Source organism: Luteimonas sp. MC1750 (assembly GCF_016615955.1).
Lineage (GTDB): Bacteria > Pseudomonadota > Gammaproteobacteria > Xanthomonadales > Xanthomonadaceae > Luteimonas.
In genome coordinates this window covers 2,942,777-2,990,802 of the sequence record NZ_CP067113.1, presented here as the reverse complement: position 1 = coordinate 2,990,802, position 48,026 = coordinate 2,942,777, and the positions used below count along the sequence as shown (strand labels likewise).

Genomic DNA, 48,026 nt, shown 5'->3' with positions numbered 1-48,026 from the left:
CGCGAACGCGCCCGGGCGGGCAGGGCGCGGAGCCCGGGTTTGACCCGGGCCGCCGTCGCGCACTAGAATCTCCGGTTCTTTCCTCCGCGTCACGCTCAGAGCAACCGCCATGGCCACCAAGCGCACCTACCAGCCCAGCAACCTCAAGCGCAAGCGCGACCACGGCTTCCGTGCCCGCATGGCGACCGCCGACGGCCGCAAGATCCTGGCCCGCCGCCGCGCCAAGGGTCGCAAGCGCCTCACCGCCTGATGACCGCGGGCGGCCTGCACTCCGGCCGCCCCGCCGCGTCCCACGTTCCGATGGACCGCCGCTTGCCGCGCCAGGCGCGCGTACGCGTGCGCGCGGATTTCGACCGCATCTTCGGCGAGGGCCGCCGCACCGGCACGCCCCTGCTCGCCCTGCACCTGCTCCGCGACGGCCAGCCGGCGCGGCTGGGCCTTGCCGTGTCGCGCAAGGTCGATCGCCGCGCGGTCGGCCGCAACCGCATCAAGCGCGCCCTGCGCGAGGAGTTCCGCGCGCTGCGCGACGTGCTGCCGCCGGCGGCCTATGTCGTGGTCGCGCGCCATGCCGCGGCGAGCGCCACCCGCGTCGCGCTGCGCATGGCCTTCCACGACGCCCTGCGCCGTGCCGGCGCGTTGCCCGCGCCCGACCCGGGCGTCACAATGCCCGCCGCTTCCCCCGTCCACGTCCCTGCGCCGCGCTCCAGCGGCGAATGAGCCTGCCTGCCCGATGAACCAGACCCGCACCTTCCTGATCTTCGCCTGGCTGATGGTGGCGACCCTGCTGTGGATGGAATGGGGCAAGGAGCAGCGCGAACCGTTGCCGGCCGCGGAGGCCACGAGCGCGACCGTGGCGCCCGGAGCGACGATCCCCGGCGCGCCCGCGGCCGTCCCCGGAACACCGGCCGTGCCCGGCGCGGTGCCCGACGCACCGCCCGCCGCGGCGCTGCCCGGCGTCAACGCGCAGGCGACCGCCACGCCGGACGCGCCCGGCCTGGTCGAGGTGCGCACCGATGTCCTCGACCTGGCCCTGCGTGGCGGCGCCGTCGCCCGCGCCGACCTGCTCGGCTTCCCGGAGACGCGCGACGAGGGCAGCGCGCCGGTGCGCATGTTCGACGACGCCCCCGCGCGCTTCTATGCCGCGCAGAGCGGCTGGGTAAGCTCGGCCAGCGCCGCGCCGAGCCACGAGGCCGGCTTCGTGCCGGAGTCGCCGGCGACGACGTACGCCCTGGCCGCCGATGCGGACACCCTCGAGGTGCCCTTCGTCTGGCACGGCCCGGATGGCGTCAGCATCCGCCGCAGCTACGTCTTCACCCGCGGCAGCTACGCCGTCGAGGTGCGCGACACCATCTACAACAAGAGCGACAGCGTCTGGCAGGGCCACGTCTATCGCCAGCTGGTGCGCCTGCCGCAGGTGCTGAAGACCGGCTGGACCAACCCCGAGTCCTTCAGCCTGTACGGCGCGACCTGGTTCAGCCCCGGCCAGGGATACGAGCGCGTGCGCTACGCCGACTTCGCCGACGAGGGCGCGGTCAACGCCCGCCAGTCCGGCGGCTGGCTGGCCATGCTCCAGCACCACTTCTTCAGCGCCTGGATCCCCGGCGCGAGCGACGAGGTCACGATCTCGCTGCACACCGTGCCCGGCCCCTCCGGCGGCATGCACCACCTGATCCGCGAAGTGGGACCCGGCCTGGCCGTCGCCCCCGGCGAGCAGGCCACCAGCAGCGCGCGCCTGTGGGTGGGCCCGAAGCTGGTCGGCCAGATCAAGGCCCAGCAGGTCCCGGGCCTCGACCGCGCGGTCGACTACAGCCGCTTTTCGGTGTTCGCGGTCCTCGGCGAAGGCCTGTTCTGGATCCTCGACAAGCTCCACGGCCTGTTCCAGAACTGGGGCTGGTCGATCATCGGCCTGGTGCTGGTGGTCAAGGCCATCCTGTACCCGCTGTCCAAGGCGCAGTACCAGTCGATGGCGAAGATGCGCAAGTTCCAGCCGCGCATCCAGCAGCTCAAGGAGCGTTACGGCGACGACAAGCAGAAGTTCCAGGTCGCCATGATGGAGCTGTACAAGAAGGAGAAGATCAATCCCGTCGGCGGCTGCCTGCCGGTGCTGCTGCAGATGCCGATCTGGCTGGCGCTGTACTGGGTGCTGCTGGAGTCGGTGGAGCTGCGCCACGCGCCCTGGATCGGCTGGATCCAGGACCTGACCGCGCGCGATCCGTGGTTCATCCTGCCGGTGCTCAACATCGCCGTGATGTGGGCGACCCAGAAGCTGTCGCCGATGGTCGGCATGGATCCGATGCAGCAGAAGATGATGCAGCTGATGCCGCTCATCTTCGGCGTCTTCATGATCTTCTTCCCGTCGGGCCTGGTGCTGTACTGGGTCACCAACGGCGCGCTGGGCCTGCTGCAGCAGTGGTGGCTGATCCGCAAGTACGCCGACACGACCGGCAGCAGCGACAAGCCGGACGCCGGCGGCAAGCCTGCGAAGGCCATTGCCAGGGACTGAAGCCGGGCGGCCCGCTCGCCGGCTGCCGCGATGACCCGCGCCGCCACCGAGACCATCGCCGCCGTGGCCACCGCGCCCGGCAGCGGTGGCGTCGGCATCGTCCGGCTGTCGGGTCCCGACGCGCTTGCGATCGCGCGCGTGCTCTGCGCGCGTGATGCCCTCACGCCGCGGCATGCGCACCATGTGCGATTCCTCGACGCTGCGGGCGACGCCCTCGACGACGGCATCGCCCTGTTGTTCCAGGCGCCGGCCAGCTACACCGGCGAAGACGTCGTGGAGCTGCAGGCACACGGCAACCCGGTGCTGCTGCAGGCGATCGTCGCGCGCTGCTGCGCGCTGGGCGCGCGCCTGGCGAGGCCGGGTGAATTCACCGAGCGCGCCTTCCTCAATGGTCGCCTGGACCTGGCCCAGGCCGAGGCCGTGGCCGACCTCATCGCCGCGGGCGACCTGACCGCCGCGCGGGCGGCCCGGCGTTCGCTCGATGGCCGCTTCTCGCGTCGCGTCGAGGCCATCGCCGCCGAGCTGCTGGCGATCCGCGTGCACGCCGAGGCCGCCATCGATTTCGCCGACGAGCCGCTCGAGACCCTCGGCGGCGCGCAGCTCGCGGCACGGCTGCAGCGCGCGCGCGCCGCCCTCGAGGCGCTGCTCGGTGACGCCAAACGCGGCCGCCGGCTGCGCGACGGCCTGCACGCCGTGATCGTCGGTCCGCCCAACGCGGGCAAGAGTTCGCTGCTCAACGCGCTGGCCGGCAGCGAGCGCGCCATCGTCACCGACGTCGCCGGCACCACGCGCGACCTGCTGCGCGAGACCGTGCACGTCGACGGTGCGGAACTGGTGCTGGTGGACACCGCCGGACTGCGCGAGGAAGGCGACGCCATCGAGCGCGAAGGCATGCGTCGCGCGCGCCAGGAGCTCGGGAAGGCCGGACTCGCCATCGCCGTGGTCGACGCGCGTGATCCCGACGCCGGTCGCGCCGCCGTGGCCGCCGACGTGGATGGCGTCCCGCAGGTGCTGTGGCTGCACAACAAGGCCGACCTGCTGGCCGCGCACGCGCCGGCGCCGCCGCCAGGCGAGCTGCGCGTCTCCGCGACGACCGGGCAGGGCATGGATGCGCTGCACGCGCGCCTGCGCACGCTGGTCATGGGCGACGCCGCGGGCGACGGCGAGTTCACCGCGCGCGCGCGCCACGTGGACGCGCTGCGGCGCGCCGCCCTTGCCCTGGACGACGCGGCGCACGCGCTGGAGGTCGAGGCGCTGGATCTGGCGGCCGAGTCGCTCCGTGACGCGCATCACGCTTTGGGCGATATCACCGGCCGGGTCGATGCCGATGCGCTGCTCGGCCACATCTTTTCCAGCTTCTGCATCGGAAAATAAGCGCCTGGACAACGTGACGGGTGTTGACAAACAGCGCCGCGTATCGCGTCCTAGGCACACGTGCGGTTCCGCACTCCAGGGGGAGTACACATCGATGTTGCTGAACAACCAAGCTTCCGCGTGGCGGGGACTGCCGCGCGTTGCGCTCGCCGCGGCGCTGGTCATCGCGATCGCGGCCTGCGGCAAGGACGACGCGCCGGCACAGCCGGACGCCGCCGCCACCGGCACCGCGGCGGCCGGCGCCAACGCGACCGAGGCCGCCGCCGAACAGGCCGCGGCGCAGGCCGACGCGCTGGCCGCGCTGGGCCCTGACGAACTCCGCGAGCGCGGCCGCACGGCCTATGCCGAAAGCCGGCTCTACGCCCCGGCCGGGGACAACGCGCTGGAGTACTACCTCGCCCTGCGCGAGAAGTCGCCGGGCGATGCGGCCGTGGCCAGCGCGCTCACCGACCTGATGCCGATGCTGGTGATCGCGACCGAGCAGGCGCGCGACCGCGAGGACTTCGAGGAGTCGCGCCGCCTGGCGGCGCTGGTCGCGCGCGCCGACGCCACCCATCCCGCGCTGCAACGCCTGCAGGCGTCGATCGACACGGCCGACGCAGCGGTCAAGCAGCGCATCGAGCAGCAGGCGCTCAGCACCGAACAGGAAGCCGAACGCCAGCGCCAGCTCGCAACCGAACGCGAAAAGGCCCAGGCCGACCAGCAGCGCGTCGCCGCCGAGCAGCTGGCCGAACAGCAGCGCACCGCCGAGCGTGACGCCGCGGCGCGCGTCGAAGCCGAGCGCGTCGCCGCGGAGCAGCGCGCGGCCGAACAGCGTGCCGCCGAGCAGCGCCAGGCCCAGCAGCCGGCCACGCCGCCGCCCGCCCCGGCCGCGGCCGCCGCGCCCACCCTGCGTCCGCTCAGCACGCCGGCACCGCGCTATCCCGCCGATGCCCTGCGCGCCGCGCAGTCGGGCGAGGTGCAGGTGGAGTTCACCGTGGCGCCCGACGGCAGCGTCAGCGACGCGCGCGTGGTGCGCGCCGACCCGCCGCGGGTGTTCGACCGCGAGGCCGTCGCCGCGGTCCGCCGCTGGCGCTTCGAGCCGGTCGCGCAGGCGGTCACCACGCGCCGCACCATCGCCTTCAACCCCGGCGGCTGACGGCGCGCGGCGGCGCTTCTGCCGCCAACGAAAAAGCCCGGCCACTGGCCGGGCTTTTTCATGTCCCGCGATCCTGGCTCAGGCCGAGATCGCCAGCTTCTCGCGGTGGTACAGCCGCGCCGCCATCAGCCACAGCAGCATGCCGAGGCCGAAGCCGGCACCCAGGTAGGTCGCCCACTCGAGCGGCGAGATCCACTCGCTGCGCACGATCTTCAGCAGCATCTGGTTCTGGCCCAGGAACGGCACCGCGAACTGCCACAGCTCGTTCTTGATCGGGTTCACCAGCAGCACGATCGTCGGCAGGATCGGCAGCAGCATCAGGATGCTCATGTAGCTCTGGGCTTCCTTCACCGACTTCACGCTGGCGGCGATCAGGGTCAGCAGGGTCGTTCCGATCAGCACCATCGGCAGCAGCACCGCAAGCACCTGCAGCATCATCGACGCGGAGACGGTCACCAGCTGGATCGACGCCGGCGCCAGCGCGAAGCTCAGCCGGAAGGCGACCAGGATCAGCGCCAGGCTGAGCATGCCGAACAGGCAGGCGGCGAGGATCTTGCCGCTCATGATCGCCGCGCGCGACGAGGGCGTGGCCAGCAGCGGTTCGAGCGATTGCCGCTCGCGCTCGCCGGCGGTGACGTCGATCACCAGGTAGGCGCCGCCCAGGAAGGCGCTCAGGATCAGGAAGTAGGGCAGGATCGCCAGCAACATCCCGCGCTTTGCCTCGGGCGTCGCGACGTCACGCTGCGCGGGCAGCACGGCCATCGTGGCTTCCGGGCTGATTCCGCGGCTGATCATGCGCAGCGCGCCGACCTGCTGGCTGTACTCGCCGACCGCGGCGCGCACCCGGTCGACCGGGATGCGGGAATCCTGGCGCGACGAGTCGTACAGGATCTCGACCGTCGCCATGCGGCTGCCGCGCCACTGCTCCGGAAACGCCTCCGGGATCCGCAGCACCACGTCGTGGTCCTGCTCGCGCAGGGCGCGTTCGGGCTCCGCGGGCGGATCGACCGCCTCGATGTCGCGGGTGCCGAGGAAGGCCACCAGGCTGGGCGCGTGCGCGGCACCGATCACCGGCAATTCCAGCACCGACTCCAGCTGGGTCCGCGCGCGCTTCTCGATCATCGTGCTCATGCCGATGACCAGCAGCGGGAACAGGAGGGGGCCCATCAGCAGGCCCAGCATCACCGTGCGGCGGTCGCGGAACAGGTCGACCAGTTCCTTGCGGGCCACGGTCCACAGCGTGTTGTTCGACAGTCTCATGCGGACAGGCCCTCCTCGGTGCCGATCAGGTTGACGAAGGCGTCCTCGAGGTTGTCCTCGCCCGACCGCGCGCGCAGCTCGTCGGGCGTGCCGCTGGCGCGGACCTCGCCCTGGGCGATGATCACGATGCGGTCACAGAGCGCGGCGACCTCCTGCATGATGTGGCTGCTGAAGATCACGCAGTGGCCCTGCGCGCGCAGCTCCTGCAGGAAGCTGCGCAGGCCGCGCGTGGTCATCACGTCCAGGCCGTTGGTCGGCTCGTCGAGGATCACGTTGCGCGGCGCATGCACCAGCGCGCGCGCGATCGCGGTCTTGGTGCGCTGGCCCTGCGAGAAGCCCTCGGTGCGGCGGTCGAGGAAGTCCTCCATGCCCAGCGTGCGCGACATCGAGTCGATGCGCGCCGCGATCGTGGCCTCGTCGAGCCCGTGCAGGCGGCCGAAGTAGGCGATGTTCTCGCGCGCGGTCAGGCGCTTGTAGACGCCACGCGCGTCGGGCAGCACGCCCAGGTTGCGGCGCACCGCGGTGGCGTCTGTGGCCACGTCCAGGCCGTCGACGCGCACCGAGCCGCGGTCGGGCGCCATCAGCGTGTACAGCATCCGCAGGGTGGTGGTCTTGCCGGCGCCGTTGGGGCCGAGCAGGCCGGTGATCTCGCCGTCGCGGGCGGCGAAGCCGACGCCGCGCACGGCGTGCACCGGGCCCGACTTGGCCTTGAAGGTCTTGTGCAGATCATGGACTTCGATCATCTCAGGGCTCCCAACCGTAATTGCCCGCGAAGGGCGGCGCCGCGGCGAGGCGGTCGAGGCAGCTGGCGTCGATGCCGGCGGCATCGGCGCGCTCGATGAACTGCGCGAACAGCTTCGGCATGCAGCCGACGCCGATCACGTTGTGGCCCTGGCCGGGCGCGACCAGGTGGCGTCCCTTGGGCAGGTGCCCGATCACCTCCTCGCCATAGCGCGGGGGGGTCACCGGATCGAACTCGCCGCTGATCGCCAGCACCGGCACGTCGCCGGTGAGCGGATCACGGAAGCCCTCGGCGCGCGGTGCCGTCGGCCACGCCGGGCACTGCGCCTGGAACAGCTCGACCATGCTGTTGCCGAGCAGGCTGCCGGCGTCGCCGGGATCGGGCGCCATGTCCATCGCGTCCTCGGTGCAGATCACCGACAGCTGCATGCCGTGCGCCATCTGGCCGCCGACCGAGTCCATCAGCATCCGCGACTGCGCCAGCATCGGTGCGTAGCGTCCGGCCGAGGCCTCGTGCAGCAGCAGGGGCAGGGTGGCGGCGGCCGCGGGCTGATAGGAGAACATGCGCAGCAGGACCGCCAGGTGCGCGAACGCCGGCTGCTCCTCCAGCCATTCGCCGCTGACCGGGTGGCGGTACTGCACCGGCGGCAGGCCACCGGCCTCGAGCGTCGCGCGCACCGCGCGCAGCTGCGCCGCCGGGTCACCCAGGTTGCGCGCGCAGGCGGGTTCGTCGCGGCAGCGCGCGAACTGCGCGTCCAGCGCCTGCTCCAGGTTCCGGGCGTGTTCCTGGCCCAGCACCATCGCGTTGGGCGCCACGCCGTCCAGCACCACGGTGCGGGTGGAGGCGGGAAAGGCCTTGGCGTACTGCTGGGCGACGCGCGTGCCGTAGGACACGCCGGCGAGGTTGAACTGCGGCGCGCCAAGCGCCTCGCGCACCCGCTCGAGGTCGCGCACGTGGTCCATCGTCGCGTAGCGGCGCAGGTCGGTGTCCACCGCCAGTGCGTCACGGCAGCGCTCGGTGAAGGCGCGCATGGCCGCGGGATCCAGGTCCTCCGCGCCGAAGGCGTTGTCGCCCTGCTCGTCCTCGCAGCGCAGCGGATGCGACTGGCCGGTGCCGCGGGCATCGACCAGCAGCACGTGGCGGTTGCGGCGCACGTCCTTGAACGCGGCCGCGACCTGGGGATAGGACTCCAGCGCCGACTGGCCCGGCCCACCGGCGATCATCACCACGGGGTCCGGCTCGGCCGGCCCCTCGGAGGGCAGCAGGGCGAGCGCGAGGCCGATGCGCCGGCCGTCCGGTGCGTCGTGGTCCTCGGGCACCTCGAAGTGGGCGCACTGGGCCTCGACCGCGCGCGCGCCGACCGCGCTCAGCGAACAGGGTTCGAACGCGATGTCGCCCACGCGCAGGTGGCCGTCGGGCGTCGCGCCGCCGGCGGTGCCGCTGTCCGGCGCTGCGCAGCCGGCGGCGAGCGCCGCGGCCAGCAGCGTGGCGAGGGTGTTGCCACGTGTACTCATGCGGGATCCTCGGGTTGGAAAATGGATTCGATGCTGGAGCCGAACAGCGCGGCGATGCGGAACGCGACCGGCAGGCTGGGGTCGTACTTTCCGGTTTCGATCGCGTTGACCGTCTGCCTGGACACGTTCAGACGTTCCCCCAGCTGCGCCTGTGACCAGCCGCGCTCCTCGCGCAGATCGCGCATCCGGTTCCTCACTGGTAGCGCCGGGTCAGCGCGGCGCGTATCAACGAGTACGCCAGCAGCAGGAGCGGAAACACCCACAGGCCGGTCCTGCCCGTGACCTCGACCGCGCCGGCCAGGTGCAGGCCACCGGCGGCGGCGACGACGCTGCAGGTCAGCGCGGTGGCGAGCGCGACCGAGACCAGCTCCACGCGCTGCTGGAGTTCGTCGAGCAGGCGCATGTAGCGCGCGAAGGCCCAGCAGGCCCACAGCACCAGCACCGCGGGCAGGCCGGCGGCCGCGATCCGCAGCCCACCGGCGGGCACGCTGTCGAGCAGGTCCGGCCAGCGGTCGATGGCCAGCGCGTACAGCAGCACCGGCGGCGCGAAGTCCAGCGCGATGCGCAGGGCGCGGGCGCGCGGATAGGTGTCCAGCAGCCCGGGCGACCACAGCAGCAGCAGCCCGGTGCTCAGCCCGGCGCTGCCGAGGGCGATGAGCCAGGGCGCGAGCGCGTCGGGTACCGCGACACGCGATGCGGGCAGCAGCACCACCAGGAGGACGACGGCACCCACCGCGGCCAGCAGGCCGTAGCGCAGGCGCGTGTTCGGGGCGGGTCGATCGCGGGTCATCGCAGGCTCGTGTCAAGGACGCTTGACACGAGGTTGCCGCAGCCGCGTCGATGTGTCAAGCGTCCTTGACACCTTTCCCGGGCTACTTGCTGCTGACGTATTTCTCGCGCCGGATATGCGGGATCGGCAGGCCCTGTTCCTTCAGCGCCTCGAAGCAGGCGTCGACCATGTCCGGATTGCCGCAGAGATACGCGATGTCGCCGCCGGCCGAGGGCGCGAACTCCGCGAGGAACTGCTGCACGTAGCCGTGGCGCACGTCGGGATGGTCGTGCGCGGAGCCGGGCCCGGGCAGCGCACGCGAGAAGCACGGCACGAAGCGGAAGCCCGGGTGTGCGTTGGCAAAGGCGCGGAATTCGTCACCGTAGAGCAGCTCGTCGGGCGTGCGGGCGCCGAACAGCAGCACCACCTCCGCGCCACGCGCGGCCATGGCCTGCTCCAGCAGCGGCAGCATCGCGCGATACGGGGTGACGCCGGTGCCGGTGCCGATCAGCAGGTAGCGGCGGTTGTCGTCGCGCGGCTGCAGGCAGAAGCGGCCGAAGGGGCCGCTGGCCTGCAGCGTGTCGCCGATGTCCAGGTTCTCGAACAGGGCCGTGGCCGCGCCGCCGGGGACGTAGCTCACCGCGATCTCGACCAGCTCGCCGGGGCCCATTGCGTGGTCGTGGATGGTCGCCAGCGAATAACTGCGCTTGGCCGCCGTGCCGTCTGCATAGGTGAAGTGCACCTGCAGGAACTGCCCCGGGATGTAGTCCAGCGGCTGCCCGTCGTGGCGGGTGAAGGCCAGATGGGCGACGGTGGGCGCCAGCATGCGGCGCGAGGCGAGCTTGAGCGGAAACAGTGCGGGCACGTTGGAACGGACCATTGCCGGGCCGGGGCCCACGGGACTCCTATACTACCGCTCCCCTGCGAACCCCCGCGGCAAGGAGTCCCGATGAGCGAAGCCGCCATGCCTGCCGCGCTGTCGGTGCGCGACCTGCGCAAGACCTACGACAACGGCGTCGAAGCCCTCAAGGGCGTGTCGCTCGAGGTCGCACCGGGCGATTTCTACGCGCTGCTGGGCCCCAACGGCGCCGGCAAGTCGACCCTGATCGGCATCGTCTCGTCGCTGGTCAACAAGACCTCGGGCGAGGTGCGCGTGTTCGACGTCGACCTGCACGCCGAGCGCGACCGCGCGATGCGCCTGCTCGGCCTGGTGCCGCAGGAAATCAACTTCAACATGTTCGAGAAGCCGCTCGACATCCTGGTCAACTACGCCGGCTTCTACGGCATCCCGCGCGCGGTGGCGATCGCGCGCGCCGAGGAGGAACTGCGTTCGGCCCAGCTGTGGGACAAGGCGGAGAAGATGAGCCGCACGCTCTCGGGCGGCATGAAGCGCCGGCTGATGATCGCGCGCGCGATGATGACCCGGCCGAGGCTGCTGATCCTCGACGAGCCCACCGCCGGCGTCGACATCGAGATCCGCCGCGGCATGTGGCAGACCCTGCGCCGCATCAACGCCGCCGGCACCACCATCATCCTGACCACGCACTACCTGGAGGAGGCGGAGAACCTGTGCCGCAACCTGGCGATCATCGACCACGGCCGGATCGTCGAAGCCGGGCCGATGCGCGCGCTGCTGTCGCGGCTGGACGTCGAAGGCTTCCTGCTCGACGTCGAGGACGCGCTGCCGGCGACCCTGCCGGCGATTCCCGGCGCCGAGGTGCGCGCGGTGGATGCGCACACGCTCGACGTCGACATGCCGCGCGCGATGGACCTCAACCGCGTGTTCGCCGCGCTCGATGCCGCGGGCATCCGCGTGCGCTCGATGCGCAACAAGTCCAACCGGCTGGAGGAGCTGTTCGTGCGCATGACCGGAGATGGCGCCACCGGCGCGACCGGCACGGAGGCCGCGGCATGAGCGCGAAGTCCCCGGCGTCGTCCGCCGGGCGCGCGCAGCCGGTGCTGCGCTCCAACCTCGTGGCGCTGGGCACCATCGCGCGGCGCGAGGTGATGCGCATCCTGCGCATCTGGAGCCAGACGCTGGTGCCGCCGGCGATCACCATGACCCTGTACTTCCTGATCTTCGGCGGCCTGATCGGCAGCCGCATCGGGACCATGGACGGCATCGGCTACATGGACTTCATCGTCCCCGGCCTGGTGATGATGAGCGTGATCCAGAACAGCTACGGCAACATCTCCTCGAGTTTCTTCGGCGCCAAGTTCGGCCGCCACGTCGAGGAACTGCTGGTCAGCCCGATGCCGCCGTGGGTGATCCTGGGCGGCTACGTCGCCGGCGCCGTGCTGCGCGGGCTGCTGGTCGGCGTGATCGTGCTGTGCATCGCGATGCTGTTCACCACCGTGCGCATTCCGCATCCGTGGGTGACGCTGTCGACGGTGCTGCTGGGCGCGACGATCTTCTCGCTGGCGGGCTTCGTCAACGCGGTGTTCGCGAAGAAGTTCGACGACGTGGCGATCGTGCCGATCTTCATCCTCACCCCGCTGACCTACCTGGGCGGCGTGTTCTATTCGGTGCGCCTGCTTCCCGACTGGGCCGAGGCCGCGACGCATGCCAACCCGATCTTCTACATGGTCAACGCCTTCCGCTACGGGCTGCTGGGGCAGAGCGACGTGCCGCTGTGGATCGCGTATGCGCTGATGTTGGCCTTCGTGGTGGCGCTGGGCGCGCTGGGCCTGTGGCTGCTCAAGCGGGGCGTGGGCCTGCGCAGCTGAGGCCGTGCGGGTCGCGGCGCGCGCGCGGGCTTCGCTACACTCCATCTCCCCTGGGAGAGGAGAGTGCTGGATGCAGACGAAGACGACCCTGTTGGCCCTGGCCGTGGGCCTGGCCCTGATGGCCGGATGCGCGAAGCAGGACGAGACCGCCGCCGTGGCCGACGCTCCGGCGCCTGCCGCCGGCGAGGCCCCGGCCACCGATACGGCGGACACGCCGGCCGACGCGATGGTTGACCCGGCGGACGCCGCGGCCCCGGCGGCCGCCGAAACGGTGGCGCCGGCCGCGCCCGATGCCGCCGCGTTCGACATGGAGGCGATCCCTGTCAGCACCGCGACGCTGCCGGAGTGGCCCTACGTGCAGCTGCCGGCCGGCTACGTGTTCGACGACGCCGACCGCCTGGGCGAACGCACCAAGGACCTGGCGCGCATCCCGGTGTGGACCGGCGGCCAGCTGCTGTGGGTCGAAGGCAAGGTCTTCAGCGACGACATCGAGAACGTCGACGGCAAGACCTTCTCGCGGTTCGAGCTGGCCAAGGGCCTGCGCCAGCAGATCGAATCGCTCGGCGGCGTGCGCCTGGCCGAGCGCAGCTACGAACGCGACACCTACATGGCGAACGAAAAGGCGCTGGACGACTTCCGCCAGGAGTTCAGCGACGTCCAGGATGCCTACTGGTACGACAAGGACATGGAGACCTACGTGATCCGCCGTGGCGACAGCGTGGTGTGGATCGTCCTTGAAGCGCGCAACAGCAACGGTGCCGTGCTGGTCGCCGAGGGCCCCGCGCCGGAGGCGCCTGCCGGGTGAGGGCCTAGTAGCCGGCGGCTGCCGGCAGGCCGAAGAAGGCGCGCGTGGTGGCCGTGGCATTCGCCGCGGTCACCGCGACGTCCTCGCCGCGGTCGCGCGCGAGTTCCTCGACGATGTGCCCGAGGTGCATCGGTTCGTTGCGCCGGTCCTTGGGCATCGGCTTGAGCGAGCGTGGCAGCAGGTAGGGCGCATCGGTTTCCACCATCAGCCGGTTGGCGGGGATGTTGCCGACGATGTCGCGCAGGTGCTGGCCGCGGCGCTCGTCGCACAGCCAGCCGGTGATGCCGATGTGCCAGTCGTGGTCGAGGCAGTCGAAGAGCTCCTCGCGGCTGCCGGTGAAGCAGTGCACCACCGCCGGGCCGATGCGGCCCTCGAAGCCCTTCATGATCGCGACGAAATCCGCGTGCGCATCGCGCTGGTGCAGGAACAGCGGCTTGACGCGACCCTGGGAAAACAGCTCCGCGGCGATCTCCAGCTGGCGCTCGAAGGCCTTGCGCTGCGCCGGGCGCGGGGAGAAGTCGCGGAAGTAGTCGAGGCCGGTCTCGCCGACCGCCACCACCTCGGGATGCGCATGCAGCGCACGCATCTCGGCGTCGCACTCGGCGGTGTATTCGCCGGCGTGGTGCGGATGCACGCCCGCGGTGGCGAACCATTCCCCGGGCCGCGTGCGCGCCAGCTCCAGGGCCAGCGGTGAATGCTCGCGGCTGGCGCCGGTCAGCACCGCCTGCACCACGCCGGCATCGCGGGCGCGCTGCCAGACCTGGTCGCGGTCGCGGTCGAAGCTGTCGTGGGTGAGGTTGAGGCCGATGTCGATCAGTTGCATGCGGCCATTGTAGGTGCCATGCCGGTATCCCGCGTCCGCGGTCGTTGCAGCGGAAGTCCGTATCCTTTGCGCGTGCAGGACACGACCTTGCCCATCGACGAGCTTCTTCCCGCGATCCGCGCGTCGCTGGAGCAGCACCCGCGCCTGGTGCTGGAGGCGCCGCCGGGCGCCGGCAAGACCACCCGGGTGCCGCTGGCGCTGCTCGACGCGCCGTGGCTGGACGGCCGGCGGATCGTGATGCTGGAACCGCGCAGGGTCGCGGCGCGCGCCGCGGCCGGCTTCATGGCGGCGTCGCTGGGCGAGGAGGTCGGGCGCACCGTCGGCTATCGCATCCGCTTCGAGAGCCGGGTCTCGGCGGCCACCCGGGTCGAGGTGGTCACCGAAGGCATCCTCACCCGCATGCTGCAGGACGATCCGGCGCTCGACGGCGTGGGTGCCCTGCTGTTCGACGAGTTCCATGAGCGCCACCTGGCCGCCGACCTCGGCCTTGCGCTGGCGCTCGACGTGCAGGCGGGGCTGCGCGAGGACCTGCGCATCGTGGTGATGTCGGCGACGCTCGACGGCGAGCGGCTCGCGGGGTTCCTCGATGCGCCGCGCCTGTCCAGCGCGGGCCGGAGCTTTCCCGTGGAGCTGGCCCACGTCCCGGCGCGGCGCGAGGAGGCGCTGGAACACCAGCTGCGGCGCACGGTGGAGCTGGCCCTGCTGCGGCATCCGGGCGACGTGCTGGCGTTCCTGCCGGGACGGCGCGAGATCGCGCGCGCCGCGGCGGTGCTGGCGGGCAGCGACGCGCTGCGCGACGCCGGCGCCGACGTGCTGGAGCTGCACGGAGACCTGCCTGTCGAGGAGCAGTCCCGGCTGCTGCGTCCCGCCACCGACGGCCGCCGGCGCGTGGTGCTGGCGACCAACGTCGCCGAATCCAGCGTGACCCTGCCCGGCGTGCGCGTGGTCATCGACAGCGGGCTCGCGCGTGAGCCACGCCACGACCCCAACAGCGGCTTCAGCCGGCTGGACGTGGTGCGCATCGCCCAGGCCTCCGCCGACCAGCGCGCCGGCCGCGCCGGGCGGGTGGCCCCGGGCTGGGCCTACCGGCTGTGGCCGGAGTCGCAGCGGCTGGAGCCGCAGCGGCGCCCGGAGATCGCCCAGGTGGAGCTGGCGTCGCTGGCGCTGGAGCTCGCGGCCTGGGGCAGTGATGCGCTGCGCTTCGTGGATCCGCCGCCGCGCGGGGCGATGGCCGCGGCGCGCGACCTGCTGCAGCAGGTCGGCGCGCTGGAGGCGCCGCCGGTATCGCAGGGCGGCCGCGATGGCGCGCAGGACGTCGCGGGCACGGCTGCCCCGGCTGCCCCGGCTGTCCCGGCTGCCCCGACCTCCCTCCGGATCACCCCCGCCGGCCGGCGGATGCTGGCGCTCGGCACGCACCCGCGCCTGGCCGCGATGCTGGTCGCCGCCCGCGGTCCGGTCGCCGGGGCGCTGGCCTGCGACCTCGCCGCCCTGCTTGAGGCGCGCGATCCGCTGCGCACGCGCAGCGACGCGCTGGCGGCCCGCTGGCGGGCCCTGGCCGCCTGGCGCGAGCGCCGCGTGCCGGCCGAGGCGAGCCGCTCGGCGCTGGCCGCGATCGACGCCGCCGCGCGCCAGTGGCGCCGCCGCCTGCGGCTGGAGGCCCCGCCGCCCGGCGACCTGCCGGGGCATGCGCTCGGCGACCTGCTCGCCCATGCCTTTCCCGACCGCGTCGCCGCGCGCCATCCCGTCGACCTGCGCCGCTACCAGCTGGCCAACGGCCGCATGGCACGCCTCCTCGACGACAGCGAGCTGCTCGGCGAGCCCTGGCTGGTCGCCACCGAACTGCGCTTCGAGGCGCGCGGCGACGCCTTGCTGCTGCGTGCCGCGCCGGTGGACGAGGCCGCGCTGCGCCGGGACTTCGCCGATCGCTTCGTCGAGCGCGACGAGACCCGCTGGGACGCCGCCCGCCGTGCCCTGGTCGCCGAGCGCGTGCGCCGCTTCGCCGGCATCGTGCTCGACAGCCGTCCGGCCGGGCGCCCGGATCCGGCGGCGGCCGCGCAGGCGTTGACCGACGCGGTGCGCGACCTTGGGCTGGACGTGCTGCCGTGGAGCGAGGGCCTGCGCCAGTGGCGCGCGCGCGTGGCCAGCCTGCGCGCCTGGATGCCGGAGCTCGGCCTGCCCGATGTCGGCGATGACGCGCTGATGGCCGGCCTGGACGCGTGGCTGCGCCCGGCGTTCGAGGGCAGGTCGCGGCTGGACGCGCTCGGCACCGAGCAGCTGGCCGCGGCGCTGCGCGCGCGGCTGGACTGGTCGCTGCAGCAGAGGCTCGACGCGCTCGCGCCGCTGCGCGTCCGCGTGCCTTCCGGGCAGGAGCGCGCGATCGAGTACGCGATCGGCGACGACGGCGCGCCGCGTCCGCCGGTGCTCGCGGTGAAGCTGCAGGAGCTCTTCGGCCTGGCCGATACGCCGCGGATCGCCGACGGCCGGGTCCCGCTGCTGCTGCACCTGCTCTCGCCCGCGGGCCGGCCGCTGCAGGTGACCACCGACCTGCGCAGCTTCTGGGACCGGACCTGGCCGGAGGTGCGTCGTGAAATGAACGGCCGCTACCCCAGGCATCCGTGGCCCGAGGATCCGTGGAACGCCGTTCCCACCCACCGGGCGCGGCCGCGCGGCGGCTGAACGGGTGCGCGCCGGATCACGCCGGCACCACGGCGCGCGCCGGACACTGCGGCCCTGTCCCACCATCCCCCGCGCGGCCATCGCCGCCGTACCGCTTCCAGGAGTTCCGCATGCGCAAGCGCACCCTCATCCGCGACGTCCGCAACACCATTCCCGATCGCGCGCTGGACCTCGCCGGTCGTCTTGGCGACGGCTTCCGCCATGGCGCCGACGGCGCCGGCAAGTGGCTGCAGGACGTGCCCGGCACGGCCGGCGACTGGCTGCACGGCGCACAGGCCGGGGCCGGCAAGTGGCTGCAGGCCGGCATGGCCATGGGCGCGGCCCGCACCGGCGTGCGCGCCGTGGGTACCGTCGCCCGCCGCCATCCGGTCGCCCTGACCGCGGCCGCGGTCGGCATCGGCGCGGCGCTGTATGCGGTGTCGCGTCATCGCCGCAAGCTGGCCGAGCGCGACGCCATCGAAGGTCGCTCGAGCCGCATCCGGAAGGCGCTGGACCGCCACGAGCAGGATCCGCACGCGAGCGACGTGGGCGACCACGCCGCATCGCGCCAGCAGGACTGACGTTCCGGCAGGCGTGAGTGGCGCGGGGCCGCAGGGTCCCGCGTCGCCTCAGGCGGCGGGCACTTCCGGCAGCTCGACCACGAAGCAGGCGCCACCGCCCTCGCGATCCTCGTACCAGAGCTGGCCGCCGGCGTCGGTCACGATCTGGCGCGCCAGTGACAGACCCAGGCCGCTCGAGGTGCCGGCGCGTGCCGGATCAGCCTCGGTCAGGCGCGCGAACGGCGTGAACAGCTCGCGCTGGCGGTCGCGCGGGATCCCCGGCCCCCGGTCGCAGACGCGCAGCTGCCAATAGCCCGGCGCGCCGGTCGCGCAGGCGACCTCGACGTCGCTGCCGGGCGCGTACTTCATCGCGTTGCCGATCAGGTTGCCGGCCACCTGGCGCAGCACCAGTTCGTCCATCGCCACCACGCCGTCGACGCGCTCGCCGACGTGCAGCTGGCTGCCGCTGTCCTCGAACTGCAGGCCGTAGCGGCCGACGATCCACTCCACCACCGTCACCAGCGCCACGCGCGCATCGCGGGCGCTGCGCGCGCCGCGGGCACGGGCCTGGGTTTCCAGGTAGCGGCTGATGTAGCCCAGGCCTTCGTCGGCGCTCTCGCGGATCATCTGCAGGTAGCGCGGCACGCGCTCGGGCTTGAGCGTGCCGGACACCAGGATGTCGCTGGCGAAGACCACGCTGGTCAGCGGGTTCTTCAGGTCGTGCGCCACCAGGTTGACCAGCTCCTGGCGCTCGCGCGCCACCTGCTCCAGGCGGTCGCGCGCGAGCTTGAGGCCGATGTGCGCGTTGACGCGCGCCACCAGTTCCTCGGGGATGAAGGGCTTGACCACGTAGTCGACCGCACCTGCCTCGAAGGCGCGCAGCAGCAGCCCGCGGTCCTGGGCGGCGGTCAGGAACACCACCGGAACCCGTGGCAGCAGGGCGCGCAGGCGGATCTCCTCCATCACGCCGAAGCCGTCCATGCCCGGCATCATCATGTCGAGCAGGATCAGGTCCGGCGGCTGGGTTTCGGCGATCACGAGCGCGGCCTCGCCGTCGCCGGCGACCGCGACCTCGTAGCCCTGCCGTTCCAGCAGCGCACTGACGACGCGCAGGTTGGCGGCCTGGTCGTCGACGACGAGGACCCGGCCCCGGTTCTGGTTTGCCTTCATGGCCCCATTCCGCGGTCCGCGGGACACCCTGTCACGCGGGGACCCAAAACGTTAGCAGAAAGTGCAGGCGCCCAATACAGCAAGGGCCGGGCGTGGCGTCGCGGACCTCGAGGCGGCCTGAACCGTTCAGCTGAAGACCCGGGCCGCGGGCAATTCGCGCCATTCCCCGGGCCCGAGGTCGTCGAGCGCCGCGCCGCCGATGGCGCGGCGCACCAGGCGCAGCGTCGGCAGGCCGACGGCCGCGGTCATCCTGCGGACCTGGCGGTTGCGGCCCTCGCGGATCACCAGTTCCAGCCAGGCATCGGGCACGGTCTTGCGCGCCCGGACCGGTGGATCGCGCGGCCACAGCGGCAGTGCGGGCTCAAGCAGGCGGGCGAGTGCCGGTCGGGTCGGGCCGTCGCGCAGTTCCACGCCGTCACGCAGGCGCTGCAGCTGCCCGGGCTGCGGATCGCCTTCCACCTGGACCAGGTAGGTCTTGGCCAGCTTGTGGCGCGGATCGGTGATGCGATGCACCAGGGCGCCGTCGTCGGTCAGCAGCAGCAGGCCCTCGCTGTCGTGGTCGAGTCGGCCGGCCGGGTAGACGCCGGCCGGAAGGCCGAAGCCGCCGAGGGTCGGCCGCGGCGGCGTGCTCCGGTCGGTGAACTGGCAGAGCACGCCGTAGGGCTTGTTGAACGCGACCAGCACTCAGGGCTTGATGAAGCGGAGCGTCATCCGGTCGCTCTCGCCGATGGCCTGGTACATCTGGCGATCCTCGGCGTCGTGGTTGTTGCCCGGCGGCAGGGTCCACACGCCATTGGGATGGTTGCGGGTGTCGCGCGGGTTGGCATTGATCTCGCTGGCCTCGTCCAGGCGGAAGCCCGCGGCGGTGGCCAGCGCGATCACCTGGTCCTGGCCGACGTAGCCGGTCTTGTCGTCGGCGGGCACGTCGGCCGCGGCGCGGTGTTCGACCACGCCCAGCACGCCGCCCGGCTTCAGCACGTCGAAGAAGCCCTTGAACATGCCCTCGGCGATGCCGTCCGACCGCCAGTTGTGCACGTTGCGGAAGGTCAGCACCGCATCGGCCGAGGCGGCAGGGCCAAACACCGGTGCCTTCGGGTCGTACAGCGCCACCCGGGCGTCGGAAAACTGTGCCGGCTTCGCGGCGAACAGCGCCTCCAGGCCATCCTTCGAACGCGTGGCGTAGTCGCGCGCGCGTCCTTCCGGCCGCGCCTGCGGATCGACCACCGCGGCGACGTAGCCGGTGCGCAGCCACGGTGCGAGGATCTCGGCGTACCAGCCGCCACCGGGCGTGACTTCGACCACGGTCTGGCCGGTTTCGATGCCGAAGAACGACAGCGTCTCGCGCGGATGGCGGTACTGGTCGCGCGCGACGTTCCCGGGCGAGCGCCAGGCGCCGCCCAGGGCCTGTTCGAGCAGCGGATCGGGGGCGCGCATCGACATGCCGGCGGCCTTGGCGGGCGTGGCGGCCGGCTCGGCGTGGGCGTGTGCAGCGTCGGCGTGCGCATCCTGGGTGTCCGCAGCCGGGCTGGTGGTGCAGGCGGCGAGCAGGATCGGGAGCAGCAGGGGCGAAAGGCGTGCGGCCATGGTCTGGGTTCCGTCGGGCGGTCGAGTCCGCAAGCCTAACCGCTCAGCCGGGCGGATGCGGGATACGGCGCCACGTCGAGGTAGCCGCCGCCGCGCAGGCGCGCCTGCACCTGGCGCCACCAGGCCGCCTCGAAGATCCCCGGATGTGCCTCCAGCAGCGCCGCGCGCAGCGCCGGCGGCAGGCCGAGGAAACTCGGGAACAGCGCCGGGAACACGTGGTCGGCGCGCGCGTACAGCCAGTCCTCCAGCGGCCGGGTCTCGTCGTCCTCGTGCACCGGTGGCAGGTCGCGGAAGGTCACGTCCTCCAGCAGGCAGAGTTCGTCGAAGTCGTAGAACAGTGCGCGGCCGTGCCGCGACACGCCGAAGTTCTTCAGCAGCAGGTCGCCTGGAAAGATGCCGCTGCGCGCGAGGTCGGTGATCGACTGGCCGTAGTCGAGCACGGCGCTGCGTGCCTGTGCCCCGGGCGATTCCCGTGCGTAGAGGTCGAGCGGACGCAGCCGGCGCTCCACGTAGCAGTGGCGCACCAGCACCATGTCGCCCTCGGCGCTGACGGTGTCGGCGCAGCCCTCGAGCAGCTCATCCAGCATGTCGGGCTCGAACGCCGCACGCGGGAAGCGCAGGCGCCGGAATTCCTGCGCCTCCACCAGCCGGCCGACGCGGTCGCGGCGCGCCACCAGGCGGTACTTGGCCTCGATGTCGGCGCGCACGCTGTCCTTGGGCTCGGCGAAGCGGTCGCGGATGACCTTGAACACCACCGGCAACCCGCGCGGGGTGAACACCGCCATGACCATGCCGCGCACGCCGTCGGCACGCACCAGCCGCTCCTCCGGGTGGGCGGCGAAGTGGCGCTGGATCTCGCGGTAGCGCTCGGTCTTGCCCTGCTTGCCGCGGCCGAGCACCGAGTACAGCTCCGACACCGGCTTGCCCGGCAGCAGCGCGTGCACGAAGGCCACCGCGTCGCCGACCCGGCGCAGGTCGGCCATGAACCAGCTGCGCGCGTAGCCGAACAGCATCGACACCTGCGCGCGCTCGGTGAGCACGGCATCGGCGCGCACGCCGTCGTCGCCATGCACCAGCGCCACCACCAGCGGGCGCGGGCCGTCGCCGGCGAATACCCGGCCCACCAGGTAGGCGCGGCGCTCGCGGAAGAAGACGGTGTCGAGCAGCTGGACGTCGGGGCCGCCGGGAGCGTCGGCCGCCGGATCCGATGGCGGCAGCCGCGCCTGGATCGCGTCGGCGATCGCGCGCGCGTCGCCATCCAGGTCGCGGTGCGGGAATCCGCGTGCGCCCAGCGCCGCGCGCCAGCGTGACGGCGCATCCGCGCCCGCCGGCAGCGGATGCAGTTCGCCCGGGCAGTCGGGATCACCGGCGGCGTCGCTGCCGGGCTCGTGGAACTCCAGCGCGGGCGCCACGCCCTCGGTCAGGAAGAAGCGCCGCGACATCGAGTTGAACAGCGTGCGCGCCATCGCCGCGTCGTGCCGGGCCGCGGTCAGCGCGGCATAGGCCTCGCACACCGCGGCCCAGAACGGCCGCGACCGCATGCGCTCGCCGACCAGGGCCTCGAAGCGTCCCAGCGCCTCGGCCAGGAAGCCGTCCTGCAGGTCGATGCGCGCCACGGCGTCGGCCTGCGCGCCCCGCCACTCGCGGCGCATGAAGCGCCGGCGCGCGCGCCGGGTCAGGTCGCCGAAACGGGCGTCGTAGTCCTCGAACGCGTCCAGCACCAGGGCGGCCGCGCGCTGCACCAGGGGATCGCTCGGGGATGGCGCCATGCGGCGAGTGTGGCGCAGATGGAGCGGGCGCGGGATCTCCGGCCGGAAACGACGATGCCCGCGACTCGCGTCGCGGGCATCGCCGGTCGTGCTGCAGCCGCTGGCGGGATCAGAGGTGCTTGATGATCTCGTCGGCGAACTCGCTGCACTTCACCTCGGTCGCGCCGTCCATCAGGCGGGCGAAGTCGTAGGTGACGCGCTTCGAGCCGATCGCCCCGTCCATCGCCTTGATGATGGCGTCGGCGGCCTCGGTCCAGCCCATGTAGCGCAGCATCATCTCGCCCGACAGGATCACCGAACCCGGATTGACCTTGTCGAGATCGGCGTACTTCGGCGCCGTGCCGTGCGTGGCCTCGAACACCGCGTGGCCGGTCACGTAGTTGATGTTGGCGCCCGGCGCGATGCCGATGCCGCCGACCTGCGCGGCCAGCGCATCGGACAGGTAGTCGCCGTTGAGGTTGAGCGTGGCCGACACGTCGTATTCGCGCGGACGCAGCAGGATCTGCTGCAGGAAGGCGTCGGCGATCGCGTCCTTGATGATGATGCCCGCGCCCGGCTTGCCCTCGGGGATGACGTGCCAGGGGCCACCGTCGAGTTCGACCGCGCCGAACTGCTCGCGCGCGACCTTGTAGCCGAAGTCGCGGAACGCGCCCTCGGTGAACTTCATGATGTTGCCCTTGTGCACCAGCGTCACCGACTTGCGGCCGTTGGCGATCGCGTACTCGATCGACGCCTTCACCAGGCGCTCGGTGCCCTGCCAGCTGACCGGCTTGATGCCGACGCCGACATTGACCGAGGTATCGGTGGCCGGCTGGCCGACCGCGCCAAGCTGGTCGTTCCAGGCGGTGGCCTTGTCGGCGGTGCCGAAGCGGATCTTGTCGAAGCCCTTCGGGAATTCCTTCTGCAGGAAGTCGAGCACCTTCTGCGCATCGGCCGAGCCCGGCTCGAACTCGATGCCGGCGTAGATGTCCTCGGTGTTCTCGCGGAAGATCACCATGTCGACGTCGCCCGGCTTCTTCACCGGCGAAGGCACGCCTTCGAACCAGCGCACCGGGCGCAGGCAGACGTAGAGGTCGAGCATCTGGCGCAGCGCGACGTTGAGCGAGCGGATGCCACCGCCGACCGGCGTGGTCAGGGGGCCCTTGATGCTCACCAGGTACTCGCGGCAGGCCTCGACGGATGACTCCGGCAGCCATTCGCCGGTCTGGTTGAAGGCCTTTTCGCCGGCCAGCACTTCCATCCACTCGAGCTTGCGCTTGCCGCCGTAGGCCTTCTCGACCGCGGCGTCGAGCACGCGCACGCTGGCGCGCCAGATGTCGGGACCGGTGCCGTCGCCCTCGATGAAGGGGATGATCGGGCGGTCGGGGACGCTGAGTCCCTGCGCGGTCTTGGTGATCGGGCTGCCGCCTGCGGGCACGGCCGGGGTGAAGTCTGCCATCGGGTTCCTCCGTGGGGTGCCGCGGCGCCGTGGCGCGCGGCGGATGTGGACCGCCATTGTCGCGCTTCGCGGCAGCGCCGGCAAAGTCGCCACACCGGGGTGAGGGCGGATCGCAGCTGTAGCTGCTCCAACAGGAGCAGGACGAGGCCACCCCGCGTGTCTGCAGGAGCAGCTACAGCTGCGACCAGCAAAAAGCCCGGCCCCCTGGGGAGCCGGGCTTCTGGAGTACGCCGCCCTCAGCGGACCTCGAAATCGCGGGTCTGCACCACCCCGCCGTCATGCAGGATCTCGACCCGGTAGTTGCCGGTCGGCCAGCCGTCGGGCTTGCTGATCTTGAACGCGGTGGCGCCGGTGCCGGTGAAGTCGAACGCCTGGCTGGTCTCGTCGACGGCCTGGTCGCCCTCGTAGGTCCAGCGCGCGGTGAGCTGGCCGCGCTGCGGCGAGGCCGGATCGGACGAGGTCGTCGCAACCGACGCGTAGATGGTGTCGGTGGGGGCGAAGGTCGTGGCCGGGGTGGTCACGCGGTTGTCGGCACCGATCGCGTTGCCCAGGTCGACCGCGGTGACGCTGACCACGGGCGCGGCGGCGGGCGCCGGTGCCGGCGCGGGGGCCGGCGCGGCCACGGGCGGCGGCGGCGGGGCCGGCTCGTCCTTCTTGCAGCCGGCGAGCGCCAGCGTGGCCAGCAGGGCCGCGGCAAGCGCGACGGGCATCGGGTGTCGGGTCATAGGGTGTCTCCGTGGGGGCTGGTGGTGCCGCCGTCGTCCTCGCGGGTCGCGGCGGGAATCCTGAGCACCTGGCCGGGCTGGATCCGGTCGGGATCCTCCAGCTGGTCGCGGTTGGCCTCGAAGATGCGCGACCACTGGCTGGCCCGGCCGTAGTGCGCCTTGGCGATGTGCGAGAGCGTGTCGCCCCGCTGCACGGTGTACTGGCGTTCGCCGACGGCCTCTTCGGTCGAGGTGACCGACGACTGCACATTGCTGAAATCGGGCCGGGACGACGCGGCCTGCTCGGTGCTGCTGACGCCGGACTGGACGTTGCCGAAGTCGGGCTTGCCGGTCCGGTCCTGGTTGCCCGGGGTCGTGCCGCGAGGCTTCAGCGACAGCGAGCCGGGATCCTTCGGGTTCTGCGGTGTGCTCATGGGGCCTCCTGTGCCGCGCGAAGCGCCGACAGGTATACACCGGCCCCGTTAAGGAAATATCGAAGCGGCCCTACTGCCGCGGATCGCGCGCGGCGGCCGGGGGCGCAAGGCCGGGCGTGGCCCGCCAGGGGTTGATGTCGAGCCCCCCGCGGCGCGTGTAGCGCGCCTCCACCGACAGCGCCTCCGGCCGGCAGCGCGCCATCACGTCGACGAACACCTGTTCGACGCACTGCTCGTGGAAGCCGGCGTGCTCGCGGAAGGAGACGAGGTAGCGCAGCAGGCCGGCGCGGTCGATGCGCGGGCCGCGATACGCGACGCGGATGCTGGCCCAGTCCGGCTGGCCGGTCACCGGGCAGTTCGACTTCAGCAGCGCCGAGTGCAGGACCTCGTCGACGCGCGCGCCAGCGTCGGCGGTGAGCAGCGCGGCGTTGGGCGCGTCGTACTCGTCGCAGGCGAGGTCGAGGCCGTCGAGCGACACCGGGGCCGGCGCGCCCGTCGCCGCGCCGTCGCCGGCATCCACGGGCGGCAGGCCGAACTCGACCGCCACCGGGGCGCCAGCGGCGGCCGACAGGTCCGCGCTGATCCGCGCCTGCACGTCGGCGCGGCTGTCGAAGCGGGTGCCGTTGAGCGAGTTCAGGTACAGCTTCAGCGACTTCGACTCGACCAGGTTCGGCGACTCCGCCGGCACCAGCAAAGTGGCCGTCTCCACCAACGGCCGTCCGCGACCGTCGAGCCACGACAGCTCATAGGCATGCCAGCGGTCATGGCCGGCAAAAGGCAGGCCCCCGCCACCGAACCCGAGCGCCGCACGGCCCTGCGCACGCGCGATCGGAAACAGCAGCGACGGATCATAGGCACGCGGATAGGCGACCTCGCGGCCAAGCGGGAGTTCACTGGTCATCCCGCCATTATCGCGCGTCGGTGTCGGCAGGTCCGGGAATCAGAAGAAGAAGCGTTGCCACGGATCACGCGGATCACGCGGATTACACGGATTGGTCCGCGGCGCGCCCACGCATCGACGTTGAGCAAAGGTGTCCAGGGCCGCCTCGGGCCACCTCTGATTTCCGGTTTGATCCGCGTAAATCCGCGTGATCCGCGTCATCCGTGGCAAAAAAAGCTCTCGAGCCCCCCCTCAGCTCCCGCCATGCAGGTAGTCCAGCGAGAGCTGCAGCATCGCGCGCAGGCCCAGGTCGAGAGCGGATTCGTCGAGGAAGAACTGCGGCGAGTGGTTGCTGGGGGCCTTCGCCGGGTCCTGTCCGGCGGGCGTCGCGCCGACGAAGAAGAACACCGCCGGCACTTCGCGGGCGTAGTACGAGAAGTCCTCGGCGCCCATGTTGAGCGGCATGTCGACGAGGTTGCCGGTGCCGGCCACCGCTTCCAGGCTGGGGCGCATGCGCGCGGTCAGCGCCGGGTCGTTGGCGGTGACCGGCGTGCCCTCGATGTCGGGGACCTTCGCCACCACCGTGGCCCCGTGCGCGGCGGCGACCTTTTCCGCCACGTTGGCCAGGTCGGCGAACACCGCTTCGCGCATGCCTTCGTCGAACGTGCGGATGGTCCCGACCAGCTCGACCCGGTCGGGGATGATGTTGAAGCGCACGCCGCCGCGGATCGCGCCGAAGCTCAGCACCACCGGCAGCCTGGAGATGTCCTGGCGGCGGCTGACCACGGTCTGCGCGGTACCGATGATGTCGGCTGCGGCCACGATCGGATCGACGCCGCCCCAGGGGCGCGAGCCATGCGTCTGCCGGCCCTGGACCACGATGTTGAAGCGGTCGGACGCGGCCATCGTCGGCCCGCTGCGCACGCCGAGCTGGCCGGCGTTGAGGGTCGAGAAGACATGCAGGCCGAACACCGCGTCGGGCCGGAAGGCCTTGAAGATGCCCTGCGCCAGCATTTCCTCCGCGCCGCCCTGCTCGCCGTCGGGCGGGCCCTCTTCGGCTGGCTGGAAGACGAACAGCACCTCCCCGGGAAGCTCGTCGCGCATCGCCACCAGGGCTTCGGCCACGCCCATCAGGATGCTGGTGTGGGCGTCGTGGCCGCAGGCGTGCATCACCCCGACGGTCTCGCCGTTGAAGGTCGCCGTGGCCCTGGAGGCGAACGGCAGGCCGGTGGCCTCGGTCACCGGCAGCGCATCCATGTCGGCGCGCAGCGCGATGCGCGGGCCGGGCCGTCCACCCTTGAGCACCGCGGTGACGCCGGTGGTGGCGATGCCGGTCTCCGGTTCCAGGCCCAGCGCGCGCAGGTGTGCGGCAACCAGCGCCGCGGTGCGCGTTTCGCGGTTGCCGAGCTCGGGGTGCTGGTGGAGGTCGCGGCGCCACTCGACCACCTTGTCCTGCAGCCGCTGGGCGGCGTCGGCCACCTCGGCGCGCTGGCTCGCCTGGGCGTGGACGGGATGGGTGGACAGCCCCAGCGCCAGCGCGCAGGACAGCAGCAGGAGCCTGGACATCGCGAGTTCCCCGGGTTGGCTGGTGGTGGCCGCCATCGTGCACCAGGCCGGGGCCGGGCGGAATGCACGGCGCGCGGGCCGCCACGGGCCTTCACGGGGCTGGTCTATAAGGGGGCGCGGCGGATGGGGATCCGCCCACAACCCGACGGGAGAGAGCCGGTATGGGCAAGCGGACGAAAGCAGTCGTGCGCACGCTGCTGTGTGCGTCGCTGGGCATGGTGATCGGAACGGGTGCGGCCGTCGCGGCCGATGCAGGCCCGCTGCTGCCGAAGCAGCTTGCGGGCCCGGCCACGGAGTTCGCCGCGATGCGGGCGCCGGATCCGGCGGACGCCGCGATCCTCTCGCGCAGCGCACTGCTGCCGGTGGCCTTCGATGCGTCCGGGCGCGCCGAGCTGCGCGTTCCGGTGCACCAGGGCCGGCTGGAGGCGATGCTGCTTTCCGGCGGGGCGGACTGGTCGCCGCGGCTGCTGTCGCCAGCCGGCGTGGAGCTGCCGCGCGCGACGCTTGCCCGCCACGCGCAGGACGCACGCCTGGGCGGCGAACACGATGGCCAGGGCGGCACCGTGCTCCGCCTCGACGGCCTGGTGCGCGGCGACTGGACGCTGCGCCTGCAGGCGCAGCCCGGGGGCGAACGCCGCGGCTACCTGCTGCTGAAGGGCGACGACGCGCTCGAGCTCGCCTCGCACCAGGCGCACCGTCGCCAACTGGTGGGCGAGCGGATGGACATCGTCGCGATGCTGGCCGCCGACGACGGCAGCGCTGTCGCGCTGGGCCGCGACGCCGGGCATATCCGCTCCGCGCAGCTGCGGATCGTGGCGCCCGACGGCCGCGAGTCCCTGCAGCCGATGTTCGACGACGGTCGCCACGGCGACGGCGCCGCTGGCGACGGCCGCCTGGCCGGCGGCTTCGTGCCAGGCGCGGCCGGTACCTGGATCGCGCAGGTCATCGTGCATGGCCACGACCGCAGCGGCACGCCCTTCGTGCGCACGGCCGAGCATGCGCTGCCGGTGATCGCCGCCGGCCCGCGGCTGGCGACGGCCGCGGCCACCGCGTCGTACGCGGCACCCGGCCGGCTGGCGGTGCGGCTGCCGCTTGCTGACGCGAAGCCCGGATCGCACTACCGCGTGCTGGCCGAGGTCTGGGGCCGCGACGGCCGGGGCGGCGAGGTGCCGGTGGCCTGGATCGGCGGCATGGCCGAAGCCGGTCCGGACGGCCTGTCGCTCGGTCTCGACGAGCGCTGGATCGCGCGCTCCGGGGCCGGGGCGCCGTTCGAACTGCGCGCGCTCCGGATCGAGGATCCCGACCACTTCATCCCGCTGGCCACCGCCGCGCGCCTGCCGCTGTCGACGCCGCGCCTGCGCCTCCAGCGTAGCGGCATGTCGACCGCCATCGACGAGCTGATGACCATGGGGCCGCGCCCGGCATCGCCCGATGCGCGCGCCACCGCCACCGGACGCAAGCTGGTGCTGGTGCATGGCTACTGTTCCGGCGGCGTGTGGCCGCAGGCGCAGTTCGCCAATTCGGCCACCTTCCTCGATGCCAACCAGAACCGCAGCCACGACCAGTTCGCCCAGCGCATCAAGACCTTCGGCGCGCAATGGAACTCGTTCGGCACCGTCGCCCACAGCCAGGGCGGCGCGGCTTCGCTGCACCTCTACGCCTACTACTGGAGCGGACTGGACAACGCCGCCGGTTCGCGGCTGATGCAGTCGGTGGGCACGCCCTATCAGGGCACCAACCTGTCGGGGATCCTGGCCACCGTGGGCAACTGGTTCGGCGTGGCCTGCGGATCGAACAGCAACATGACCTACAGCGGCGCCTCCGCCTGGCTGGCGGGCATCCCGACCTCGGCGCGCGCGAAGGTGAACTACTACACCACCGCCTTCCGCACCACGAACTGGTACACCAACGACTACTGCAACGCCGCCAGCGACCTGGTGCTGGGCGACCCGGAGGACGGCACGGTCGAACGCGCCTATGCCCAGCTTCCCGGCGCGACCAACCGCGGCCACACCGCGGGCCAGTGCCACACCGCGGGCATGCGTGATCCCGCGCAGTACCGCGACGCCGCCCGCAACGCCACGATGAGCGCAAACGCCGCGCGTTGACGTGGTCGCGCCCTGTAGGAGCGGCTGCAGCCGCTCCTACAGGTGGGGGCGGGCGAGGTAGGCGGTGGACTGCATCTCGCTCAGGCGGGATGCCGTCCGTTCGAAGGCGCCGGCCAGCCGCTCGCCCGCGTACAGGGCGTGCGGCGGCGCGTCGGCGGTGCAGACCAGCTTGACGTTGCGGTCGTAGGCCTCGTCGATGAAGGTGACGAAGCGGCGCGCGGCGTCGTCGCGCGTCGCATCCATCAACGGGATTCCACCCAGCAGCACGGTATGGAACTCGGTGGCGATCTCGATGTAGTCGGACGAGCCGCGCGGGCCTTCGCACAGCGCGGCGAAATCGAACCAGGCCATGCCCGGGCAGCGCGCGCGGGTGGCGATGCGGCGGCCGCCGAGCTCGATGCTGCCGTCGCGGTGCGCGTCGTCGCCGCCGAGCGCCCGCCAGCGCGAGGCCAGCCAGGCGTTGGATCCGGCGTCCAGCGGCGCCTGGTAGACCGGCGAGCGGGTCAGCTCGCGCAGCCGGTAGTCGGTGTCGCTGACGATCTCCAGGACCTGGCAGTGCGTCTCCAGCAGCGTGATCGCGGGCAGGAAGCGCGCGCGCTGCAGGCCGTCGGCGTACAGGCCCGAGGGCTGGATGTTGGAGGTCGTCACCAGCACGATGCCCTCGGCGAACATGCGCTCCAGCACGCGCGCCAGCAGCATGGCGTCGCCGATGTCGCTGACGAAGAACTCGTCCAGCACCAGCAGGCGCAGCGAGCGCCGCCATTCGGCCACGATCGAGGCCAGCGGGTCGCGCTCGCCGGCGTGTTCGCGCAGGCGCTCGTGGACCACGCGCATGAAGCGGTGGAAGTGGGTGCGGCGCTTGCCGTTGCCGTCGCCGCCGGTCGCGTCCAGCTTCGCCACCGGCAGCGGCAGCCCGGCGTAGAACAGGTCGACCATGAAGGTCTTGCCGCGGCCCACGCCGCCCCAGAGGTAGAGGCCCTGCGGAGTGGTCTGGCCCTTGCCGCCACCGAGGGTGCGCGCCAGCCAGCCGCGCCGGGGCGCGGCCAGCAGCGCGTGGTGCACGCGGTCGAGCGCGGCCAGAGGCGCGTGCTGCGCGGGATCGTCGGTCCACTCGCCGCGGGCAACGCCCTCGCGGTAGGCCTGCGACGGCGCCGGTGACGCGGCTGCGTCAGCCACGGGCCGCCGGCAGGTGGCGACGGACGCCGCTCCTGATCGCACCGCGCAGGTCGATCAGCTTGCGGTGGAAGAAGTGGCTGGTGTCGGGCATCCGCACCAGCTCCGGTTCGGCCTTGAGGCGCTCCAGCCAGGCATACACGGCCTGCGGGTCGACCACCTCGTCGGCTTCGCCCTGCACCACCAGCCAGGGCATGGTCGGGGTGGTGACCGACGCGAAGTCCCAGCGCCCGGCCGGCGGTGCGATCGAGATGAGCATCGACGGCTGCAGCTCGGCGGCCATCGCCAGGCTGACATAGGCGCCGAAGCTGAAGCCCGCCAGCCACAGCTGGTCGTCCGGGCGGCTGGCGCGGACCCAGTCGGCCACCGCGCGCAGGTCGCCCTGTTCGCCACGGCCCTCGTCGTACTGGCCCCCGGATGCGCCGGTGCCGCGGAAGTTGAAGCGCACCGTGGCCAGCCCCGACTCGCGCAGCGCCCGCGCGGCCATCGTGACCACCTTGTTGTGCATGGTGCCGCCCTCGGTGGGCAGCGGATGGCAGACGATGGCGGTGGCCGGCAACCGCTCGACGTCGTCGCCGGGCAGGTCCACCGCCACCTCGAGCTCGCCGGTTGGACCGGGCAAGGTCAGGGTGCCGGATGCGTCCGGGAATGCGGGGTGGCTGGTCATGCGGCCATGATAAGCGCTGCGGCGCCGGCGCCCGGCGACGGCCGGCCGTTCAGCGCGGCGAACGCAGCCGCAGACCCACGACGGCCGGGTCGTGGTCGGACGCACGCCACGGCGAAGATGCCTGTTCCCCGGCGTTGGCCGCCGGATCGACGGCGTTCGGCGCCTCGTCAGCATTGCTGTGCCAGATCGCCGCGTCCTGCAGCCGGTCGCCGAGCGCGGGGCTCAGCAGCACGTGGTCGAGGCGACCCGCCTGGGCGTCGTACACATAGGTATAGGGCTGGCCCGCGTCGGCGGTGGCCAGCGCGTCGCGCCAGCCGGCGGCGATGAAGCCGCGGACCGGGTCTTCCTGCGCATAGGCGTTGAGGTCGCCGAGCACCGCGACCAGGTCGCTGCCGCTGCCGGTGGGATCGCCGGCCAGCCAGTCGCGCAGGGCTTGGCCCGAGGCGCGGCGCGTGGCGTTGAAGCAGGCCTGGCCATCGCCCTGGTCGAGGTCGGCCCCGGCGGCGTCGCGGCAGCCCTTGGACTTGAAGTGGTTGGCGACCACGACGAAGGCCGGCCCGCGGCCGGCACGGAAGGCCTGGGCCAGCGGCGCCCGGCTGAGCGGCCCGAACGGCCCGGCCTCGAGCGTCGCCGGGCGACCGACCGGGGCCACGCGGTCGGCACGGTAGATCATGCCGACGCGGATGGGGTTGTCGCCGGGACCGCGGCCGGCATCCACCAGCCGCCAGCGCAGGCCCTGCGGATCCAGCGCGGCCACCAGCTGCGCCAGGCTCGACTCGGCGCCATGGCCGTCGTTCTCCAGCTCCAGCAGGGCGACGATGTCGGCGTCCAGCGAGGACAGCGTGGCCACCAGGCGCGCGAGCTGGGCCGCGTATTCGCCGGGGGTACGAGCGCCGCGTGCGGTGGGGAAACCGCCGCCCTGGCCGTCGCCGTTGAACAGGTTCTGCAGGTTGAGGCTGGCCAGGCGCAGTTCGCCCTCCACCGTCGGCGCCGCGGGCCGGGTGGCCGGCTGCAGCGTGTCGACGTCGGCCAGCGCCAGCCGCGGGCCGGCGTCATCGACGGTGAGCACGCCTTCCACCGCCTCGAGCGTTCCGCCGCTGCGCCAGACCTGCGCATGTCGCGCCACCCTGGGTGCCAGCACTAGGGTCAGGCTGCGCGCGCGGTTGGCCGCGGCCACGGCCTGGGCCGCCGCGCCCGGCAGCGCGACCTCGGTGGGCGTGCGCAGGCGTTCGCCGAACGCCGCGACCACGCTCGCGTCGCGCTCCAGGCGATGGTTGCCCGAGATCACCAGAGGCGCGGTGATGCGCACGCGCCGGCCATCCAGCGCGGACCAGTCGGACGGCGCCGTCGCGATGTCGACGACGCCGGCGGAGGTGGCCGGAGGCGCGGGCGCAGCCGGCGGACGCGACGCCAGGCCGGCGCAGCCGGCAAGCGCCAGCACCAGGCTCAGGGACAGGGCGGTGTTCATGCGGGTCATGGTCGTGCGTCCGGGTGGCGAGGGCGGAAACGAAGACGCCGCCCGGAAGGCGGCGTCGGTCGCGGCGGTTGGCCGGCTTACTGCAGGTTGTCGACCATCCAGTCGACGGTGGCCACGACCTGCTCATCGGTCAGCGCCGGGTTGCCGCCCTTGGCCGGCATCATGCCGGCGGCGCCGGTGAAGCCTTCGATGGCGTGGCGGTTCAGCGTCTCGGCACCCTGCGCGATGCGCGCGGCCCACTCGGCGCGCACCATCTTCGGCGCGCCACCGGCGCCCGAGGTGTGGCAGCCCGCGCACAGGTTGTTGTAGATCACCGAGCCATCGAGCGTCCCGCCATAGGCGACCTGCGCGGCGGCGGACGCGGCGGCTGCAGCGGCGGCCGCGGCCTGCGCGGCGGCGCCGGTGTCGCCGGCATACACGGCGCCGATCGGCGCGATGCGGCTGGCGGTGCGCTGCGCGACGCCCGGGTCGACTTCGGTGGGAAGCGACTTGTGCACGAAATAGGAACCCACGATCAGGCCGAAGGTGACCAGGGACAGGAAGCCGATCACCAGCGAGAAGCGCTTGAGGAAGTCGAGGTCGTAGTTGCGCACGGAACACCTTGATGGGCGTGGCCGGGCGGCCACAGCTGCGCAGGATTATAGAGCACAGGTCCGCGGGCGGGGCGCCATCTGCTAGGATGACGCCTTCGCCGCGCCTCCGATGCCTGCCGTCCATTGACGGTTTCCGGAGGTGCCCCAAGGCGCAGCTGGCCCGGTTTTCCCGCGCTGCAGACCCGCTCCGGACGCACCCCTGCGCCGGGCGACTGCGTGCTGCGTCCCGACAAGCCCGTGTGGCTTCACCAAGGGAGCGCCCGACCGCCCGTGGCCGAATCATCGTTCTACCAGCTCCAGACCCCGACCGTCCTGCTCCTGCTGCTCGCCTTCTACGGCGGCACGTTCCTGATGTCCCGGCGCATCGCGCTCAAGGACGAGAGCGTCGACGGCTACATGACCTCCAACGGCGCGGTGGGCTACGGCATCTCCGCCGCCAGCATGACCGCCACCTGGATCTGGGCGGCCTCCTTCTACGCCGCCGCCACCTCCGGCTACAAGTACGGCATCTCCGGCCCGATCCACTACGGCCTGTGGGGTGCGCTGATGATCCTTTTCATCTATCCCTTCGGCCGCCGCTTCCGCGAGGTCGCGCCCGAGGCGCATACGCTGGCCGAGATCATGCACGCCCGCCACGGGCGCTCCAGCCAGCTGATCCTCGCCGGCTCCAACATCGCCGGCAGCGTGATCAGCCTGATGGCCAACTTCACCGCCGCGGGCGCGCTGGTGGCGATGCTGTCGCCGCTGGACTTCGTGCACGGCGTGATGATCGCCGGCATCGGCACGCTGTCGTACACGTTGTGGTCGGGCTTCCGCGCATCGGTCCTGACCGACGTGGTGCAGGTGGCGGCGATGCTCGGCGCGGCCGCGCTGATCATTCCGCTGGTGTTCTTCAATGCCGGCGGCATCGAGGCCGTCTCGCAGGGCTGGGACCGGCTGAGCGCCGAACAGGCGTCGATGTTCTCGAAGACCGCCTTCCTCGAACAGGGCGCGCCGTACTTCGTCGCCGTGCTGGCCTATGCGATCGGCAACCAGACCATCGCCCAGCGCCTGTTCGCGGTGCGCGAGGACCTGATCAAGCCGACCTTCATCTCGGCCACCATCAGCTACGGCGCGACCGTGATCGGCCTCGGCATGCTGGGCGTGGTGGCGCTGATGGTCGGCATCGAGCCGGCCGGCGGCGACCACAACAACCTGATCCCGCAGATGGCCTCGAACTACCTGGGCCCGGTGATGATCGGCGTGTTCTTCATCATGGTGATCGGCTCGCTGTCGTCCACCGCCGACTCCGACCTTGCCGCGCTGTCGTCGATCATGATGACCGACATCTACGGCAAGAACCTCGCGCGCGGCAAGGTGAACCCGGCCACGATGCTGTGGGTTGGACGCATCACCATGATCGTCGCCACCACCGCCGGGCTGATCTTCGCCAGCTTCCGGATCGACATCCTGGCGCTGCTGGTGTTCGTGGGCGCACTGTGGGGCTCGATCGTGTTCCCGGTGATCGCCAGCTTCTACTGGAAGAAGGTCAACAACCGCGCCTTCACCACCGCGGTCCTGGTGTCGCTGGTGGCGTTCACCGTGGCGCGTTTCCAGCTGCTGCCGATCGTGGGCGTGTACGCGCTGGTGCTGGAGCTGTTCGCGACCGTCGGCATTGGCGTGGTGCTGGGGCTGATGACCTTCGGCTTCTTCGGCAAGCGCGCCGGGCTGACCGTGGGCGCGCTGGCGATGGTGGTGCTCGCGCCGTTCACCTTCGGCTTCCTGCGCGACTACCCGGTGCTGCTGAGTTCACTCAACGCCTATGGCGTGAGCACCGTGGTCTGCTCGCTGCTCAGCTTCCGCAGCCGCGAGGATTTCGACTTCGCGCTGCTGGCCAAGCGCGTGCGCAACTTCGAGCCGGCTCCGCCAGCGCCGGCGCCCGCGTCCGCGGCGGGGCGAAACGATGGCATCCCGGCACTGGCAAAGGAGGCGACCCGATGAGGGACCTGTTGATGGTGGCCTACGTGCTGACCTGGCCGGTGATCGTGCTGGTGATGATGTTCGTCATGGGGCGCGGCGTCTGGCGTGACGTGCGCCGCGCGCGCCGCAGGGGCGAAGACCTGGTGTGAGACAGCGCCGGAAGCGCGCCATGCCTCGGCCCGTGCAGGCAAATGACGCGTTCATGCAGATTGCGCTGGCGTCCACGCGCCAGCCTTCACCCTGCTGGGATGGGAGGGGGGAGGAGACTCGGCCACCCCCACCCGATGGTTCCCCACAATGGACAGGCCACCCCATGCGTCACTCCGTCAGCCACAGGACCGCTCCGCGTCCGGGCAGGCGCTGGCCGCGGACATTTCCTTGCACGATTCACCGCGCTCGCTCGCCGCGGCGCCGCAGCCGATCCGGGTCCCCGGGACGCGTGGCTTCCCCCTCATCGTGCACTGCCATCTGCGCTGGGACTTCGTCTGGCAACGCCCGCAGCAGCTGTTCTCGCGCCTGGCGCCGGATCATCCGGTCCTCTTCATCGAGGAACCGATGCACGGGGCGGCGGAGCCGTCGCTCGACATCACCGAGCCCTTTCCCAACCTCGTCCGCCTGGTGCCGCAGCTGCCGCACGGCGCGGCCGGGGACAGCGACGGCGAGTGGCGCCTGCTGCTGCCGCTGATCGAGCACGCGCTGGCCACCCATCCGCTGATGGCCGGCCGCTATGACGATGCCGTGCAGTGGTTCTATTCGCCCATGAGCGCGCCGGTGCTGCTGGGCCGCTTCGGCACCCGGGGCACGGTGTACGACTGCATGGACGAACTGGCGAACTTCCGCTTCGCGCCGCCGGACATCACCGAGCGCGAGCAGTACCTGATGGCGCGCGCCGACATCGTCTACACCGGCGGCCACCAGCTCTTCGAATCCAAGTCGCGGCACCATTCCAACGTGCACTTCCACGGCTGCGGCGTCGATGCGAGCCACTTCGGCCGCGCGCGCCTGGCGTCGACGCAGGTGCCGGAGCGGGTGGCCAGCCTGCCGGGCCCGGTATTCGGCTATTTCGGCGTGATCGACGAGCGACTGGACTACGGCCTTATCGAAGCCCTCGCGCGCGACTTCCCGGAGGCCTCGGTCGTGATGGCCGGCCCGCTGGCCAAGGTCTCGGCCGAGGAGCTTCCCGACCTGCCCAACATCCATTGGCTCGGCCAGCAGGCGTATGACGCGCTGCCGGCGCTGGTGAAGGGCTTCGACGTCTGCCTGATGCCGTTCGCACTCAACGAGGCGACGCGCTGCATCAACCCGACCAAGACGCTGGAATACATGGCCGCAGGGAAGCCCATCGTTTCGACGGCGGTTCCGGACGTGGTCCACCACTTCACGCCGGTCGTCTCCGTGGCGCAGGACCACGAAGGATTCCTCGACGCGGTGGCGCTGGCCGCGCGCGAGCCGGATCCGGTGCTGCTGCGCGAAGGCATCGCGCGTGCCATGCAGGCGTCGTGGGACTCCACCGTCGCGACGATGCGGACCGAGCTGCTGGACGCGGTGCGCGCGGTGCGTGCCGAAGCGGCGACCGCGCAATGAAGCCGGTCCTGGTGGTCGGCGCCGGCTTCTCCGGTGCCGTGGTCGCGCGGCAGCTGGCCGAGGCCGGCCTGCAGGTGCTGGTGATCGACCGGCGCGACCATATCGGCGGCAACGCGCACGACCGCCCCGACGCGCACGGCGTGCTGGTGCATCCCTACGGGCCGCACATCTTCCACACCAACGCGGCGCGCATCTTCGATTACCTCTCGCGCTTCACCGGCTGGCGGCCGTACGAGCACCGCGTGCTGGCCAGCGTGGACGGGATGCTGGTCCCGGTGCCGATCAACATCGACACCGTCAACCGGCTGTACGGACTGGACCTGGACGAGGGCAGCATCCAGGCCTTCTACGACCGGGTCCGCGAGCCACGCGACCCGATCACCACCAGCGAGGACGTGGTGGTCAATGCCGTCGGCCACGACCTCTACCGCAAGTTCTTCCAGGGCTATACGCGCAAGCAGTGGGGGCTGGATCCGTCCGAGCTGGCGGCGTCGGTGGCCGCGCGCGTGCCGGTGCGCACCGACCGCGACGACCGCTACTTCACCGACCGCTACCAGTGCATGCCCGACGAAGGCTATACGCGCATGTTCGAGCGGCTGCTCGACCATCCGGGCATCCGCGTCGAGACCGGCGTCGACTTCTTCCGGCATCGCGACCGGCTGGACGCGCGGCACACGGTCTACACCGGGCCGGTCGATGCCTGGTTCGGGCACTACTTCGGCGCGCTGCCCTACCGATCGCTGCGCTTCGAGCACGAGCACCTGCCGGACACGCCGCAGTTCCAGGCGGTGGGTACGGTGAACTATCCGAACGAACACGCGTACACGCGCATCACCGAGTTCCGCCATCTCACCGGCCAGGCGCACGGCGGCACTTCGATCGTGCGCGAATACCCGCAGGACGAAGGCGAGCCCTACTACCCGGTGCCCAGGCCGCAGAACGAAGCGCTGTACAAGCGCTACGAGGCCCTGGCCTTGCAGGAGCGCGGCGTGACCTTCGTCGGCCGGCTGGCGCAGTACCGGTACTACAACATGGACCAGTGCGTGGGCGCGGCGCTGAAGGCGGCCGAGTACGTGCTCGAGAAACTCGACCTGCCCGCGGTGGACGCGGTTCCGCAGCGCAGCGCGGCGATGGTGGCGGAGCCGGCGACGCCGGGCGCCTAGGGCCATGCGCGGCGCGGCCGCACGCCAGCCCTCCGGTGACGCGGCCCCCGAGCTGTGGGGCGGCGTGGAATGCACGATCAATCGGGTGCGCGATCGCTGGTTCAGCCAGCTCGAACGCAGCGGTCACCTGCAGCGCGAGTCGGATCTCGACGCCTTCGCCGCGCTGGGCGTGCGCGCGCTGCGCCAGCCGGTGCTGTGGGAACAGGTCGCGCCCGACGAGGCCCAGGACGGTGACTGGGCGTGGGCGACGCGTCGGCTGCAGCGCCTGCGCGCGCTGGACATCGAACCCATCGTCGGCCTCGTCCACCACGGCAGCGGTCCGGCGCACACCAGCCTGGTGTCGCCCTGCTTCCCGGCCAAGCTGGCCGCATACGCGGGGGCCGTGGCGACGCGCTACCCATGGGTCACCCACTACACGCCGGTCAACGAGCCGCTGACGACGGCACGCTTCAGCGGGCTCTACGGCCACTGGTATCCGCACGGCCGCGATCCCGCCATCTTCTGGCGTGCGCTGCACGCGCAGTGCCGCGGCACGGTGCTGGCGATGCAGGCGATCCGGGCGGTCCAGCCCGACGCGCGCCTGGTGCAGACCGACGACCTGGGCCGCACCTGGTCGACGCCTCGCCTGGCCCACCAGGCGGCGTTCAACAACCAGCTGCGCTGGCTGGGCTGGGACCTGCTGTGCGGAACCGTCGACCCGGGCCACGCGCTCTGGAGCTGGCTGCTGGACGTCTGCGCCGCGCGGCCCGACGAGATCCTCTGGTTCGCCGCGCATCCCTGCCCGCCGGACATCGTCGGCATCAACCACTACGTCACCAGCAACCGCTTCCTCGACGAGCGGCTCGAGCGCTATCCGCCCGACACCCACGGGGGCAACGGCCGCGAACGCTATGCCGACGTCGAGGCGGTGCGCGTGCTCGAGGGACACGCCGGTGGCATCGGCGCGCTGCTCGGCGAGGCCTGGGCGCGCTATGGCCGCCCGATCGCGGTGACCGAAGTGCACCTGCACGCGCCGCGCGAGGACCAGCTGCGCTGGCTGTGGGACAGCTGGCAGGCGGCCTGCGCCGCGCGCCGCGAGGGTATCGACGTGCGCGCGGTCACCGTGTGGGCGCTGCTCGGCAGCCGCGACTGGGACGGCCTGCTGACCCAGCACAGCGACTATTACGAGCCCGGCGCCTTCGACGTGCGCAACGGCCGCCGCCGCCCGACCGCAATCGCGCGGCTGGCGCGCGACCTGGCGGCCGGCGACGCCCCGGGACACCCGGTGCTGTCAGGGCCGGGCTGGTGGGCGCGGCCGGAGCGGCTGCTGCATCCGCGGGTGGACATGGCCGAGGCGCGGAATGCCGCGGCTGGCCCGGGCGCGCCCGCGCGGCCGCTGCTGATCACCGGCGCGAGCGGCACGCTGGGCCGCGCGTTCGCCCGCATCTGCATCGCGCGCGGGCTGGCGCACCGCCTGCTGGACCGCGCCGCGCTCGATATCGCCGACCCGGCGGCGGTGCACGATGCGCTGGCGCGCTGGCAGCCATGGGCGGTGGTGAATGCCGCGGGTTACGTGCGCGTCGACGAGGCCGAGCGCGACCACGCACGCTGCTTCCGCGAGAACAGCGACGGGCCTGCCACGCTGGCCGCCGGCTGCGCCCGTGCCGGCGTCGCCTTCGCGACCTTCTCCAGCGACCTGGTGTTCGACGGCGCCGGCGACGCGCCCTACCTGGAGGACGCGGCCGTGGCCCCGCTCAGCGTCTATGGCGAGAGCAAGGCGCGCGCCGAATCACGCGTCCTGGCCCACCATCCGGCGGCCCTGGTGGTCCGGACCAGCGCGTTCTTCGGACCGTGGGACCCGCACAACTTCGTCTCCTGCGCGCTGCGCGCCCTGGGCCAGGGCGCGCCCTTCGCCGCGGCCGAGGACGTGACCGTCTCGCCGACCTACGTGCCCGACCTGGTGCACGCCTGCCTGGACCTGCTGGTCGACGGCGAATCGGGCGTCTGGCACCTGACCAATGGCCAACCCGTCACCTGGGCCGACTTCGCGCGCCGCGCGGCGGCCGCGGCCGGGACCGATGCACGCAGCCTCCGGCCCTGCAGGGCCGACGGACTGGGCTGGGTGGCGCGGCGTCCGCGCTACAGCGCGCTGGGAACGTCCAGGGTGTTCGCGATGCCGGGCCTGGACGATGCCATCCTGCGCTGCGTGCGCAGCATGGCGGCCTGATGCCGCGAAAGACGATGGCGCGCCTGGAGGGATTCGAACCCCCGACCAATGGCTTCGGAAGCCACTACTCTATCCGGCTGAGCTACAGGCGCGCAGACCGCCATTTTCCACTATCCCGGCGGATGTTGCGAGCGGCATGTAGCGTCGGCCCCGGCGCCTGCCCGCCGCCCGCGACGAAGGCCGGCGGTACCATGGGCGCCATGTCCTACGAACGTTACGAGTCGCGCACGCCTGCCGTGGCCGGCTGGCGCGAACGCCTTGGCCTGTACTGGAAACTCATGCGCGCGGACCGGCCGATCGGCTGGCTGCTGCTGCTCTGGCCCACGTGGTGGGGCCTGTGGATCGCGGCCGGGGGCCTGCCGCCGCCGTGGATCCTGTTCGTCTTCAGCGCCGGCGTGTGGCTCACGCGCGCGGCCGGCTGCGTGATCAACGATTACGCCGACCGCTGGCTGGATCCGCACGTCAAGCGCACCCGCGAGCGCCCGCTGGCGACCGGTGCGGTCCGCGGCCGCGAGGCCCTGGCGCTGTTCGCGGTGCTGATGCTGGCGGCCTTCGCGCTGGTGCTGACGCTCAACCGGCTGACCATCCTGATGAGCCTCGTCGGCGTGTTCCTGGCCGCGACCTATCCCTACCTCAAGCGCTATACCCACCTGCCGCAGGTCTACCTCGGCATGGCCTTCGGCTGGGGCATCCCGATGGCCTTCGCCGCCGTGCAGGGCGAAGTGCCGCCGGTGGCCTGGGTGCTGTACGCCACCAACATCCTGTGGTCGACGGCGTACGACACCTGGTACGCCATGGTCGACCGCGATGACGACCTGCGCATCGGCTCGAAGTCGACCGCGATCCTGTTCGGCGACATGGACCTGGTGATCCAGGGCGTGCTGTACGCGCTGGTGTTCCTGGGCCTGGGCCTGGTCGGGCGGCAGGCGGACCTGGGAACCTGGTACTGGGCCGGCCTTGCGGTGGCCTTCGTGCTGGTGCTGCGCCAGTTCTGGATCTGCCGCCATCGCGAGCGCGAGCCCTGCTTCCGCGCCTTCCTCGACAACCACTGGGTGGGCATGGTGGTGTTCGCCGGCATCGCGGCCGATCTCGCGCTGCGCGGGCCGGCCTGACCGCGCCGATGGCGCAGGCTCCCGACCAGCCGCCCGGCGTGACGCCTGGCCCGAGGCCCGACCAGCCGCCCGGCCCGACGCCGCGTCCGTCGGCGCTGTCGGCGATGCGCTATCCCGTGTTCCGCCGCGTCTGGCTGGCCAGCGCATCGTCCAACTTCGGCGGCATGATCCAGTCGGTCGGCGCGTCCTGGCTGATGCTCTCGATCGCGCAGTCGGCCGACATGGTCGCGCTGGTCCAGGCCTCGGTCGCGCTGCCGGTGGTGCTGTTCTCGCTGGTGGCCGGCGCGATGGCCGACAGCTTCGACCGCCGCCGGATGATGCTGGCGGCCCAGGTCTTCATGCTGCTGGTCTCGGTCGTGCTGGCGGTGTGCGCCTGGGCGGGGCTGATCACGCCGTGGCTGCTGCTGCTCTTCACCTTCCTGATCGGCTGCGGTTCGGCGTTCAACGCGCCGGCGTGGCAGGCGTCGGTGGGCGACATGGTGCCGCGAGCCGAGCTGCCCGGCGCGGTCGCCTTCAACAGCATGGGCTTCAACATCGCGCGCAGCGTGGGCCCGGCGATCGGCGGCGCGATCGTCGCGGCGGCGGGCGCGGCCGCGGCGTTCGCGGTCAATGCGGTGAGCTACGTCGCCCTGGTCGTGGTGCTGGCGCGCTGGCGCCCGGAGCGGAGCCCGCGCCAGCTTCCGCGCGAGGCGCTCGGCAGCGCGATGGCCGCCGGCCTGCGCTACGTGGCGATGTCGCCGGCCATCCGCACCGTGCTGGTGCGCGCGGTGGTCTTCGGCATCGGTGCCAGCGCGATCATGGCGCTGATGCCGCTGGTGGCCAGGGACGTGATCGCGGGCGGGCCGATGACCTACGGCCTGCTGCTGGGCGCCTTCGGGCTGGGCGCGATCGGCGGCGCGATGGGCAGCACGCGCCTGCGCGAGTCGCTGTCGAGCGAGTCCCTGGTGCGCTGCGCCTGCGTCGCGTTCGCGGCCGGCGCGGCGATCGCGGCGGTGAGCGGGATGCTGCTGCTGACGATGGTGGCCCTGTCGCTGTGCGGTGCGTCCTGGGTGCTGGCGCTGTCGACCTTCAACGTCACCGTGCAGCTGTCCACGCCGCGCTGGGTGGTGGCCCGGGCGCTGTCGCTGTACCAGATGGCGGCGTTCGGCGGCATGGCCCTGGGCAGCTGGCAGTGGGGCGCGATCGCCGACCGCAGCGACGTGCGCACCGCGCTGTTCGTGGCCGCCGCGACCATGCTGGCGAGCGCCGCGCTGGGCCTGTGGATCCCGCTGGCCCGGCTCGCCGAGCTCAACCTCGATCCGCTCCGCCCCTGGCGGGAGCCGGACACGGCGGTTCCGGTGCAGGCACGCACCGGGCCGGTGGTGGTCACGATCGAATACCGGATCGGCGAAGAGGACGTGCTGGAGTTCCTCGGCGCGATGGCCGAGCGGCGCCGGATCCGCCGCCGTGACGGCGCGCGCCACTGGCGGGTGATGCGTGACCTGGCCGATCCGGAGGTCTGGATCGAGCGCTACGCGACGCCGACCTGGCTCGACTACATCCGCCACACCAGCCGCCTCACCCACGACGACGCCACGATCCCGGCGCAGCTGCGCGCGCTGCACCGCGGGCCCGAGGCACCGCGCGTGCGGCGCATGATCGAGCGCCAGACCAGCGCCCTGCACACCGAGCCGGCCGCGGACCCGCAGGTGCTGACCGAACCGACTGCGGACTCCATCCGCCCCTCGTAGCGCTCACGGCGCGCGCGCGCAGACCCAGGCGTCGACGCGGTCGGCGCCGGCATCGAGCAGGGCATCGGCCGCCGCGTACAGGGTGGCGCCGGTGGTCATCACGTCGTCGACCAGGATCACGTGGGCGGGCACCGGCCGGGTGCCCGGCACCTCGAAGGCGTCGTGCAGGTTGGCCGCGCGCGCGCCGGCGTCCAGCCGCGACTGCGCGGCGGTGGCGCGCCTTCGGCGGAGCAGGTCGCCGCGCACCGGGATGCCGAGCATCCGGCCCAGCGGCCGGGCCAGTTCCAGCGCCTGGTTGTAGCCGCGTTCGCGAAGCCGCTGGCGGTGCAGGGGGATCGGGACCAGCGCGTCGGGTCGGCTGCGCTGCGCGAAGGCGACGGCCATGGACTGCGCCAGCAGGCGTCCCGCCGCCAGGTCGCGGTGGAACTTCAGCCGCGGCAGCAGGCGGTCGAGTGGAAAGCCGTAGAGGAAGGCGGCGTGCGCTTCCGCCAGCGGCGGCGGGTCGTGCTGGCAGGCGCTGCAGAGTCGGCTAAATGGGTACGCGGGCGGCCTCGCGGCCTTGTCCCCGTGTGTTGTGCAAGCGGCTTCCGTGCGGGCGCCTTCTGTAGGAGCGGCTACAGCCGCGATCGCCGTCGCGGTATCCCTGCCAATCGCGGCTGTAGCCGCTCCTACAAACGGCGGCGGCGGCAGCGGCGGCGACAGCGATAGCGGCAGCGGCATCGCGCAGCTCAGGCAGGCCGGTGGCATCCACGGCAGGGCGGCCTCGCAGTGCGCGCAGAGGTCCAGGCGGCCGGGCGCGGGCTCCGCGCAGACCAGGCAGCGCGGAGCCCAGAGTCGGCGGCCCAGCCGGGACAGCCAGCCGTCAACCGCGGCGGCCCGCGCGAGGTTGACAGGTCCGGGCATGCTTTCCAGACTGCCCGGTCTGCCTGCGCCAGGCCCTCAGGAACCCGCCATGCCCGCCGTCAGCGAATTCCCCGCCCGCGAGGCCGCCACGCCGCGCCATGACTGGACCCGCAGCGAGGTCGAGGCCCTGTTCGAGCTGCCGTTCCCCGAGCTGCTGTTCCGCGCCGCCAGCGTGCACCGCCAGGCCTTCGATCCCGCCGAGGTCCAGGTCAGCACCCTGCTGTCGGTGAAAACCGGCGGCTGCCCCGAGGACTGCGCCTACTGCCCGCAGGCCCAGCGCTACGACACCGGCGTCGACGCGCAGAAGCTGATGGAGACCGAAGCGGTGATGGACAAGGCGCGCCAGGCCAAGGCCGCCGGCGCCTCGCGCTTCTGCATGGGCGCCGCCTGGCGCTCGCCCAAGGACCGCGACATCCCGAAGGTGGCCGCGATGATCGCCGGGGTGAAGTCGCTCGGCCTCGAAACCTGCGCCACGCTCGGCATGCTCAGTGCGCCGCAGGCGCAGGCGCTGAAGGACGCGGGCCTCGACTACTACAACCACAACATCGACACCGATCCCGAGCACTACGGCGCGATCATCCGCACCCGCGAGCTGCAGGACCGCTTCGACACGCTCGGCCACGTGCGCGACGCCGGGCTCAAGACCTGCTGCGGCGGCATCGTCGGCATGGGCGAGACCCGCCGCCAGCGCGCCGGCTTCCTGCAGACCCTGGCGACCATGCCGGCGCACCCGGACTCGGTGCCGATCAACCGCCTGGTGCAGGTCGAAGGCACGCCGCTGCACGGGACCACCGAACTGGATCCCTTCGAGTTCGTGCGCACGATCGCCGTGGCCCGCATCCTCATGCCGCGTTCGATGGTGCGGCTTTCCGCCGGGCGCGAGCAGATGTCCGACGAGCTGCAGGCGCTGTGCTTCTCGGCCGGCGCCAACTCGATCTTCCACGGCGAGAAGCTGCTGACCACCGGCAACCCGGACGTCGCCCGCGACCAGGCGCTGTTCGAGCGCCTCGGCCTGCGCGCGATGCAGGTCTCCGTCGATGCCGAAGGCCATGACCATGGCGGCACCGTGCACGCCGACATCGTCGGCCCGCCAGGTCGCTGCGTCGCCTAGGATCGCCGCATGGCCGCCGCACGCCCCGATCTCCGCCGCCGCGTCCAGGCCCAGCGCGCGGACGTGCTCGCCCACGACCTGGTGCGCAGCCGCCGCGTGGTGACCCGCCGCGACGGCGTGCGCCTGCAGATCGACGACCGCTGGCTGCTGAACTTCTGCGGCAACGACTATCTCGGCCTCGCCCAGCAGTTCCAGGTGGTCGATGCGGTGCAGGGCGCGGCCGCGCGCGACGGCGTCGGCGGCATCGGCTCGCACCTGGTGTGCGGCCACCACGTCGCGCATGAAGCCCTGGAGCGCGAGGTCGCCGACTGGCTGCAGGTGCCGCGCGCGCTGGTCTTCGGCAGCGGCTATGCGGCCAACCTGGCCGTGCAGCAGGCGCTGCTGGGCGAGGACGACACCAGCGTGCAGGACCGCCTCAACCACGCCAGCCTGATCGACGGCGCGCGCCTGGCCGGCTGCCGCCTGCGCCGCTACCCGCACGGCGACGCCGAGGGCGCGCTGCGCCAGCTGCGCACCGTGCCCACCGGCGCCGCGATGCTGGCCACCGACGGCGTCTTCAGCATGGACGGCGACGTCGCACCGCTGCGCCAGCTGGCGCTGGTGGCGCGCGTGCAGTCGGCGCTGCTGTACGTCGACGATGCGCACGGCGTGGGCGTGCTCGGCCCCGGCGGTCGCGGCAGCGTGGCCGAGGCGCGCCTGGGCGTGGACGAGGTGCCGCTGCAACTGGTGACCCTGGGCAAGGCGCTGGGCGGCTACGGCGCGGTGGTCGCCGGCGACGTCGACCTGGTCGAACACCTGGCCGGCAACGCGCGCCCCTACCTCTACACCACCGCGCTGCCGCCGCCGCAGGCCGCGGCGGCGCTGGCGGCGGTGAAGCTCGCGCGTCGCGAACACTGGCGGCGCGACAAGCTCGCCGCGCTGGTGCAGCGCTTCCGCGATGGCATGCACGCGCGCGGCTTCGCGCTCCCCGACTCCGCCACGCCGATCCAGCCGGTGCCGTGTGGCGACAACGCGCGCGCCCTCGACATGGCGGCGCGCCTGGAGGTCGCCGGTTTCCGCGTCGCCGCGATCCGCCCGCCGACCGTGCCCGAGGGTCGCGCGCGCCTGCGCGTGACGCTGTGCGCGGCCCATGGCGACGACCAGGTCGATGCGCTGGTCGCGGCGCTGGCGCGGGCCCGCGACGACGTCGACGCCGCGCGCGCCGCCTGATCCCGTGCCCGCTGCCGTTCCCGCCACCAGCCGCGCGCTGGCCGCCGTCGGCCTTGGCCTGTGCTCGGCGCTGTTCTTCACCATGACCTACGTGCTCAACCGCGTCGGTGCGAACGCCGGCGGCGACTGGACCTGGACCGCCTGCCTGCGCTACCTGATCACCCTGCCGCTGCTGCTTCCGCTGCTGCCGTGGCAGGGCGGCGCGGCGCCGGTGTGGCGCGCCATCCGCCGCCATCCCCTGGCCTGGCTGCGCTGCAGCGCGATCGGTTTCGGCGCGTTCTACCTGCTGCTGTCGTTCGCCGCGTCCAGCGGCCCGTCGTGGCTGGTCGCGGGCAGCTTCCAGTTCACCGTGGTTGCGGGGATCCTGTGCGCGCCGCTGCTGTATCGCGACGCGCGCCGGCGGATCCCGCGCGCCGCGCTGATGGTCGCGGCGCTGATCCTGGCCGGCGTGCTGCTGCTGCAGGCCGGCCACGGCGGCGGTGCCATCGACCGCGCCGGCTGGATCGCGCTGGCCTGCGTGCTCGGCGCCGCGGTGGCCTATCCGCTGGGCAACCGCCTGCTGCTGCTGCACCTGGAGCGCAGTGGCGAGGACCTCAACGCCACCCAGCGCGTGTTCGGCATGACCCTGGCCAGCCAGCCGCTGTGGTGGCTGGTCGCGGCCTGGGCCTGGACGCGCAGCGGCGCGCCCCCGGCGGAGCAGGTGTGGCTGGCGGCGGGCGTCGCGCTGAGCGCCGGCGTGATTGCCAGCATCCTGTTCTTCCAGGCCACCGGCATGGTGCGCGACAACCCGACGGCGCTTGGCGGCGTCGAGGCGATGCAGGGTTCCGAGCTGCTGTTCGCGATCGTGATCGGCGTGCTGTTCCTCGGCGAGCCGGTGCCCGGCGCGGTCGGCCTCGCGGGCGCGGCGCTGATCATCGGTGGCATCGGCGTCTTCGCGTGGCTGGTGTCGCGCCACGCGGCCGGCCATCCGGCGCGCCAGCGCGCGCTGCGCACGGACAAGGGCGCATGAGCGCGGACCTGCACATCGACGTGCACGGCCGCGGCGCGCCGCTGGTGCTGCTGCACGGCTGGGCGATGCACGGCGGCGTGTTCGCACCGCTGGTGGCGCGGCTGGCGGACCGCTTCGAGCTGCATGTCGTCGACCTGCCAGGCCACGGCCGCAGCCGCGACAGCGCCGTCGCGCTCGAGCCGGACGCGGTGGTCGCGGCAGTGGCCGCGCGCGTGCCGGCCGCGCCCTGGCTCGGCTGGTCGCTCGGCGGCATGTTCGCGCTGCGCGCGGCGGCGCTGCGCCCGACGCAGGTGCCGGGACTGGTGATGCTGTGTTCGGCGCCGCGCTTCGTACGCGACGCTGCGCCGATCGCGGCTGTAGCCGCTCCTACAGCCCCGAGGCCAGCCGCGACCGCCACACCAGGCCATGCAACTGCAGGAGCGGCTACAGCCGCGATCGACGACAGGGGCAGATACGGCATGTCGCCGGAGATCTTCGCCAGCTTCGCCAAGGGCCTGCGCGACGACTATCACGGCACCCTGGAGCGCTTCATCGCGCTCGAAGCCTTCGGCTCGGACGACGCCCGCGGCGAGCTGCGCGCGCTGCGCGGCGAGGTCTTCGCGCGCGGCGAGCCGCCGGCCGCGGCGCTGGCGCAGGGGCTCGACCTGCTGCGCACCGTGGACCAGCGCTCCTTGCTGCCGGGACTCGCGGTGCCGAGCCTGTGGATCGCCGGCCGTCGCGACCGCGTGGTGGATCCGCGGGCGATGCGCGCCGCCGCCGCGGCCGCGCCGGGCGCACACGTCGTGCAGATCGAACGCGGCGCACACGCCCCCTTCCTCACCCACGCCGACGAGGTGGCCGCGGCCATCGCCGGCTTCCTCGCGCAGGCCCGCGCGGGCACGGCGCCGGGCGCCACGGAATCGACATGAACGACGTCTTCGACCACCGCCAGGTCCGCCGCGCTTTCTCGCGCGCGGCCGGCAGCTACAGCGCCGCCGCCGACCTGCAGCGCGAGATCGAATCGCGCCTGCTCGAATCGCTGGAATACCTCGGCGAGCAGTCGCCGGCGAGCATCGTCGACCTCGGCAGCGGCCCCGGGACCGCCGCGCTCGAGCTGCGACGGCGCTGGCCGAAGGCCCGCGTGGTCGCGATCGACCTCGCGCTGCCGATGCTGCGCCAAGTCGCGCCCAGGCGCGGCTGGAACCCGCTGCAGCGGCCCATCGACCGCATCTGCGCCGATGCCCGCGCGCTGCCCCTGGCCGACGACAGCGTCGACCTGATCTTCAGCAACCTCTGCCTGCAGTGGGTCGATGACCTCGACGCGCTGTTCGCCGGTTTCCGCCGCGTGCTGCGTCCGGGTGGCCTGCTGCTGTGCTCGACCTTCGGCCCCGACACCCTGCACGAACTGCGGACCGCGTTCGCCGGCGCCGACGCCGCGGCGCACGTCTCGCCCTTCCCGCCCATGGCCGCGTTCGGCGACGCGCTGATGCGCGCCGGGTTCCGCGATCCGGTGCTCGACCGCGACGTCGACGTGCATCGCCACCCCGACATGGCCGACCTCATGCGCGGCCTGCGCGCGCTGGGCGCGACCAATGCGCTCGCCACGCGGCGGCGTGCGCTGACCGGAC

The 48,026-nt window shown here is 72.4% G+C and carries 44 protein-coding genes and 1 tRNA gene (1 of these 45 cut by a window edge); 23 read left to right on the top strand and 22 right to left on the bottom strand.

Going from position 1 to position 48,026, the window contains the following annotated elements:
- Positions 1-109: 109 nt before the first annotated feature.
- The 5 genes from rpmH (at position 110) to JGR68_RS13955 (ending at position 5,015) form a co-directional block, all read left to right on the top strand.
- Entirely contained in the window at positions 110-250 is a 141-nt protein-coding gene (rpmH, locus tag JGR68_RS13975) for a 50S ribosomal protein L34 (RefSeq protein ID WP_027083663.1), read from the top strand.
- Between the two features lie 50 nt (positions 251-300).
- Entirely contained in the window at positions 301-717 is a 417-nt protein-coding gene (gene rnpA, locus JGR68_RS13970; RefSeq protein WP_199362614.1) for a ribonuclease P protein component, read from the top strand.
- 13 nt (positions 718-730) lie between these two features.
- Positions 731-2,503, top strand: a complete 1,773-nt coding sequence (gene yidC / locus JGR68_RS13965) for a membrane protein insertase YidC (RefSeq protein WP_199362613.1) — start codon at positions 731-733, stop codon at positions 2,501-2,503.
- 30 nt (positions 2,504-2,533) lie between these two features.
- On the top strand, positions 2,534-3,877 hold the full coding sequence (gene mnmE / locus JGR68_RS13960; RefSeq protein ID WP_199362612.1) for a tRNA uridine-5-carboxymethylaminomethyl(34) synthesis GTPase MnmE: 1,344 nt from the start codon (positions 2,534-2,536) through the stop codon (positions 3,875-3,877).
- A 94-nt stretch (positions 3,878-3,971) separates the two neighbouring features.
- On the top strand, positions 3,972-5,015 hold the full coding sequence (locus tag JGR68_RS13955) for an energy transducer TonB (RefSeq protein WP_199362611.1): 1,044 nt from the start codon (positions 3,972-3,974) through the stop codon (positions 5,013-5,015).
- A 78-nt stretch (positions 5,016-5,093) separates the two neighbouring features.
- Here JGR68_RS13955 and JGR68_RS13950 read toward each other — a convergent pair whose 3' ends face one another.
- From JGR68_RS13950 to JGR68_RS13925, 6 genes are all read right to left on the bottom strand, one after another.
- Positions 5,094-6,275, bottom strand: coding sequence for an ABC transporter permease (locus JGR68_RS13950; protein ID WP_199362610.1), 1,182 nt, complete (start codon positions 6,273-6,275; stop codon positions 5,094-5,096).
- Positions 6,272-7,018, bottom strand: a complete 747-nt coding sequence (locus JGR68_RS13945) for an ATP-binding cassette domain-containing protein (RefSeq protein ID WP_199362609.1) — start codon at positions 7,016-7,018, stop codon at positions 6,272-6,274. The genes JGR68_RS13950 and JGR68_RS13945 overlap by 4 nt, the downstream gene beginning before the upstream one ends.
- Position 7,019: 1 nt before the next feature.
- The gene (locus tag JGR68_RS13940; RefSeq protein ID WP_199362608.1) at positions 7,020-8,531 is read right to left on the bottom strand and encodes an alpha/beta fold hydrolase; all 1,512 of its coding nucleotides are present in this window, start codon (positions 8,529-8,531) and stop codon (positions 7,020-7,022) included.
- On the bottom strand, positions 8,528-8,728 hold the full coding sequence (locus JGR68_RS13935; protein ID WP_199362607.1) for a helix-turn-helix transcriptional regulator: 201 nt from the start codon (positions 8,726-8,728) through the stop codon (positions 8,528-8,530). Before JGR68_RS13935 ends, JGR68_RS13940 begins: the two co-directional genes overlap by 4 nt.
- Complete coding sequence (locus JGR68_RS13930; RefSeq protein WP_199362606.1) at positions 8,725-9,321, bottom strand: hypothetical protein; 597 nt, start codon at positions 9,319-9,321, stop codon at positions 8,725-8,727. Before JGR68_RS13930 ends, JGR68_RS13935 begins: the two co-directional genes overlap by 4 nt.
- An 82-nt stretch (positions 9,322-9,403) precedes the next feature.
- Positions 9,404-10,180 (bottom strand): ferredoxin--NADP reductase, encoded by a 777-nt coding sequence (locus JGR68_RS13925; RefSeq protein WP_199362605.1) that lies wholly within the window; start codon positions 10,178-10,180, stop codon positions 9,404-9,406.
- A gap of 69 nt (positions 10,181-10,249) precedes the next feature.
- Between JGR68_RS13925 and JGR68_RS13920 the strand changes: the two genes are divergently transcribed.
- The 3 genes from JGR68_RS13920 (at position 10,250) to JGR68_RS13910 (ending at position 12,832) form a co-directional block, all read left to right on the top strand.
- A complete protein-coding gene (locus tag JGR68_RS13920) occupies positions 10,250-11,215 on the top strand; it encodes an ABC transporter ATP-binding protein (RefSeq protein WP_234446534.1) in 966 nt (321 codons plus the stop codon).
- Entirely contained in the window at positions 11,212-12,027 is an 816-nt protein-coding gene (locus tag JGR68_RS13915) for an ABC transporter permease (RefSeq protein ID WP_199362604.1), read from the top strand. The genes JGR68_RS13920 and JGR68_RS13915 overlap by 4 nt, the downstream gene beginning before the upstream one ends.
- A 70-nt stretch (positions 12,028-12,097) precedes the next feature.
- Positions 12,098-12,832: a hypothetical protein gene (locus JGR68_RS13910; RefSeq protein ID WP_199362603.1), complete on the top strand. Its 735-nt coding sequence runs from the start codon at positions 12,098-12,100 to the stop codon at positions 12,830-12,832.
- 4 nt (positions 12,833-12,836) lie between these two features.
- On the opposite strand, the gene JGR68_RS13905 is transcribed toward JGR68_RS13910, so the two are convergent.
- Positions 12,837-13,655 (bottom strand): TatD family hydrolase, encoded by an 819-nt coding sequence (locus JGR68_RS13905; RefSeq protein WP_199362602.1) that lies wholly within the window; start codon positions 13,653-13,655, stop codon positions 12,837-12,839.
- Between the two features lie 72 nt (positions 13,656-13,727).
- On the opposite strand from JGR68_RS13905, the gene hrpB reads away from it, so the two are divergent.
- Both hrpB and JGR68_RS13895 read left to right on the top strand, forming a co-directional pair.
- The gene (gene hrpB, locus JGR68_RS13900; RefSeq protein ID WP_343225128.1) at positions 13,728-16,331 is read left to right on the top strand and encodes an ATP-dependent helicase HrpB; all 2,604 of its coding nucleotides are present in this window, start codon (positions 13,728-13,730) and stop codon (positions 16,329-16,331) included.
- 110 nt (positions 16,332-16,441) lie between these two features.
- Positions 16,442-16,891: a hypothetical protein gene (locus JGR68_RS13895; protein WP_199362600.1), complete on the top strand. Its 450-nt coding sequence runs from the start codon at positions 16,442-16,444 to the stop codon at positions 16,889-16,891.
- Positions 16,892-16,939: 48 nt separating this feature from the next.
- Here JGR68_RS13895 and JGR68_RS13890 read toward each other — a convergent pair whose 3' ends face one another.
- From JGR68_RS13890 to JGR68_RS13850, 9 genes are all read right to left on the bottom strand, one after another.
- Positions 16,940-18,040 carry a hybrid sensor histidine kinase/response regulator gene (locus tag JGR68_RS13890; RefSeq protein ID WP_199362599.1) on the bottom strand — a complete coding sequence of 367 codons (1,101 nt, stop codon included), beginning with the start codon at positions 18,038-18,040 and terminating at the stop codon, positions 16,940-16,942.
- A 126-nt stretch (positions 18,041-18,166) separates the two neighbouring features.
- Complete coding sequence (locus tag JGR68_RS13885) at positions 18,167-18,724, bottom strand: pseudouridine synthase (RefSeq protein ID WP_199362598.1); 558 nt, start codon at positions 18,722-18,724, stop codon at positions 18,167-18,169.
- Positions 18,725-19,624, bottom strand: coding sequence for a class I SAM-dependent methyltransferase (locus JGR68_RS13880; protein WP_207750186.1), 900 nt, complete (start codon positions 19,622-19,624; stop codon positions 18,725-18,727). It lies immediately after the preceding gene.
- A 35-nt stretch (positions 19,625-19,659) separates the two neighbouring features.
- Positions 19,660-21,393, bottom strand: a complete 1,734-nt coding sequence (gene aceK, locus JGR68_RS13875) for a bifunctional isocitrate dehydrogenase kinase/phosphatase (protein WP_199362597.1) — start codon at positions 21,391-21,393, stop codon at positions 19,660-19,662.
- 109 nt (positions 21,394-21,502) lie between these two features.
- Positions 21,503-22,831, bottom strand: a complete 1,329-nt coding sequence (gene icd, locus JGR68_RS13870) for an isocitrate dehydrogenase (NADP(+)) (protein ID WP_199362596.1) — start codon at positions 22,829-22,831, stop codon at positions 21,503-21,505.
- Positions 22,832-23,067: 236 nt separating this feature from the next.
- Positions 23,068-23,556 (bottom strand): hypothetical protein, encoded by a 489-nt coding sequence (locus tag JGR68_RS13865; protein WP_199362595.1) that lies wholly within the window; start codon positions 23,554-23,556, stop codon positions 23,068-23,070.
- Positions 23,553-23,927 carry a LysM peptidoglycan-binding domain-containing protein gene (locus JGR68_RS13860; protein ID WP_234446663.1) on the bottom strand — a complete coding sequence of 125 codons (375 nt, stop codon included), beginning with the start codon at positions 23,925-23,927 and terminating at the stop codon, positions 23,553-23,555. Before JGR68_RS13860 ends, JGR68_RS13865 begins: the two co-directional genes overlap by 4 nt.
- A gap of 112 nt (positions 23,928-24,039) precedes the next feature.
- Positions 24,040-24,870, bottom strand: a complete 831-nt coding sequence (gene queF / locus JGR68_RS13855; RefSeq protein WP_199362593.1) for an NADPH-dependent 7-cyano-7-deazaguanine reductase QueF — start codon at positions 24,868-24,870, stop codon at positions 24,040-24,042.
- A gap of 231 nt (positions 24,871-25,101) precedes the next feature.
- The gene (locus tag JGR68_RS13850) at positions 25,102-26,415 is read right to left on the bottom strand and encodes an amidohydrolase (RefSeq protein ID WP_199362592.1); all 1,314 of its coding nucleotides are present in this window, start codon (positions 26,413-26,415) and stop codon (positions 25,102-25,104) included.
- A 161-nt stretch (positions 26,416-26,576) separates the two neighbouring features.
- On the opposite strand from JGR68_RS13850, the gene JGR68_RS13845 reads away from it, so the two are divergent.
- Positions 26,577-28,523 (top strand): choice-of-anchor X domain-containing protein, encoded by a 1,947-nt coding sequence (locus tag JGR68_RS13845; RefSeq protein WP_199362591.1) that lies wholly within the window; start codon positions 26,577-26,579, stop codon positions 28,521-28,523.
- Between the two features lie 36 nt (positions 28,524-28,559).
- Here JGR68_RS13845 and zapE read toward each other — a convergent pair whose 3' ends face one another.
- From zapE to JGR68_RS13825, 4 genes are all read right to left on the bottom strand, one after another.
- A complete protein-coding gene (gene zapE / locus JGR68_RS13840) occupies positions 28,560-29,699 on the bottom strand; it encodes a cell division protein ZapE (protein ID WP_199362590.1) in 1,140 nt (379 codons plus the stop codon).
- Complete coding sequence (locus JGR68_RS13835) at positions 29,692-30,363, bottom strand: alpha/beta fold hydrolase (RefSeq protein ID WP_199362589.1); 672 nt, start codon at positions 30,361-30,363, stop codon at positions 29,692-29,694. The genes zapE and JGR68_RS13835 overlap by 8 nt, the downstream gene beginning before the upstream one ends.
- Positions 30,364-30,412: 49 nt before the next feature.
- On the bottom strand, positions 30,413-31,840 hold the full coding sequence (locus JGR68_RS13830; RefSeq protein WP_199362588.1) for an ExeM/NucH family extracellular endonuclease: 1,428 nt from the start codon (positions 31,838-31,840) through the stop codon (positions 30,413-30,415).
- 77 nt (positions 31,841-31,917) lie between these two features.
- A complete protein-coding gene (locus JGR68_RS13825; RefSeq protein ID WP_199362587.1) occupies positions 31,918-32,433 on the bottom strand; it encodes a c-type cytochrome in 516 nt (171 codons plus the stop codon).
- A 270-nt stretch (positions 32,434-32,703) separates the two neighbouring features.
- On the opposite strand from JGR68_RS13825, the gene JGR68_RS13820 reads away from it, so the two are divergent.
- From JGR68_RS13820 to JGR68_RS13805, 5 genes are all read left to right on the top strand, one after another.
- A complete protein-coding gene (locus tag JGR68_RS13820; protein WP_199362586.1) occupies positions 32,704-34,413 on the top strand; it encodes a sodium:solute symporter family protein in 1,710 nt (569 codons plus the stop codon).
- Complete coding sequence (locus JGR68_RS14090) at positions 34,410-34,541, top strand: putative transporter small subunit (protein WP_234446532.1); 132 nt, start codon at positions 34,410-34,412, stop codon at positions 34,539-34,541. The genes JGR68_RS13820 and JGR68_RS14090 overlap by 4 nt, the downstream gene beginning before the upstream one ends.
- Before the next feature lie 229 nt (positions 34,542-34,770).
- A complete protein-coding gene (locus tag JGR68_RS13815) occupies positions 34,771-35,976 on the top strand; it encodes a glycosyltransferase (protein WP_199362585.1) in 1,206 nt (401 codons plus the stop codon).
- Positions 35,973-37,139, top strand: a complete 1,167-nt coding sequence (gene glf / locus JGR68_RS13810) for a UDP-galactopyranose mutase (RefSeq protein WP_199362584.1) — start codon at positions 35,973-35,975, stop codon at positions 37,137-37,139. The genes JGR68_RS13815 and glf overlap by 4 nt, the downstream gene beginning before the upstream one ends.
- 4 nt (positions 37,140-37,143) lie before the next feature.
- Complete coding sequence (locus JGR68_RS13805; RefSeq protein ID WP_199362583.1) at positions 37,144-39,345, top strand: sugar nucleotide-binding protein; 2,202 nt, start codon at positions 37,144-37,146, stop codon at positions 39,343-39,345.
- Between the two features lie 15 nt (positions 39,346-39,360).
- Here the strand turns inward: JGR68_RS13805 and JGR68_RS13800 are convergent.
- Positions 39,361-39,437: transfer RNA gene (locus tag JGR68_RS13800), tRNA-Arg, on the bottom strand.
- A gap of 108 nt (positions 39,438-39,545) precedes the next feature.
- Here JGR68_RS13800 and ubiA point away from each other — a divergent pair.
- Both ubiA and JGR68_RS13790 read left to right on the top strand, forming a co-directional pair.
- Positions 39,546-40,457, top strand: coding sequence for a 4-hydroxybenzoate octaprenyltransferase (ubiA, locus tag JGR68_RS13795; RefSeq protein ID WP_199362582.1), 912 nt, complete (start codon positions 39,546-39,548; stop codon positions 40,455-40,457).
- Positions 40,458-40,465: 8 nt separating this feature from the next.
- Entirely contained in the window at positions 40,466-42,187 is a 1,722-nt protein-coding gene (locus tag JGR68_RS13790; RefSeq protein ID WP_199362581.1) for an MFS transporter, read from the top strand.
- 3 nt (positions 42,188-42,190) lie between these two features.
- On the opposite strand, the gene JGR68_RS13785 is transcribed toward JGR68_RS13790, so the two are convergent.
- Entirely contained in the window at positions 42,191-43,090 is a 900-nt protein-coding gene (locus JGR68_RS13785; protein WP_234446531.1) for a ComF family protein, read from the bottom strand.
- A 49-nt stretch (positions 43,091-43,139) separates the two neighbouring features.
- On the opposite strand from JGR68_RS13785, the gene bioB reads away from it, so the two are divergent.
- The 5 genes in view from bioB to bioC are tightly spaced (at most 9 nt apart) and all read left to right on the top strand, a layout consistent with a single transcriptional unit that may run on beyond the window.
- The gene (gene bioB, locus JGR68_RS13780) at positions 43,140-44,201 is read left to right on the top strand and encodes a biotin synthase BioB (protein WP_199362580.1); all 1,062 of its coding nucleotides are present in this window, start codon (positions 43,140-43,142) and stop codon (positions 44,199-44,201) included.
- Between the two features lie 9 nt (positions 44,202-44,210).
- The gene (gene bioF, locus JGR68_RS13775; RefSeq protein WP_199362579.1) at positions 44,211-45,410 is read left to right on the top strand and encodes an 8-amino-7-oxononanoate synthase; all 1,200 of its coding nucleotides are present in this window, start codon (positions 44,211-44,213) and stop codon (positions 45,408-45,410) included.
- Positions 45,331-46,419, top strand: a complete 1,089-nt coding sequence (locus JGR68_RS13770) for a multidrug resistance efflux transporter family protein (protein ID WP_234446530.1) — start codon at positions 45,331-45,333, stop codon at positions 46,417-46,419. Before bioF ends, JGR68_RS13770 begins: the two co-directional genes overlap by 80 nt.
- Before the next feature lie 8 nt (positions 46,420-46,427).
- Positions 46,428-47,327: an alpha/beta fold hydrolase gene (locus tag JGR68_RS13765; RefSeq protein ID WP_199362676.1), complete on the top strand. Its 900-nt coding sequence runs from the start codon at positions 46,428-46,430 to the stop codon at positions 47,325-47,327.
- Positions 47,324-48,026, top strand: partial view of a malonyl-ACP O-methyltransferase BioC gene (gene bioC, locus JGR68_RS13760; RefSeq protein ID WP_199362578.1) — the 5' portion only. Its footprint extends 191 nt past the window's final position; only the first 703 of its 894 coding nucleotides appear in the window; it begins with the start codon at positions 47,324-47,326; the stop codon falls past the right edge of the window. The genes JGR68_RS13765 and bioC overlap by 4 nt, the downstream gene beginning before the upstream one ends.

Coding starts and splice junctions, on each gene's coding strand:
- rpmH (WP_027083663.1), top strand. CDS start 110: ATGGCCACCAAGCGCACCTACCAGCCCAGCAACCTCAAGCGCAAGCGC.
- rnpA (WP_199362614.1), top strand. CDS start 301: ATGGACCGCCGCTTGCCGCGCCAGGCGCGCGTACGCGTGCGCGCGGAT.
- yidC (WP_199362613.1), top strand. CDS start 731: ATGAACCAGACCCGCACCTTCCTGATCTTCGCCTGGCTGATGGTGGCG.
- mnmE (WP_199362612.1), top strand. CDS start 2,534: ATGACCCGCGCCGCCACCGAGACCATCGCCGCCGTGGCCACCGCGCCC.
- JGR68_RS13955 (WP_199362611.1), top strand. CDS start 3,972: ATGTTGCTGAACAACCAAGCTTCCGCGTGGCGGGGACTGCCGCGCGTT.
- JGR68_RS13950 (WP_199362610.1), bottom strand. CDS start 6,275: ATGAGACTGTCGAACAACACGCTGTGGACCGTGGCCCGCAAGGAACTG.
- JGR68_RS13945 (WP_199362609.1), bottom strand. CDS start 7,018: ATGATCGAAGTCCATGATCTGCACAAGACCTTCAAGGCCAAGTCGGGC.
- JGR68_RS13940 (WP_199362608.1), bottom strand. CDS start 8,531: ATGAGTACACGTGGCAACACCCTCGCCACGCTGCTGGCCGCGGCGCTC.
- JGR68_RS13930 (WP_199362606.1), bottom strand. CDS start 9,321: ATGACCCGCGATCGACCCGCCCCGAACACGCGCCTGCGCTACGGCCTG.
- JGR68_RS13925 (WP_199362605.1), bottom strand. CDS start 10,180: ATGGTCCGTTCCAACGTGCCCGCACTGTTTCCGCTCAAGCTCGCCTCG.
- JGR68_RS13920 (WP_234446534.1), top strand. CDS start 10,250: ATGAGCGAAGCCGCCATGCCTGCCGCGCTGTCGGTGCGCGACCTGCGC.
- JGR68_RS13915 (WP_199362604.1), top strand. CDS start 11,212: ATGAGCGCGAAGTCCCCGGCGTCGTCCGCCGGGCGCGCGCAGCCGGTG.
- JGR68_RS13910 (WP_199362603.1), top strand. CDS start 12,098: ATGCAGACGAAGACGACCCTGTTGGCCCTGGCCGTGGGCCTGGCCCTG.
- JGR68_RS13905 (WP_199362602.1), bottom strand. CDS start 13,655: ATGCAACTGATCGACATCGGCCTCAACCTCACCCACGACAGCTTCGAC.
- JGR68_RS13895 (WP_199362600.1), top strand. CDS start 16,442: ATGCGCAAGCGCACCCTCATCCGCGACGTCCGCAACACCATTCCCGAT.
- JGR68_RS13890 (WP_199362599.1), bottom strand. CDS start 18,040: ATGAAGGCAAACCAGAACCGGGGCCGGGTCCTCGTCGTCGACGACCAG.
- JGR68_RS13880 (WP_207750186.1), bottom strand. CDS start 19,624: ATGGCCGCACGCCTTTCGCCCCTGCTGCTCCCGATCCTGCTCGCCGCC.
- aceK (WP_199362597.1), bottom strand. CDS start 21,393: ATGGCGCCATCCCCGAGCGATCCCCTGGTGCAGCGCGCGGCCGCCCTG.
- icd (WP_199362596.1), bottom strand. CDS start 22,831: ATGGCAGACTTCACCCCGGCCGTGCCCGCAGGCGGCAGCCCGATCACC.
- JGR68_RS13865 (WP_199362595.1), bottom strand. CDS start 23,556: ATGACCCGACACCCGATGCCCGTCGCGCTTGCCGCGGCCCTGCTGGCC.
- queF (WP_199362593.1), bottom strand. CDS start 24,870: ATGACCAGTGAACTCCCGCTTGGCCGCGAGGTCGCCTATCCGCGTGCC.
- JGR68_RS13850 (WP_199362592.1), bottom strand. CDS start 26,415: ATGTCCAGGCTCCTGCTGCTGTCCTGCGCGCTGGCGCTGGGGCTGTCC.
- JGR68_RS13845 (WP_199362591.1), top strand. CDS start 26,577: ATGGGCAAGCGGACGAAAGCAGTCGTGCGCACGCTGCTGTGTGCGTCG.
- JGR68_RS13835 (WP_199362589.1), bottom strand. CDS start 30,363: ATGACCAGCCACCCCGCATTCCCGGACGCATCCGGCACCCTGACCTTG.
- JGR68_RS13830 (WP_199362588.1), bottom strand. CDS start 31,840: ATGACCCGCATGAACACCGCCCTGTCCCTGAGCCTGGTGCTGGCGCTT.
- JGR68_RS14090 (WP_234446532.1), top strand. CDS start 34,410: ATGAGGGACCTGTTGATGGTGGCCTACGTGCTGACCTGGCCGGTGATC.
- glf (WP_199362584.1), top strand. CDS start 35,973: ATGAAGCCGGTCCTGGTGGTCGGCGCCGGCTTCTCCGGTGCCGTGGTC.
- JGR68_RS13805 (WP_199362583.1), top strand. CDS start 37,144: ATGCGCGGCGCGGCCGCACGCCAGCCCTCCGGTGACGCGGCCCCCGAG.
- ubiA (WP_199362582.1), top strand. CDS start 39,546: ATGTCCTACGAACGTTACGAGTCGCGCACGCCTGCCGTGGCCGGCTGG.
- JGR68_RS13790 (WP_199362581.1), top strand. CDS start 40,466: ATGGCGCAGGCTCCCGACCAGCCGCCCGGCGTGACGCCTGGCCCGAGG.
- JGR68_RS13785 (WP_234446531.1), bottom strand. CDS start 43,090: ATGCCCGGACCTGTCAACCTCGCGCGGGCCGCCGCGGTTGACGGCTGG.
- bioB (WP_199362580.1), top strand. CDS start 43,140: ATGCCCGCCGTCAGCGAATTCCCCGCCCGCGAGGCCGCCACGCCGCGC.
- bioF (WP_199362579.1), top strand. CDS start 44,211: ATGGCCGCCGCACGCCCCGATCTCCGCCGCCGCGTCCAGGCCCAGCGC.
- JGR68_RS13770 (WP_234446530.1), top strand. CDS start 45,331: ATGGCGACGACCAGGTCGATGCGCTGGTCGCGGCGCTGGCGCGGGCCC.